Annotated in this window: 50 protein-coding genes (1 of these 50 running past the window's edge); 30 read left to right on the top strand and 20 right to left on the bottom strand. The window is 41.4% G+C overall.

Annotated features, from left to right (window positions below):
- From FLL46_RS12565 to FLL46_RS12555, 3 genes are all read right to left on the bottom strand, one after another.
- A protein-coding gene (locus FLL46_RS12565) for a DEAD/DEAH box helicase (protein WP_142893870.1) crosses the window boundary here: on the bottom strand, positions 1-358 show its beginning. Its footprint begins 1,046 nt before the window's first position; only the first 358 of its 1,404 coding nucleotides appear in the window; its start codon is at positions 356-358; its stop codon lies beyond the left edge, outside the window.
- A 151-nt stretch (positions 359-509) separates the two neighbouring features.
- Positions 510-1,025 carry a hypothetical protein gene (locus tag FLL46_RS12560; protein WP_142893869.1) on the bottom strand — a complete coding sequence of 172 codons (516 nt, stop codon included), beginning with the start codon at positions 1,023-1,025 and terminating at the stop codon, positions 510-512.
- A gap of 9 nt (positions 1,026-1,034) precedes the next feature.
- Positions 1,035-1,835 carry a hypothetical protein gene (locus FLL46_RS12555; RefSeq protein ID WP_142893868.1) on the bottom strand — a complete coding sequence of 267 codons (801 nt, stop codon included), beginning with the start codon at positions 1,833-1,835 and terminating at the stop codon, positions 1,035-1,037.
- 485 nt (positions 1,836-2,320) lie between these two features.
- Here FLL46_RS12555 and FLL46_RS12550 point away from each other — a divergent pair, with 485 nt between their 5' ends.
- A complete protein-coding gene (locus FLL46_RS12550) occupies positions 2,321-5,254 on the top strand; it encodes a M16 family metallopeptidase (RefSeq protein ID WP_210418689.1) in 2,934 nt (977 codons plus the stop codon).
- Between the two features lie 71 nt (positions 5,255-5,325).
- Here FLL46_RS12550 and FLL46_RS12545 read toward each other — a convergent pair whose 3' ends face one another.
- The 4 genes from FLL46_RS12545 to FLL46_RS12530 form a co-directional block, all read right to left on the bottom strand.
- A complete protein-coding gene (locus FLL46_RS12545; protein ID WP_142893867.1) occupies positions 5,326-5,649 on the bottom strand; it encodes a hypothetical protein in 324 nt (107 codons plus the stop codon).
- 71 nt (positions 5,650-5,720) lie between these two features.
- Positions 5,721-6,371 carry a DUF4760 domain-containing protein gene (locus FLL46_RS12540; RefSeq protein WP_142893866.1) on the bottom strand — a complete coding sequence of 217 codons (651 nt, stop codon included), beginning with the start codon at positions 6,369-6,371 and terminating at the stop codon, positions 5,721-5,723.
- A gap of 269 nt (positions 6,372-6,640) precedes the next feature.
- Positions 6,641-7,042, bottom strand: a complete 402-nt coding sequence (locus FLL46_RS12535) for a hypothetical protein (protein ID WP_142893865.1) — start codon at positions 7,040-7,042, stop codon at positions 6,641-6,643.
- 107 nt (positions 7,043-7,149) lie between these two features.
- Positions 7,150-9,780, bottom strand: a complete 2,631-nt coding sequence (locus FLL46_RS12530) for a reprolysin-like metallopeptidase (protein WP_142893864.1) — start codon at positions 9,778-9,780, stop codon at positions 7,150-7,152.
- Positions 9,781-10,401: 621 nt separating this feature from the next.
- Between FLL46_RS12530 and FLL46_RS12525 the strand changes: the two genes are divergently transcribed.
- The 21 genes from FLL46_RS12525 (at position 10,402) to FLL46_RS12425 (ending at position 38,513) form a co-directional block, all read left to right on the top strand.
- The gene (locus FLL46_RS12525) at positions 10,402-11,805 is read left to right on the top strand and encodes a sigma-54 interaction domain-containing protein (protein WP_142893863.1); all 1,404 of its coding nucleotides are present in this window, start codon (positions 10,402-10,404) and stop codon (positions 11,803-11,805) included.
- A gap of 519 nt (positions 11,806-12,324) precedes the next feature.
- Positions 12,325-12,612 carry a hypothetical protein gene (locus FLL46_RS12520; protein WP_142893862.1) on the top strand — a complete coding sequence of 96 codons (288 nt, stop codon included), beginning with the start codon at positions 12,325-12,327 and terminating at the stop codon, positions 12,610-12,612.
- A gap of 30 nt (positions 12,613-12,642) precedes the next feature.
- A complete protein-coding gene (tssC, locus tag FLL46_RS12515) occupies positions 12,643-14,694 on the top strand; it encodes a type VI secretion system contractile sheath large subunit (RefSeq protein ID WP_142893861.1) in 2,052 nt (683 codons plus the stop codon).
- A 38-nt stretch (positions 14,695-14,732) separates the two neighbouring features.
- Positions 14,733-15,302 (top strand): Hcp family type VI secretion system effector, encoded by a 570-nt coding sequence (locus FLL46_RS12510; RefSeq protein WP_142893860.1) that lies wholly within the window; start codon positions 14,733-14,735, stop codon positions 15,300-15,302.
- A 119-nt stretch (positions 15,303-15,421) separates the two neighbouring features.
- Positions 15,422-15,832, top strand: coding sequence for a type VI secretion system baseplate subunit TssE (tssE, locus tag FLL46_RS12505; protein WP_142893859.1), 411 nt, complete (start codon positions 15,422-15,424; stop codon positions 15,830-15,832).
- On the top strand, positions 15,829-17,670 hold the full coding sequence (gene tssF, locus FLL46_RS12500; RefSeq protein ID WP_142893858.1) for a type VI secretion system baseplate subunit TssF: 1,842 nt from the start codon (positions 15,829-15,831) through the stop codon (positions 17,668-17,670). The genes tssE and tssF overlap by 4 nt, the downstream gene beginning before the upstream one ends.
- Positions 17,634-18,890, top strand: a complete 1,257-nt coding sequence (gene tssG / locus FLL46_RS12495) for a type VI secretion system baseplate subunit TssG (protein ID WP_142893857.1) — start codon at positions 17,634-17,636, stop codon at positions 18,888-18,890. The genes tssF and tssG overlap by 37 nt, the downstream gene beginning before the upstream one ends.
- 2 nt (positions 18,891-18,892) lie before the next feature.
- Positions 18,893-21,532 (top strand): contractile injection system protein, VgrG/Pvc8 family, encoded by a 2,640-nt coding sequence (locus tag FLL46_RS12490; RefSeq protein WP_142893856.1) that lies wholly within the window; start codon positions 18,893-18,895, stop codon positions 21,530-21,532.
- Between the two features lie 50 nt (positions 21,533-21,582).
- Positions 21,583-24,210, top strand: coding sequence for a DUF2169 family type VI secretion system accessory protein (locus tag FLL46_RS12485; protein WP_142893855.1), 2,628 nt, complete (start codon positions 21,583-21,585; stop codon positions 24,208-24,210).
- Complete coding sequence (locus FLL46_RS12480) at positions 24,191-25,252, top strand: pentapeptide repeat-containing protein (RefSeq protein ID WP_142893854.1); 1,062 nt, start codon at positions 24,191-24,193, stop codon at positions 25,250-25,252. The genes FLL46_RS12485 and FLL46_RS12480 overlap by 20 nt, the downstream gene beginning before the upstream one ends.
- On the top strand, positions 25,249-25,803 hold the full coding sequence (locus tag FLL46_RS12475) for a DUF3540 domain-containing protein (protein ID WP_142894199.1): 555 nt from the start codon (positions 25,249-25,251) through the stop codon (positions 25,801-25,803). The genes FLL46_RS12480 and FLL46_RS12475 overlap by 4 nt, the downstream gene beginning before the upstream one ends.
- A 22-nt stretch (positions 25,804-25,825) precedes the next feature.
- Positions 25,826-26,227, top strand: coding sequence for a DUF4150 domain-containing protein (locus tag FLL46_RS12470; protein ID WP_210418688.1), 402 nt, complete (start codon positions 25,826-25,828; stop codon positions 26,225-26,227).
- A 97-nt stretch (positions 26,228-26,324) separates the two neighbouring features.
- On the top strand, positions 26,325-26,879 hold the full coding sequence (locus FLL46_RS12465; RefSeq protein ID WP_142893853.1) for a hypothetical protein: 555 nt from the start codon (positions 26,325-26,327) through the stop codon (positions 26,877-26,879).
- Positions 26,879-28,297 carry a type VI secretion system baseplate subunit TssK gene (gene tssK, locus FLL46_RS12460; RefSeq protein WP_142893852.1) on the top strand — a complete coding sequence of 473 codons (1,419 nt, stop codon included), beginning with the start codon at positions 26,879-26,881 and terminating at the stop codon, positions 28,295-28,297. Before FLL46_RS12465 ends, tssK begins: the two co-directional genes overlap by 1 nt.
- 43 nt (positions 28,298-28,340) lie before the next feature.
- Entirely contained in the window at positions 28,341-29,132 is a 792-nt protein-coding gene (locus FLL46_RS12455) for a DotU family type IV/VI secretion system protein (protein ID WP_142893851.1), read from the top strand.
- A gap of 1 nt (position 29,133) precedes the next feature.
- Positions 29,134-33,096 (top strand): type VI secretion system protein, encoded by a 3,963-nt coding sequence (locus tag FLL46_RS12450; protein WP_142893850.1) that lies wholly within the window; start codon positions 29,134-29,136, stop codon positions 33,094-33,096.
- A 70-nt stretch (positions 33,097-33,166) separates the two neighbouring features.
- Positions 33,167-34,330, top strand: coding sequence for a type VI secretion system protein TssA (tssA, locus tag FLL46_RS12445; protein ID WP_142893849.1), 1,164 nt, complete (start codon positions 33,167-33,169; stop codon positions 34,328-34,330).
- Between the two features lie 81 nt (positions 34,331-34,411).
- A complete protein-coding gene (locus FLL46_RS12440; protein ID WP_142893848.1) occupies positions 34,412-35,605 on the top strand; it encodes a GNAT family N-acetyltransferase in 1,194 nt (397 codons plus the stop codon).
- A gap of 36 nt (positions 35,606-35,641) precedes the next feature.
- Positions 35,642-36,790, top strand: coding sequence for a hypothetical protein (locus tag FLL46_RS12435; protein WP_142893847.1), 1,149 nt, complete (start codon positions 35,642-35,644; stop codon positions 36,788-36,790).
- A 326-nt stretch (positions 36,791-37,116) separates the two neighbouring features.
- Complete coding sequence (locus FLL46_RS12430; RefSeq protein WP_142893846.1) at positions 37,117-38,229, top strand: hypothetical protein; 1,113 nt, start codon at positions 37,117-37,119, stop codon at positions 38,227-38,229.
- A 59-nt stretch (positions 38,230-38,288) separates the two neighbouring features.
- Positions 38,289-38,513: a hypothetical protein gene (locus tag FLL46_RS12425; protein WP_142893845.1), complete on the top strand. Its 225-nt coding sequence runs from the start codon at positions 38,289-38,291 to the stop codon at positions 38,511-38,513.
- Positions 38,514-38,540: 27 nt separating this feature from the next.
- On the opposite strand, the gene FLL46_RS12420 is transcribed toward FLL46_RS12425, so the two are convergent.
- The gene (locus tag FLL46_RS12420) at positions 38,541-39,020 is read right to left on the bottom strand and encodes a hypothetical protein (protein WP_142893844.1); all 480 of its coding nucleotides are present in this window, start codon (positions 39,018-39,020) and stop codon (positions 38,541-38,543) included.
- 192 nt (positions 39,021-39,212) lie between these two features.
- Here FLL46_RS12420 and FLL46_RS12415 point away from each other — a divergent pair, with 192 nt between their 5' ends.
- Both FLL46_RS12415 and FLL46_RS12410 read left to right on the top strand, forming a co-directional pair.
- Positions 39,213-39,488 carry a 7(1) septoil knot domain-containing protein gene (locus FLL46_RS12415; RefSeq protein ID WP_142893843.1) on the top strand — a complete coding sequence of 92 codons (276 nt, stop codon included), beginning with the start codon at positions 39,213-39,215 and terminating at the stop codon, positions 39,486-39,488.
- Between the two features lie 211 nt (positions 39,489-39,699).
- On the top strand, positions 39,700-40,884 hold the full coding sequence (locus tag FLL46_RS12410) for an FAD-dependent monooxygenase (protein ID WP_142893842.1): 1,185 nt from the start codon (positions 39,700-39,702) through the stop codon (positions 40,882-40,884).
- 154 nt (positions 40,885-41,038) lie between these two features.
- On the opposite strand, the gene FLL46_RS12405 is transcribed toward FLL46_RS12410, so the two are convergent.
- Positions 41,039-41,605: a hypothetical protein gene (locus tag FLL46_RS12405; protein WP_142893841.1), complete on the bottom strand. Its 567-nt coding sequence runs from the start codon at positions 41,603-41,605 to the stop codon at positions 41,039-41,041.
- A gap of 713 nt (positions 41,606-42,318) precedes the next feature.
- On the opposite strand from FLL46_RS12405, the gene FLL46_RS12400 reads away from it, so the two are divergent.
- On the top strand, positions 42,319-43,218 hold the full coding sequence (locus tag FLL46_RS12400) for an aspartyl/asparaginyl beta-hydroxylase domain-containing protein (RefSeq protein ID WP_142893840.1): 900 nt from the start codon (positions 42,319-42,321) through the stop codon (positions 43,216-43,218).
- A 16-nt stretch (positions 43,219-43,234) separates the two neighbouring features.
- Here the strand turns inward: FLL46_RS12400 and FLL46_RS12395 are convergent, their stop codons facing one another.
- Entirely contained in the window at positions 43,235-43,786 is a 552-nt protein-coding gene (locus tag FLL46_RS12395; RefSeq protein ID WP_142893839.1) for a hypothetical protein, read from the bottom strand.
- 208 nt (positions 43,787-43,994) lie between these two features.
- Between FLL46_RS12395 and FLL46_RS12390 the strand changes: the two genes are divergently transcribed.
- Positions 43,995-45,800 carry a hypothetical protein gene (locus FLL46_RS12390; RefSeq protein WP_168204144.1) on the top strand — a complete coding sequence of 602 codons (1,806 nt, stop codon included), beginning with the start codon at positions 43,995-43,997 and terminating at the stop codon, positions 45,798-45,800.
- A gap of 132 nt (positions 45,801-45,932) precedes the next feature.
- Here FLL46_RS12390 and FLL46_RS12385 read toward each other — a convergent pair whose 3' ends face one another.
- From FLL46_RS12385 to FLL46_RS12375, 3 genes are all read right to left on the bottom strand, one after another.
- Complete coding sequence (locus tag FLL46_RS12385) at positions 45,933-47,177, bottom strand: sensor histidine kinase (protein WP_142893838.1); 1,245 nt, start codon at positions 47,175-47,177, stop codon at positions 45,933-45,935.
- Entirely contained in the window at positions 47,167-47,844 is a 678-nt protein-coding gene (locus FLL46_RS12380; RefSeq protein ID WP_142893837.1) for a response regulator transcription factor, read from the bottom strand. Before FLL46_RS12380 ends, FLL46_RS12385 begins: the two co-directional genes overlap by 11 nt.
- A gap of 194 nt (positions 47,845-48,038) precedes the next feature.
- Positions 48,039-48,959: a TolB-like translocation protein gene (locus FLL46_RS12375; protein WP_142893836.1), complete on the bottom strand. Its 921-nt coding sequence runs from the start codon at positions 48,957-48,959 to the stop codon at positions 48,039-48,041.
- A 458-nt stretch (positions 48,960-49,417) separates the two neighbouring features.
- Between FLL46_RS12375 and FLL46_RS12370 the strand changes: the two genes are divergently transcribed.
- The gene (locus FLL46_RS12370; protein ID WP_142893835.1) at positions 49,418-49,936 is read left to right on the top strand and encodes a VOC family protein; all 519 of its coding nucleotides are present in this window, start codon (positions 49,418-49,420) and stop codon (positions 49,934-49,936) included.
- A 106-nt stretch (positions 49,937-50,042) separates the two neighbouring features.
- On the opposite strand, the gene FLL46_RS12365 is transcribed toward FLL46_RS12370, so the two are convergent.
- The gene (locus tag FLL46_RS12365; protein ID WP_142893834.1) at positions 50,043-50,663 is read right to left on the bottom strand and encodes a hypothetical protein; all 621 of its coding nucleotides are present in this window, start codon (positions 50,661-50,663) and stop codon (positions 50,043-50,045) included.
- 223 nt (positions 50,664-50,886) lie between these two features.
- Here FLL46_RS12365 and FLL46_RS12360 point away from each other — a divergent pair, with 223 nt between their 5' ends.
- Entirely contained in the window at positions 50,887-51,363 is a 477-nt protein-coding gene (locus tag FLL46_RS12360; protein WP_142893833.1) for an Lrp/AsnC family transcriptional regulator, read from the top strand.
- Between the two features lie 177 nt (positions 51,364-51,540).
- Positions 51,541-52,743, top strand: a complete 1,203-nt coding sequence (locus FLL46_RS12355; protein WP_142893832.1) for a GGDEF domain-containing protein — start codon at positions 51,541-51,543, stop codon at positions 52,741-52,743.
- Between the two features lie 163 nt (positions 52,744-52,906).
- Here the strand turns inward: FLL46_RS12355 and FLL46_RS12350 are convergent, their stop codons facing one another.
- The 4 genes from FLL46_RS12350 to FLL46_RS12335 form a co-directional block, all read right to left on the bottom strand.
- Positions 52,907-53,308 carry a hypothetical protein gene (locus tag FLL46_RS12350; protein WP_142893831.1) on the bottom strand — a complete coding sequence of 134 codons (402 nt, stop codon included), beginning with the start codon at positions 53,306-53,308 and terminating at the stop codon, positions 52,907-52,909.
- A gap of 112 nt (positions 53,309-53,420) precedes the next feature.
- Positions 53,421-53,861 carry a hypothetical protein gene (locus FLL46_RS12345; RefSeq protein WP_142893830.1) on the bottom strand — a complete coding sequence of 147 codons (441 nt, stop codon included), beginning with the start codon at positions 53,859-53,861 and terminating at the stop codon, positions 53,421-53,423.
- Between the two features lie 129 nt (positions 53,862-53,990).
- Positions 53,991-54,275, bottom strand: coding sequence for a transcriptional regulator (locus tag FLL46_RS12340; protein ID WP_142893829.1), 285 nt, complete (start codon positions 54,273-54,275; stop codon positions 53,991-53,993).
- A complete protein-coding gene (locus FLL46_RS12335) occupies positions 54,272-54,751 on the bottom strand; it encodes a hypothetical protein (protein WP_142893828.1) in 480 nt (159 codons plus the stop codon). The genes FLL46_RS12340 and FLL46_RS12335 overlap by 4 nt, the downstream gene beginning before the upstream one ends.
- Before the next feature lie 351 nt (positions 54,752-55,102).
- On the opposite strand from FLL46_RS12335, the gene FLL46_RS12330 reads away from it, so the two are divergent.
- Positions 55,103-55,621, top strand: coding sequence for a hypothetical protein (locus FLL46_RS12330; RefSeq protein WP_142893827.1), 519 nt, complete (start codon positions 55,103-55,105; stop codon positions 55,619-55,621).
- An 81-nt stretch (positions 55,622-55,702) separates the two neighbouring features.
- Here the strand turns inward: FLL46_RS12330 and FLL46_RS12325 are convergent, their stop codons facing one another.
- Positions 55,703-57,328, bottom strand: a complete 1,626-nt coding sequence (locus tag FLL46_RS12325; protein WP_142893826.1) for an alpha/beta fold hydrolase — start codon at positions 57,326-57,328, stop codon at positions 55,703-55,705.
- An 81-nt stretch (positions 57,329-57,409) separates the two neighbouring features.
- A partial coding sequence (locus FLL46_RS27405; protein WP_210418687.1) for a hypothetical protein occupies positions 57,410-57,671 on the bottom strand: 262 nt, incomplete at its 5' end.

Genomic DNA, 57,671 nt, shown 5'->3' with positions numbered 1-57,671 from the left:
GCTGCATCATCTGAGGATTAATTTTAACGCCACCGAATACCACAGCGCTTCGCATGGGCAGATGCTTACCGTAGTTTTTGACGCTTTCTCCAACTTGAGCAGCCAGCTCTCGTGTGGGCGTTAATACTAACGCTCTAACCGAATTTGCCGTTGGCTTTTTACCCTTAGTTAATCTCTGCAACATCGGCAAAGTAAAACCGGCCGTTTTTCCAGTGCCGGTTTGCGCGGCGGCCATGACATCCCGGCCATTAAGAATATGGGGTATCACCTTTTCCTGAATGGGCGAAGGTGTTTTATAGCCTTGTTCAGCAAGTGCTTTAAGCAATGGCTCGATTAGTTTTAACGAAGTAAAGGACATGAATTAACTGCAATGAAAAGAATCAGGCGCCATTCTACCTTGATAGCACTTAAAGTTCGAGCCTGGCTTTGTTCGATAACTTCATGGTTCCCTTTTCGGGGTTTAAAAACCGAACTGTCGGATAATCGGTATGGCGTTTTTTTGCGAGGCCTTATTGACCAGCTTCATTCGCTAAGCAATCTAGTCTCTTTGACTCTAACGCCCCACCAAATAAACTCCAATCTTTGACCACTTTTATGTCCACTTGATAATCGTCAGATTGCGCGATAAAAACTGGTTTTATTCGCGCCCATTCATCAACAATCGGCTTACAGCTAATACTAAATTGAATCGGGCCGGATGAGTAACTATCGAGTTTTTGTAAATTTTTCACCTCGCCGCAATAATACGCGGTTGGATCAGCAACTTCTGAACCTTCAAATTCATCTTTGGGTAATCTTAAAAATATGCCCTGTTCATTTTCTTCAAAAGTTTTTGGCGCGTCGCAAGTGATATCCAATACCAGCGGACCGGCACTTGAACCGAATAAAAACTTATCGGTTTTCGTCCAATAAAGTCGATACTGCCGCTCTTTTCCAAAAGCATCATTGGCGGAAAAATCTCCCTGATAAAGATAGTGGGTGCATCCGCTCAATAGCAAAACTAACAACGTCAAAATAATTCGCATATTTCCTCCCTACCGTGAAATCAGGTCAACTAATCCATCGCCGACTTTCGCATCGCTCCAGTAAGCTGTGTGAGACAAAAGCCAATGGAATCCCGTATCAACGGCCACATCCCTGATAAACCAGCCCTGATTAGGGTTATTCGCCTGGTATTTTTTTGCAATGTCGAAACCGGTTAGATTTTTACCGAAAATATCGCCGGAAACGACGGGATCCGAGCGGTCCCAATAGTTAAACCAACGGAACAGCCGGTTGCCCTCTCCCAGGTTATTGATTTTTGTTCGTCCTTTTCTAAACATCGCCAAACCAATCGGTGAACCAATCGTTAAAAAGCCTTGTACCGGCCAACTGCCGCGATTGTTTCGATCAAAGTAAGCTTCTTCAGCAATTAATTCATTAAGCACGTCGAAAGCATAGATGGAACCTAAACTGTGCGCCATCAGGTAACAAGGATTACCAGCGTTATAGTACTTAAGAATACGTTGTCGTAGCCCATCCCGAATTAACTGGGCGGTTGAACCATTTTGCAAATTAAGCACCACATCACCGACTAAGTCGACAGTCGTTGACAGCAAAATCTTCCCCACCGCGGTTTTCCCTATCAACTTCATTAGCTGTTTCGCGGGAGCTATTGCTTTATCGTTAATATCTTCGTAGCGATAGAGATCGGTAGAAAATGTTAAAGGTAAACCGCCTAAACGATTATTAATGAGTTGCTTTACTTGCCTATCCTGATTTTGATCCTTATCGGTACCGGTTTGCACACCGTGAACGATGAGAACCACAGGTTTTTTATTTGGATTAACAGGCATCGGTGCTCCTTGAAGTGTTTTTATTATTCAGGACATGTTTGTTATCAACAACATAGCCGCACAGTTTCTATTATTTATATCGTCTATTAATCGCTAAATGTAAAGCTGGCTTAGTTATTCAAACCTGTTTTTTTGCAAAATATCTCAATAAGGAATTTTGAGTGACGGGTTGTCACGCCCCTTTCCAAAAGTAGAATTTAAGATGGCTATTGATTAAAAACCGTACAACTCAACCAATTGAGAACTCATCAACTGTAATGTTCATTAACAATTATTGTTATTTTTCCCCCTTCAAAAACCGATATCTTGTCGCTAGTTCGTATAAAATAGCTTGGCAAAGTGAACAGCCACAGGGACCGGCACTTAGAGAGACTGACATTAGGAAAAAATGGCCCAGAGCATTTTCCAACCTCTAATTTCACGCTATCGATTTTACAAACGCACTATCTAACAAAAAAATTCTTGCTAAAAGAAGGTCTTATATCATGAAATTTACGCAGAATATGAAAAACGCCATAGGCATTGGTGGTGAAAAAGCCAGCCTATTCAGAAAAGGGCTTTCCCTTTGTCTGCTGGCCGGAATGATCTCGAGTTGTACAACAGTCAACAATACTACCGCATCAGCTAATGTATCTAGCAAACAATCAAACAACGCGGCAGCAGAGAAAATATTTAACCTGCCCTATCACATGGAAACGCTGGAAAATGGTTTAAAAGTCATTGTTGTGAAAACCGACTATCCAGATCTGGTATCTCTACAAATTCCGATGCAAACCGGCTCACGCAATGAAGTAGAACCTGGTAAATCTGGATTTGCCCATTTTTTTGAACATATGATGTTCAAAGGAACTAAAAATTTCCCGCAAGCTGAATATAGTAAAATTCTTAAAAATGCCGGTGTTGATGGCAATGCTTACACAAGCGATGACTTAACTAACTATCATATTTCTTTTCCAAAAGAACACTTGGAAAAAATGTTAATGTTAGAAGCTGATCGCTTTCAAAACCTGTTTTATACGGAAGCTGAATTTCGCACTGAAGCGCTGGCGGTTAAAGGTGAGTATCTGAAAAACTCTTCTAGCCCATTCCGTAAAATGTTTGAAGGGATCCGCGACCTCGCTTTTAAGCAACATACTTATAAGCATACAACCATGGGTTTCCTTCGAGATATCGAAGACATGCCTAACCAGTTCGATTATTCGAAAACTTTTTTTAAGCGTTGGTACACGCCACAATTTGCCAGCGTAATCGTTGTTGGTGATGTTGATGTTAACAAAACCGTTGACTGGGTGAAAAAATACTGGGGCGTCTGGAAAACTCAGAAAACTGAAGTTTCTATTCCAAAAGAGCCACCACAGGAAAAGCAAATCTACCAACACTTACAGTTCGAAAAAACGCCAAATACTTATATCACTATGGCGTTTCGCGGTCCGGCGCTTGATGAAAATAAAAAGGATAAACCTTCCCTTGATTTGCTAAGCGAAGCCTATTTTTCTGAGTCTTCAGACTTGTATCGAGATCTGGTCATTGATCGACAAATGGTCCAATTTGTCGGCGCTTATTTCCCTGACAGAAAAGATCCGCAATTACTCTACATTTACACTCAGTTAAAAGATGAAAAGTATGCAGAAGAAGTTAAACAAGCTATCACTAAAACGCTCATTCGAGCTCGTACTGAATTGCTAGATGAAAAACGTCTTAATGATATTAAGAATAACTTAAAGTATTCATTTGCCCGTACTTTAGATTCAACCGATAGCATTGCAAGCACTTTGGCAAGTTACGTACATTTCGAAAGAGATCCAGAATTCCTTAACCGTTTGTATCGGACATTTGCAAAAATTACACCGCAAGACATCAAGCGATACGCAACCACTTATTTTACAGATGACAACCTGACCATGGTGACCATGTCACCAAAAGCAGCATTGGCCAAATTTGACGGTCGCGTTGATTTAGATCGTGCCAGTAAAAATACTCATCAACCAAATGTGCAGATAAAAACTCTGCTGCAACCAACCAGCTCAGACTTAATTGATATTAGTTGGTGGTTTAACACAGGTACTGCGCAAGATCCGCAAGGTAAAAAAGGCTTGGCTGCATTAACTGCAATGATGATCGCCGATGGCGGAACGGTTTCTCGAACCTATAACGATATTCAGCAAGCCATGTACCCATTAGCCGGCCGATTTGGTTTTAGAGTTGATAAAGAAATTTTCATTTTTAATGGCAGTGTACACCGTGACAACCTGGCCCAATGGTACGGTTTAGTGAGTGAGCAAATGCTACAGCCAGGCTGGCGAGAAGAAGATTTTAAACGCCTGAAAGATCAACTTATTAACAACATCGAAAATAGCCTCAAGTCAAGCAACGATGAAGAACTGGGTAAGGAAGTATTGTATGAAGCACTCTATGCAGGTCACTCATATGGCGCATTAAACTCAGGTCACGTCGACGACATCAAAAAGCTCACGCTGAATGACGTCAAGGATTTTTATCAAACTCAGCTCACCCAAAATAATCTGACTTTAGCGATTGCAGGTAACTATCCAAAAACCTTCAAAAATAAGATCGTCAGTGATATGGCAAAATTACCTCAGTGGAAAAAAATGCCATCTACCATCGCTGCAGCACCAAAACTTAAAGGACGTCATGCAACAATTGTCGAAAAGAATACGCTGTCTACAGCGGTTTCTTTTGGCTTCCCAATTGACGTTAAACGTGGCGACGAGGACTGGGTTGCTCTTTGGTTAGTTCGCTCCTGGTTGGGCGAGCATCGTAATAGTAACTCTTACCTCTACCAACGCATTCGTGCCTTGAGAGGTATGAACTATGGTGACTATGCATATATTGAATATTTCCCTAGCGGCATGTTCACCACTAAACCCGTTGTCAATGTTCCTCGTTCACAACAAATTTTCCAAGTTTGGATCCGACCGTTGCGCTCAGCTAACGATGCGCATTTTGCAACTCGTACAGCCATGTGGGAAATGGAAAAGCTGATTAAAAATGGATTAACACAAGAACAGTTTGAATCGACTAAAAACTTCTTACGTAATTACGTTCCTCAACTTGTCGATAGCCAAAGCCGAATTTTGGGTTACGCAGTTGACTCTAAGTTTTACGACACGGAAGGTTTTGTTGACTACGTTCGAAAAGGGCTCGACCAATTGACATTGGATAAAGTGAACCAGGTGATTAAAAAGCATCTACAGCTCGAAAACATGCACTTTGTATTCATTACCAAGGATGCAAAAGATATGAAAAAGCGTTTAGCTGAAGAGCAAAATTCACCGATGAAATATAACAGTGAAAAACCTGCAGAAATTGTTAGTGAAGATAAAATTATTGCAAAGTATCCACTGAAAATTGACAGCAAAAATATTGAAATTAAATCGATAGAGTCTGTTTTTAAATAATAAAACTTAATGACTAATTTATATTGAAAAATAGCCATCCTTCTATTTTATTAGAAGGATGGCTATCAATATTAATAGATCCCTACAGCATATAATGTTTGAACGTTATTGGCGCTGCCGACCTGCGGAAAACCAAGGTTAAGTGGAGCTCTGGCTGCCATTTTCGCTAATATTGTACTCCACATTGCTTTTCCAGCCGGCGTGGTCGTATCTAGCTTGTAACTATAACAACAGCCTCCCTGGGCGCTATTAAACTCATTCAAGTTTCGAAAATAAACTTCCCCACTCGATACCAACTGCCATTTTAATTTGCTCATATCAGAGACATAAACCCACTCAATAGCCTGAACTTTAAACGATAAGATCATTAATATGGCTAAAACTAACTTTTTCATGTACTTCCTCTTTATTGTCGATTAAATTCCTGCAAATCAGGAAAAATAAATAAATAAAATCATAATTAAAGTTAACGCTTGTCATACATAGAATCCATAACCTCCTTTAACTTATCGTATCCTTTTCGCAACTCAATCAAACTCCCCTTAGCATTTTTATGGTCACAATAATAATGAATATGCTGCTGAGCTTCTTTCAATTGTTTTGGATAGTTATATCCTTCATCTCTTTTACGTTTAATAATCCAGTCGACAGCCAGCAACTGAAAATTAATATAAAGGCGGGAATTTTTGTTTTGTCTGGCGGTGATAAATGGATGCAAAACATCAAATAAATTTAACACGGTCGTTCCATAAATTTGATACAAATACTGATTGTCGTAAACCTGATGACTGATTGCAGTAGCGGCTCGCTCCCACTCATTTAAAACCCGTCGAATTGCGATAACCGACTTATCATTATCATCAACCGAACCGTCATCTTTTATCAGTGCTCGAACCTTTGATTCATTCAGAGAATATATCTCTAGCATCGCGTTTTTAATGTTGGTGTTTTTCTTATAAGATTCTTCAAAATCAATAGAATTCTTCTCACGTGCCGTTTTTCGCTGAAATGCAATACCAAAAACAGCAACGATAGCGGCAGCCAGCGCAACAAAAACAACAGGGTGGGTGATTGAAATACAATAGAAAAGGCCATTATCGGCAAGGCAAGCGTCCATGTCAGGTTTCCTAATAACAAAAAAGACCAATTAAGGTCTTTATTATCAATGAGTTACAGTTGACTCTTATTATTCTTTGGTGCCTGGAGGGATTTCATCACTCAATGGGCCCCAATCTTCTTCTAAATAAATTAAGCCATTCATCTTCGTTTCCTCTTTCAACTTAGCCATCGGCTATGGAATCGAGTATAGAATAAAACCAGCGTTAACATCAAGTGATATATGTAACACTCTGTTTTTATTTGCTTTTATTCTAATTTGCCTCTTCACTATGACTTATTATTGAGGCAATAACGCAACATTTCAAGATTAAATTTGGTAGCAAATTCGCGCACTTTCCTGACATATTGGGTATGTATCTTCCCATAACGTACATCAGTGAGGCCAGGTGTCTTTTTCTTCCCACATTTCTGTAACGCAAGCTGTTGCTGCTCACTGGAAATACCAATCAAACCACCACCTCTGGTACCTTTAGAGTAAAGGCGGTAGTCTTTTATTTGAAGCGATTTGCTCAATTCTTTTTCAGCATCGGTGGTATCAATCCAATTAAGCTTTTCAACCGCTTGTTGCTCACGCTTAGTTAGTTGTGGTTGCGTCGAGTGACACGCGGTTAACACCATTACGACAATACTACCAATCACCATGTGTCGTTTATTTAAAGCGAATTTCATTTATATTTTCCTGCGAGTTATCGAAAAGCTCTGATTACTCAGAGCTTTTCCAGGTAACTATTTTATTTTGCAATCAAGTTACTTTAGAGCCTATTGCTATCTTTACCCTAAAATTTTCTGCGTGCACAAACTAACAGACCTAGCATGAGTAACCATCCCAGGCTACCGCCACCAGAACTACCGCCGCCAGTGTTACCTCCACCATTACCACCACCGCTTTTTTGTGTCACTGTAACGGTTAATGTCGCTGTCGTAGTTGCACCAGCTTTATCACTGATGGTGTATTGAATCGTTTCGGTTCCATGAAAATTCGCCGCAGGCTGGTAATTAATTCGCTGGTTATCATGGCTTACTGTTGAACTACCAGAATAACTTATCGCGCTAATAGTCAGGGTATCACCACTATCGACATCTGAATCATTCGCTAACACATCGATTGCCGTGCTTGCTGAATCTTGCTCAACCTGGAATTGATCATCCTGAGCGCTAGGCGCATCATTCACCGCATTCACAGTCACTTTAAGAGCGAAACTATTACTATCGGCTTTGCCATCATTTACTGTTACCGGGATTGAAAGTTCACCGTTAAAGTTCGCTGTCGGCGTAACGCGATTTCCATCTAAACTATAGTTACTCCCTGCTACTAACTTCAGCGTAAAATCTGCAGGAAAATTATTATCGCCGTCAACAACGGTCAAATCCGTCAGTTTAATCGTGATATTAGCGTCTTCATCAAGCGATAGCGATTGTTGCCCGGTTATCCGTGGTGCTTGATTACCACCGCCACCTCCTCCGCCACCGCCGCCATTGCCAACGGTTATATTTTTGCCATTAATAGCGAAAAATACGTTGTCAGAACATTTTACTTTTACACGTCCTGAAGAGCTGTCAGCACTGGGAACTGTGATAATTTCAGTGCCATCATTTGCTGTGTTTGTGGCTAAAGTGTGAGTGAAATTTTGCCCTCCATCTGTCGATAAACTGATATCAACCACTGTGCAGTTAATTGGCGCAACGTTAGTATTAGCGACATCCCAACTCACAGTTTGCTGACTACCGCCAGACCACTGGCCGCCGTCAGGTGCGGTTATCTTAAATGGCCCAGCTTCCTTTTTCACCGTGATTTTGGTTGCATCAGTACCTACGCCACCTTTGGTGTCCCTGACCGTCAGGGTGAAATTCAAATCTCGGCTAGTTGTAGGATAAGTTTCTCCTTTAGTAGTTGTGCCGGCTAACACATCGCTCAAACGGGGAAAAGTTCTGCTCGCACTACTGCTCGGTTCAAACGAGCGAAACAGAGGTCTGCGGCCGTCATCTACCATATCGCTCGCAGTTTTTTCCTCTGGACCTAAGTCAGTCTGCTCCCAGGTGTAACTCAATTTTGTTTGATCGCCAGTGTCGTTATCTGTCGCAGATCCCGTTAGCTCGAAAGGCGTTTGCGCCGGAATAGTAAAGTCATTCCCCGCATTAACCGTGGGAGATTGATTGCTTAAATCCTTCTTAACTGCACAACTTGCACCGCCTCCCTGACTGATAAATTGAAACATCTGCGAAACAGATTTCGTGTGAAAATAAGGGTCAGAGTTATTCTGCACATTTCGGTCATCACAAAGGCCGGCGTAGCCCATAATTGTTGTTCCACTACCTGGTTCAAATGCCCACTGCTCTGCACGATTATCGTCACAACCATTAAAAGTATGTTCGGCACCAAACTGATGGCCGATTTCATGGGCAACATAATCGATATGAAATGCATCGCCATTTGGTGATTCAGAACCAGTTAATCCGTCACCTTTCGAACTACTACAAACCACTTCAAATCCAGCGACACCACCGCCGGTTGTGACAAAAATATGGCCGATATCATAGTTATCAGCGCCGATTTCTTTATCGATGTTTGCGGTATTCGTATCCAAGTCGCTATCGGTATTTGTGTAGGGATCAGAGGCCGCATCGGTATAAATTAACTTGTCATTGGCACCAACTAAAACAAACTTCACTGCCAGGTCATTTTGATAAACCTGGTTAACTCTATTGATTGCCGTGGCGACCGCAGCTAGTCCTTTTTCTTTGGTACCGCCATGAAACTGGGTATATTCTCCAGTGACCGCAACCGCTATCCGGTATTGCCTTTCAACCGCATCAGTTTGTATGGCTTTATTCGATGATTTATTGAACCGCGATTGGTTGTTTCCACGCCTGATTACGCGGTCATGAAAAGAACGTTTTTGATCGCGAATACCGGATGCTGATTTTAAATAAGTCACATAACCACTGGTATCTTCGCGTGTTTCAGGGTCGATAAAAACTTGTTCGCCCGCGTATTGAAACATGCCGTGAAACCCATGAGGGGTCAGATCGAATCGACCAGTGTTTTCAGGGTTACCGACCTGGCGCCCCCAGTAAGTCTTTATTTGAGGATATTTTTTGGTAAGACTTTCTTCCATGATTGACGACTCAAACAATTCGAAACGAACAAATTTTCCATTCGGTAACGGCAAGTCAACTTCTACACCATGACTAGATAATTTTTGTGCCGGCGCTAAATGAAGCTTACTGGCAAAGACATCAAATGCCAGTTTCAAATGACGTTGGTCTTCGCTTCCCTCCTGTGCACCAGGTTTTTGTTTCGCGCTTACCGCGTTGTTCGTTTCCCACAAACCATCAATTTGTTCACTGGCATTGCTCGACAGGGAGCATAATAACGCACCGGATAAAATGAATGATTTTAGCTGCATAATGTCACCTCTTTAATGCTTTAACTGGAGTCCATTTCACATTAAAGAGGATTCATATCTCAAACAAGGAATTATTACCGCAGATAACAAAACTACAACAGTGTGTTACATAAGGCTACAAACGAGCTTTGTGAAAGATGCAAAACCGAGTGTCGGCTTCAAATCTGCACTCCAAGATTTGAAGAAAAAAAGTAGTGGCAATCTAGTTTAAGACAGCGGCAGTCCAAATTTCGATTTGTAATAAATTACGTTAGTGATAAAAACCACTTAAATTTTTAGAAATGCCTTATTGGAGTATGCAGTTTGCATTAATGGTAAAGTGCCGATCAATTCGATTATTTTATTAGTGTTATCAATATTATTGAAGTAAATATCACTCAATCCAATAATGCGATTTTCCAACCAATTTGCTAAATACGAACTACAATTTGATTGTATTTTTATGGAATTCGACTTTTAAATCTCGAATTGAAATAATAATTCCTTTAAAAATTAAGAAGTTAGCTTGAAAAGTTAAAGTTGGTTCTCTACTATTATATAGATTAAATGGAAAATTTTTCTTTCGTTCGCAAATTTGGTTAGCCAAATAACAACCATAAACTTCAACACTAACTTAAAACCATGTTTGTAAATTTGCCAAAAGATGGACTTATCAATTGCTTTTACAAAAAGCAATTGCTCTGCTATTCCGGTTCCAAAAAGAACAAACAGCTCGAAGATTTTTTAACAAAAAATAAGATCAAATTTGAGATAATAGAGTTAGAATCAATCACTCCCCGATTTGAGGAATGCGGGATCTTATTTATTGATAATCAAGAAACGCTGACTCACATTCATCAAGTTGATGACCCTCATTTTACCAATATCTGGCTAATCGTTTACGATGATTGTTTAGCAGATGCAGAAAAATCTCTGAAAGATTTTGCTGCACTTCCCCTGTCAAAATTTTTACACAATGATATTGGGTTAGAACAACTCCAGTTTAATGGACAAAAGGTCTATCAGAAAAAATTACTAAGCCACACTTTTTCAGTTGACGAGTATATGCAACGCCTGAAGCTAGGCACTTACTCAAGCGTGTTTAATCAGATGGAAGATTTGATTGGTCGAATTGCATCAACCAATGCCCCAACACTCATTTACGGTGAAACAGGCACAGGTAAAGAGCTTGTTGCCCGCGCATTGCACCAGATGAGCCCGAGGTCAAGCGGGCCTTTTATTCCAATCAACTGTGGCGCACTGACCGATGACATAGCGCTCAGTGAGCTATTTGGACACGAAAAAGGTTCATTTACCGGCGCAGCGAGTAAGCATACAGGATTAATAGAATTAGCTGATGGCGGCACATTATTTCTAGATGAGATCAATAGTTTGTCGCCGAAAGTTCAAGTGTCTCTTTTGCGGTATATGCAAGATGGCGAGCTTCGCCGCGTTGGCGGAAAAAATCTGATCAAAACAGATGTCAGGATCATTTCCGCCACAAACGCAGACTTAAATAAGGATCTGAAATCAGGTAGTTTTCGCGAAGACTTACTATTCAGAATCGACATGATGCATATTGACTTGCCTCCCTTAAACCAACGAGGCTACGATGTCATTTACCTTGCTCAATATTTCCTTTCCAAACTCTCTCTCGAATTTAACCAGGCGACCAAAGTTTTGGCTCAAAAAGTTAACCAGTGGTTGTTAAGTTATGATTTCCCCGGAAATGTCAGAGAGCTGGAAAATATTATTAGCCGCGCCTTTTTCTTGAGTAGCTCTAGTGTTATCGAATTTGAAGACTTACATTTATCCGACTCTTTAAAAAATATTAATATTTTAGATTCGGTTAATTTACGCCTCGGCTATAAAGAAGCCAAAACCAAAGTCCTGAATGACTTTGAAAAAACCTATCTTCATCAAATCATGAAAACGACCAATGGTAATATCTCTAAAGCGGCAAGTTTAGCGAATAAAGAAAGGCGCACTTTTACCCGACTGTTAGAAAAACACCACATCAAAAAGTCGCAGTATAACCAGAGATAACTTTTCCTGACTTTCCAGTTAGCAATTATGTTTTGTAGGTTGGGTAGAGCCTGCGAAACCCAACAGCGATGTTTACAATTTAAGGTTTGTCTAAATTATTTTCAAATTACAGCAGCCCGTGAGAATTGTCGGGTTTCCTACGTCTACCCAACCTACGAACGGTGTCTATTCCTCACAGTCATCTCAACCAATATCGTTTACCTCTGCACTCATTAGGAACGCTTATTTTAGAAAATGAAATTTCACAAGTGAGGCATTTCGATCCAAACAGGGCATTTTTGATCAATGCCCGCAGGCCTTACAATCACGGCAAAAATCTCAATTAAAAATAAATAAGCGAGGCAAATTTGCCTCACTAGCCTTTCCAGTCGAAAAATATTTATTGCTTAAAAATCAATAAGATAGGATTTAGATAAATATTGGCACACTACTTGTAATATTTATAGTCGCCAGAAATAAAACGCCACGCATACATCAATTAGCGAAAACTTAAATTAGTGACAATCAGTGAGACTGCGGATGAATCAAGAACAACGAAAAGAGTATGTTCACATAGTAGCAACGGAGCTGGAAGATTATTTTCATAACAACGCGCGTGCAACCGACCTGGAAAGTTTGACGAACTGGTGGTTAGCGAAAAATCGCGTTCGAGAAGCCCCTAAATTAATTCGAGAGGCTTTAGATGAATTAATTTTAGCGAGAAAAATCGGCAAACGAATTTACCAGGGAAGAGAAATATTTGAGCGTTTGTCATCCAGAAAAAACAAGCTATTAGACGCGGAATTACAGCTTGGTTTACAGAAATAACGGTTTTACAGAAATAAAGGATAACAAGTGATGAGTGAAAGTAACCAGAAGTGGATTGGCCGAAATCGAAAGCCGAGAGTTCAGATCACCTATGACGTAGAAATTGGCGATGCAATCGAAACCAAAGAGCTACCGTTTATCGTAGGTGTGTTGGCCGATCTTTCGGGCAACCCCAAAACTGACCTGCCTCCCATAGCTCAGCGCAAATTTGTCGAAATTGATCGTGATAACTTTAACAAAGTGCTCGCGTCAATTGAGCCAAGAATCGTCGCGAATGTCGATAATGTTTTACCTGGCGCAGAAAGTGACAAAGCCAGTGTCGAGCTGCTATTTAATAAAATCGACGATTTTTATCCGACCGATATCGTTAAACGCACACCACTGCTGCAAGGGCTCTATCAGGGCCGTTGTCACTTGCGCGATATGCTGGCAAAAATGGACGGTAACGATGCGCTTATCGCACTAACCGAATCCATTATCACCGACGCTGATAAGAAAACGGCAATAGCCGGTTTATTTGAAGGTGATGCAGAAGCATGGGGCCAAGTCGTCAAAACCGATATAGAAGGTAAAGATGGCGAGCCACCGACTCTTGAAGATATTCTGGAAACCGTCGAAAACGAAACGCTCAAGGATATGCTGAATCCTGAAGTTGGCCAGATGGTACTGGATATCAACCAGATCGAATACGCACTCCAGCTGATTGGTCAATTCTTAAAAGATATTGCCGCTGATGCCGAAAGTGATGGCGAAGGATTAGATGTCGCAGCGCTGATTAATAAATCAATCAGCGAGATTGACGGCAATGTGACCGCCCAGCTCAATCTCATCATGCATGATCCGGCATTTCAAAAGCTTGAAGCTTCCTGGCGCGGATTACATTACCTGGTAATGAATACCGAAACTGGTGAAAAGCTCAAAATCAGATTGCTCAATATCAGCAAAAAAGATTTATACAAAGATCTTTTAAAAGCTGTGGAATTTGATCAAAGTGCCCTGTTTAAATTGGTTTACGAGGAAGAATACGGCACCTATGGTGGTGACCCCTTCAGCGCACTTGTGGGTGATTTTGAATTTGGCCGACATCCAGATGATATCAAGTTACTCGAACTGATTTCAGGTGTCGCAGCCGCAGCCCATGCGCCTTTTGTCACCGCTGCCTACGCAAAACTTTTCGATTTGGATAGCTTCGGAAAACTTTATAACCCACGAGACCTTTCAAAAATATTTGAAAGCGCAGAGCTAATTAAGTGGCGAAGTTTTAGAGAAACAGAAGACAGTCGTTACGTCACTCTGACTTTGCCCAGAGTCATGTTACGACTTCCTTATGGTGAAAAATATTCGCCGGTTGAAGACATGAGTTTTGAAGAAAATGTCATGGTACTCAACGAAGAAGGTGTCTCAACCAAACGCACAGATGCTAAGTTGTTTTTATGGGGAAATCCCGCTTATGTACTAGCACAAAGAATCACCAACGCATTTGCGCATTTCGGTTGGACCGCAGCCATTCGTGGTGTTGAAGGTGGTGGACTTGTCGAAGGACTTCCCTCCTTCGTATTCGAAACCGATGACGGCGAATTATCTTTGACCTGCCCGACAGAAGTCGCATTAACCGATCGACGTGAAAAAGAACTTAACGACCTCGGCTTCATGCCAATCTGTCACTGTAAAGGCACAGACAAAGCAGCCTTTTTCGGCGGTCAAACGACTAACCGTCCTAAGACCTACAACACCGACTCAGCCAATTCAAATTCACGAATATCAGCGATGCTGCCTTACGTTCTTTCAGCATCACGATTTGCTCATTACATCAAAGTTTTAATGAGAGAAAAAATTGGCAAGTTTATGACGCGCTCCAATGTTGAGGATTACCTTAACACCTGGATAGCTCAGTATATTTTACTCGATGATACGCCACCACAAGACGTGAAAGCCAGGTATCCGCTTCGCGAAGCACGTGTTGAAGTATCAGATGTTCCAGGTAAACCTGGTAGCTATCGTGCCACGGTGTTCCTGAAGCCCCACTTCCAGCTTGAAGAGTTAACCACTTCAATTCGTCTGGTTGCTGAGCTTCCATCTTGAACCCATTAACTCATTTAAACTAAATATAAGGAAAAATTATGGATCTCGTATTATTAAAGCCTGGTTACGACGACATTATTACCGGAGAGATCAATGATGGCGGCAGTTTAATCGTTGGTGATCTGGATGGAATAACTGATGCGACTTTGGACCAGAGCATGGAACTTGTTTCAATGCACTTTGGCATGAAGCAACAAATCACTACCGATGTCAGTAACAGTGCGCGAACATCAGGTCGACCAATGTTAAATGATATTACCTGCGTAAAGTATTTCGATAAAACATCGCCAAAACTTTACAAGCATTGTTTATCCGCTCGCCCACTAGACGATGGAAGTGGTGAACCGACACGCATCTTTTTATGCCGTAACTCGAACATTGAAGGTGATGAAAATATTATCGCCAACATTATGACGCTCGAACTGCGTAATGCCATTCTCAGTTCGATCGAAAGCCAGTCTCACCCGAATGATATGGCCACTGAACAATTTACACTTAACTTCACTGCAATTAAGTGGACTTATACCGTTCAAACCAATCAGGTGACCAATGGTGGAAATGTCGAGTTTGCCTGGAACGTTGCGCAAAACAGAAGCAACTGGCCTTAAGATTTAATTGGCAATTGTTAGTTTGGAATCTGGTCGTTTCTACTGGTAATAATCAGTCAAAACCGATTGACCAAGCTCGACTAATGAAGTCATTAAGCAGACGAATGAACTAAGTAAATATGAGACTACTATTTGAAAGACTCGTTAATCCACAACTACCTATAGAGGACATTCCACAACAGCAGATAACATTAGTTAAAGAATCAATACGCGCCGAGTTACGTCGTATTGCGTCCGGTCGAAGTTACTTTGCCGGTGGGGACGAAAATGAAGAGAGATACCTTCTCAATTATGGTTTGATGGATCTCGTTAGCCGCGCTGCAACTCAAAGCGAATACATTCAAGTTGCTAAAGAACTGGAACAAAATATCAGCCAGTTTGAACCACGGCTAATGGACGTCGCAGTCACTGTTGTGCCTGGCGATAAAGATTCCAGATACCGTTTGAAGCTTACTGGTAAATATAAGAATTTCGAACAGACAAAGATATTAACTTTTTTCCTGGGTTCAGACACAGCGGACATTGAATGAGCATTTACAGCAATCACCTTGTAGACTACTTTAAAACTGAACTGCACGAATTTCGTGACCAGGCAACTTTGTTCGGCCTGGAATATCCACAAATTGCCGCCGAACTAAGAATGAGTCAGGGAAAATCCAGCGATCCTCACGTTGAACATCTCGTCCAATCATTTACCTGGCTTGCTTCAAGATTGCACTTTCGAATTGATCGAAACCAGGAATTAATACCACAAATATTGCTGCAACAACTCTGCCCTAACCTGGTAAGTCCGATCCCTTCAATTACCATCGCGCAAATGAAAGTTAAAGCTGATGGCGCGGACTTTTCTCAAGGGCAAATTATTGGTCGGCACAGACAATGCTACAGTCATGTCAAAGATGCCCAAAGACGTGATAATAGTCAGATTAAACGTCGCAACAATAGTGCCCCCGAAGTAAGATTTCGCACCGGATATCAGACCCAATTATGGCCAGCCGAAATTACTCACGCCAGTAAAGTTCCACTAAACGAAGTTTCAACTGACCTACTAGCCGGGATCAAGTGTGCAACAGTAATCGATGTGGAAATTCAATCACAGGGTAGCGAACCGCTGAATAAACTCAATATCGAAACCCTGATGTTTTACATCGATGCAGACGATAACTTCCGCTGGCAACTTCTTGATATGTTCCAGAACAACTTACAGCGAATCGCCATCGTTGATGAAAACGAAAAAAAAGTAAAGTTCCTTCCGCCCTCAGCATTAAAAATGGAAGGGTTTGAACCAGAACAAATGTTATTTAAACAAAGTAATCATACGCTTCCCGCTTATGATTTACTTTTAGACTATTTCTTTTTTCCAGAGAAATTCTGCTTTTTTTCAATCGATGGTTTAGAAACTGGTCATTGCAGAGAGCACCTGAAGTTATTCTTTATGTTTGATAACGCAACACCGAAACGATTTAATCTGATAGCAGAGAACTTTCGTTTGAATTGCGTTCCGCTCACCAATTTATTCACCACCAGTTGTGAACCGGTCAATCTTGATCTGCACCACTACGAATATAAATTAATTCCAGATTATCGAAGTGATCGAGTTAGCGAAATACATTCAATAGATCGCGTCGTCGCAGTTGATGAAATGGGGGTCAACAAAGACCTCACACCGTTTTTGGGCGCGAAGAAACTGATCCCTGGCGACGACCCAAAATACTACTGGTTGGCAAGAACTCAACCCAGCCAGCGAAAAAATCAACAAGGCACCGAAACCTACATGTCATTTTTTAATTCAGAAATGACACCAGAACATACAGTCAAAGACATTATTCATGTTGAAGCAACCTGCACTAATCGCGACTTGCCTGAACATATGCGCGAAGGTGACAGGCTCAAACTTATCGGCGAAGGGCCAGTAGAATATTTTACCCTGCTCAACCGACCTACAGCTCACAGAAGTCCAAGTTTTGGCGGCTGGCAATTATGGCAACTGGTTGCCCAATCTTCTTTGTATCGAGCATCGTTACTCGATCCAGACTCAGGGCTCGAAAGTCTGAAAACAATTTTGACGCTCTACAGCGATGCTTTAAACCCAGGCCAACAACGACAAATTCAGAGCATTAACAGACTAGTCAGTGAAAATACCGTCATGCCTCACAAAGAAGATGCGTGGCGAGGTTTTTTACCTGGTCTGAAGTTAAATCTTGAAATTGACGAAAAAGAATTCGAAGGCGGCAGTCTCTATTTATTCGCCAAAGTCCTGCATCACTTTTTCGCCCTATACAGCCACGTAAACTGTTTTACGCAACTCGAAATTAATGGAGAACCTAATCAATGGCCACCGCTAGCCGGCTTACAGACTCTCCTTTAGGAAAATCCTTACAACAGGAGGCTCCGGAGTTTCATTTTTTGCAAGCGATTCGCTTACTGCAAAATGCGATGGCTATTCCGCAAGATCAATTACCGGTCGATCAGGTTAAGTTTATCGCAACCAATCGACAGGATTTTCATCCATCGATGCTTGAAAGTATTGAAGAAAACCAGGGTGATAAAATTCCACAAACTAAAGGTCGCACCGATGTGACCATCAATGGGTTTAGCATCACCGGTCAACAGGGTCCGTTACCCAGCGCACATAGTATCTGGTTAATGAGCGAGGCATCAAAGGGTAATACCGGACCAATGGCCTTCATTAATTTATTTAATCACCGGCTTATCGCGCTGCGATATTTGCAGGAAGCACAACTAAATCCAATGTTGTTTAATCAAAAACCGGAAGAGCACTATCTCTATCAGTGCCTGAGTGGCATTAACAGTCTTGAGCTCAGTCATATGTTGCCGAAACTGCCGGCAAAAAAATCAGATTTAGCGGCATTCTCAGGCCTGCTCAACGGTTCGCGAATTAACCAGTCGACAATGGCGCAGTTGCTATCGGCCTGGCTGCCCTATCCGGTTGAGATAAAGCAGTTTCAAGGAGGCTGGCAAAAACTTCCCGCTGACAGGCAAACCGGCCTCTCCACTAATGTTAAACAAAAGGTCAATAACCGACTCAATGGAATGAGTGCGCTGGGTCGAAAAGTCTGGGATAACGCCCAGGGAATATTTTTTGATATTGGTCCCGTTTCTTATAAAAACATTAATGACTTTCTGCCTAACAGTGAACACTTTAATAAACTGATCAATATTCTTAGCTTGCTCACTTCCGGGCGTTACATGCTGCATATCGCGGTGCGTTTAAACTGGAAAGATATTCCCCCCTCTCGATTTAGTCGCCGTAAAGATGAACCAGACGCAAACACTCCGGAAACGGAAGCTGAGAAATTGAAAAAAGAAAAGCTTAAGGAAGAACAATTAACTGACTATCAAATTCAATACGGACTTTTACCTGGAGACAAACCTACACAAACAGAGGGCATTGATAAATCACAAAGTGAAACTCGATTGCTACTAGGTTCAACATCATGGTTGAAAAGCCGTTTTAGCATTAACGGAAAATACAAACCGACACTCAAGTACGTGTTGAAACCAAAGTTGAATTCGCTCACTCAACCAAACCTTGATCTTAATAACGAACAGGGAGTGAGAATTTAATCATGGGTGTTTACGATCCTATCCGTCCTAACCCTTCGGTCACTGAAACCAGTATCGCCGCCCCATGGCCGCCAAGGGCCAGCGTTGACTTTGGGATGACCTTATTTGACGGCGAAGTACTTAATGACGAAGTTATTAAGCTGATCAAATTTGAAGGCCAGGAAAGTATTTCACAGCCTTACCAGGTGAAATTGGAACTGCGCAGCAATGACGCGCCAACCGATGGAACACGCAATCTTAATTTCGAAAAAATAATCGGCGCTAATGCAACTGTGCGTATTGGCTTGGCAGAAACTGACGAGTCAGTGCAACAACCGTATCCTGAAAAACGAGCAATTACTTACGTTAACGGCATTATCACCAGTTTTTTAATGGCAGAGCCCGGCGTATACCACGCCACACTAAAACCAGAACTGTTTAAACTAACGCTTTGCAATGACTACCAGATTTACCACGGCACAATTAAACAGGTAGTCGAAGAAGTGGTCACACAAAAACACGGGCTTAACGCCGACTTTAGTCGAGTGCAAGGCCTGGCGAATGATCGCGAACAAGATTGGATGCAGGCAGGCGAAGATGATCTGAGTTTTATCACCCGGCTGATGCAAAAAGTTTTTATTTACTATTATTTTGAACACAGCGAAGGCTCACATAAAATTATTTTCTCTGATCAGTTTCGTTACCAGGAGTTAAAACAACGGCGCTTCAAAGACAACGGTAGTTTTTATTACACCAATGATATCCGTGAAATTCGATATACCTTTAATAAACAAGCCAGCATGGACGAACAAGATTGGATCCTGGCTTATCAATATGAACAACAACTCACCAGTCAGGGATTTAGAAATGTTATCGCTCAAACTCAGGCAGCCTGGGAAGAAGATGCGACATCTAAATTATCGGTCTTTGAAAACGATGACAATCGCTCGGAAAAACTCAACAACGTACTTTATCAGTCAGTGCAGTATGGTTCCAGCAAACAGGAAGTCGACGAAATTAATGACTTCCTGGCCAACCAGTTAGCGACCGCACCATTTAAATTGAGCGGCTCGACCAACTGCTCGGAATTACGTCCTTGTACTCAATTTAAATTGGTGGAAAGTATTCCAGCCAACGGCGACGAACTTGTTTACGATAGCTACCAGGTCTCAGTTAGACCAGAACTAGACGGTCACGAAATGGTGATCACTTCATTTCAATTTAGCGGCGATATTGCGGGCAGTTACCAAGCGAGTTTTGAAGCCATTTCGGCTAACGGTAGCGTCATTCCATACAATGCTCAAAATACGCAACAGGGCTCAGTCTACGCGACGGTTATGGCTTACAGTAAAAGCACGCCTAACCAGCTAGGTCCGACTATCGACTATCTTTACCGAGATAGCTTCGACTGGGGAACCCAACGCTTTGAAAGTAAGCTCAGCAACGAAAGCGAATTTTCCTGTAAAGGTGTTTATGTGAAGTTTGCGACAGATCCAAGCGACGCCCCACTACGCTGGGTAAAACTGGCTGAACATATGCAAACCATTCCTGAACTCGGGGTGACGGTAACAATCTCTCGTTCAAATGACGGTTCAGAAATTCCAGAAGTCGGCGGCATTATTCAAAGTAAGGGCAATAAAGTCATTTTGCCCGATGGTGCGACCGATAACACCAATGTCGGCGACAGTCATAGCACAAGTTATGGTGATAACTGGAGCATTCATTTTGGCAAATATTCTCCCACTGACCTGAACGCTGCAGTGGAAATGGTCGAAGAGAAAAAAGCCACCAACAAATATAGTAGCGTCAGCTACAGCATCGGCGGCAGCTTTGGCTATAGCTCAAGTGACGATGGTAAAAATGGCATTCTAAGCGATAGTGTTTCTTACGGCAGTTCTCATTCTGAATCTTATGCTGCTGAGCAAACCAGTCACAGTGAAGTCGATCGCCAGGTGGGTTACAGTAAAACCGGCTATAGCGAAAACACCAGTGAAACCGGCACTCAAAAAAGCACAAGCACGACTGGTACAAGCGAAAATACCAGTACGGTAGGCACTTCAACTAGCACATCAACAGTCGGCACGACTAACGACACATCAACTGTTGGTAGCTCAACCTCCTCCAGAGTGGAAGGCAGTTCTAACTCTACCAGCGCAACGGGACAGCAAAATTCTGCTAGCGCAGTCGGCATGCAAAACTCCGCCAATGTGCTTGGTATGGGAAATTCGGTTAGCGCAACCGGAATGAATAATTCGGTTTCGGTTACCGGCATGCAATCGTCAGCAAATGCAACCGGAATGAACAATTCGGCCAATGCAGTCGGCATGGATAATTCTGCCAGCCTGGTGGGCATGAGTAACAGTGCATCACTAACGGGCATGCAAAACAGTGCAAGTATTTTAGGCATGAGCAACTCTTCCAACATTGTTGGCATGTCCAGTTCCCTCAATGTCACAGGTACCAGCACTAACATTAGTGTTAGCGGACCAAGCACGAATGTGGATGTTTCAGGCCCCGGTGTTGACGTTAAAATTGGCTCGGCGCGTGTCAGTATTCATAACGACCCAGCGATGACCGATATCACAATTGGTTCTGACAGCATGGTCATCAAAGCCCCAGGGATTGAATTACAAATCCTGTACGGCATTGACCTGACGATGTAGGGGGTTGGAAATGAATATCGAATTAGCAATGAAACGGGATCGGAGCTGACATGCAGATAATCAAACCACAGAACCTTGGACTTCTGCATAAAACCTACCGCTTTAAGCAGCAGGATTATTTTGCTGCAACAGTGTTAATTCACTTCAATTTAATCACCGGTAGTATCATCAAAGACACCGAGCAATGGACCAATATCAGTAAGACTCTCGATCAGGGAGATATCTTTGATCAGGCAATGCCAAAACCTAACGGTGAATTTTTGTTAGCCGGCAACGTATCAACACCCGGTAAAGAACCGATGCAAAGTTGTGCGACCAAAATTCAATTTGGCCCATTAACCAAAGAAATCAATGTTTTGGGCGACCGTGTTCGAACGCGAAATCCAGTCGGCATCTGGCGAACCAGTCAACCTGAAGCATTTACCGAACTCCCTATTAGCTGGAATAGAACCTACGGCGGGAAAAGTGAACAACGCAACCCCGATGGCATTGGGCGAATGTCTGGCGCTCAATGGATTTTTGGATCTAAAGAGAATCAATTAGCCAACTTTTACGACAAGCAATTTAGCGACTCGCCAGTTTGTACATTGCCTGAAAAACCAGACTGGAAAAAACGTCAAAAAATGAGTGGCACTTACGACAAAAAGTGGCAAAAAGAAGAATACCCCGGTTTAGCGCGTGATATTGACTGGCGTTATTTCAATGTCGCTCCAGCCGACCAACAAATAAAAAGTTACTGGAAAGGTAATGAAAGTTTCACCCTGACTAACCTACATTCAGAACATCCAATTATTTGTGGGAAATTGCCAGAACTAAACGGACGTTGTTTTATCGAATCGACAACAGGTCGCCAGTCGCACGATACCGAATTTAAAGAAATTCCACTGAATCTCGATACCGTCTGGTTGTTTCCAAATAGTTTATCAGGCAGCCTTTTGTTTCGCGGGTATTGTCAGGTTCAGGATAGCGACGCTTTAGACGTCAATAAAATTCTTATTGCTTACGAGAATAACGTCGATGCGCGCCGAACTTTGCAAGATTATCAAACAGCCATGGCGTTAAAAACAAATCGGGAGACTTCCGCCGAAAATGCTTTTAACGATGCGCTGCTATCACCTAAAAAACCTGAATCGACATTGATCCAGGAAAAACAAGAAGATCAACAAGCTGAACAAGCCTTTCAGGACAAACAACAAAAAGCGGCCCAGGCGATCAATGACAAATATGCAAAAGGCGCAACAGCAGCTGTCGCCTCTCACTTTACGCTGAAAAAACTCCGCAAACCAACTATTCCATTGCCTTCTCCTCAATCTCTAGAGCGTGGCGATTTTAGTTTGCTGAAGACCCTGCAGAAAACCGATCGATTAGTGAAAAAACTCACCAGTCTCGCTACCAGAAAGCAGAAGCAAGCTGAAAAAGAATTGGAAAAACTAAAAAGCATTAATCTGAAAAACTTAAAAGCAGATCCTGCAAACGAGCAAAAATCTGCGCTATCTACTGATAAGATGGTTTCAACTGCACTCGCCGCAGCGGTATCCAGTGGACAAATGTCACCACAGCAAAAAACTGCGCTTAAACTTGCCGTGAGTCAGGCTAAAAAAACGGCGGCACAGTCCCGCGCGTTCGCGCCGCTAGCAGAGGCGCCCAAAAATGTTAACCCGGAAGCCTTGAGTAAACAATTGAAGTCATCGAGCAACGCGTCAGATTCCATTGAAGGTCTGGACATGTCTGGAATAAAATTGTCCGGGCAGTTTTTCAAAGATAAAACATTTACCAATACACAGTTTGAATTCGCAGAGTTAACCGATTGTCATTTTCAGAATTGCCAATTTGATGCAGCTGTGTTCAGCAATGCAACCCTTGTTCAAACAACATTTGAAGACTGTCAATTGGTCAACTGTAACTTAGAGTCGATGAAAAGCTTACAGCTTTTGTTGAAAAACTGTCAGCTGACCGATTGTCGGATGGGTGAAGCTCAGTTTAAAGAAAGCAGAATCCAGCAGAGCATTTTCGATAAATGCATCGCGCTGAAAGCTGATTTCCAGCACTCTCAGCTAACCGATTGCCGCTTTGATATGTCGGTACTAATGCAGGCCAATATTAACGATTGCGACTGGATTAACTGTCAAATTGCTAAAAGTGTTTTCCTCGATGCCTACTTACAATTCAACCGTTGGCAAAAATGTACTGTCGATCGTTGCGCCTGGACCGGAGCAAAACAGGAACTTTCCACTTACAACGATTGCCAGTTAACAGAAGTACAAACGGGCGGCGAAGCATTCTGGACTCGCAGTATAGTCGAAAACTGCACTCTGACGACTTGCGGATTTCGCGAAATAGCCATGAATAAACTGACTTTGCTTAACAGTGCCTTGAGCGGCTGCGATTTTGCGCAAAGTAATTTATTCCAAAGCGTAGTAAAAGATAGCCATTTTCTCAATTGCGTCTTTAGCAGTGCCGACCTATCTGAGATAAAAATGACCGACTGCAACCTGTATCAAGGTTTATGTCGAAAGACACTCATCAATAATGCCGCTTTACAAACGGTTAAAATCGTTAACAGTGATTGCTTTGAAGCACAATTTATCGACACTAACTTGAAATACGTCGATGGTCTGGAAAAACAATACATTATTACAACAGAGGAGCAGCTGACCAATGCAAAAAATGCTGCTTGATTCAATCGCACTAGGAGAGCCTATTCAAGATCAGGACCTTTCTCTTGAGAAATGGTCCGGGCAAAAAATAAAGGGTGCAGTTTTCATTAACTGTACTATCGAAGGCGCTGAAATAGACGGCATCGCTCTCGATAGTTGTAGCTTTATAAAATGCAAATTGATAGCTAATCAGTGGACTAACGCTGAGTTGAAAGCCTGTTGCTTTAGCGAATCTTCTATTGAGGCTAACTTGTGGACAAACTGCCAACTACAACAAGCTAGTCTGGTTAAATGTCAACTACCCAAAAACCAGTTTTCTAACAGTAAATTGTTTCAGTCAACACTCACCGATTGCAATATGGACCTGGTTATTTTTGAACAAATGCAAGTTAACGATAGCGCCATGATTTCAACTTCTGTTGCAGGTGGCCTCTTGAAAAGTACAAGCCTTGACAATGTCGCTATTAACGAGACCGATTTTAGTCAAGTTCAATTTCAGGCTTTAAAGGTTAGTAGAGGTATGTTTACCAAGTGTAATTTTAGTGATAAAGATCTGACAAGCTGTGAGCTGACCGCTTGTAACTTCACTGGGAGTATCTTTAATAATGCTCAGCTTTCCAAAATGCCACTGCAACAGTGTAACTTTAGTCAGTGCCAAATAGAAAATGCCGACTTTAGTCAGGCGAAGCTAACGCAGAGTTTATTTATATCAGCCCAAATTACTCAATCGAATTTCGCTAATGCGGACTTATCCCTGTGTAACTTTAGTAAAACTGAAGTTAAGCAGGCAAATTTCACTGAATGCCAAATGGAAAAAACTCAATGGCAACAATGCTCACTCTTTGAAGTTAATTTTAGTGATAGCAATTTAACTTATGCAGATTTAAGTAACAGTCAAAGCGAGTCCTGCATTTTTAGTCGTAGTAAAATGACACTTGCCAACTTGCATAATATCAAGCAACAAAAAAATAGAGCCCTCAACTCGGCCAAACGAATCGTTAGAATGACTAATAAAATACGCAAGCTGATCGAGAGTCCATTTCTTAAGCGAGGATTACTATGAAAATGTCTAACCAGCCGATAAGTCTGGAGAAGGCGCCAACACAGGCAAAGATGTTTATTGGCGAAATAACAGAGATGTTGGAACAAGGCCGGTATCGAATTAATGCTTGTTATCTCGCTCAAAAATCCTTTGGATGTTTGATCGAGCCACAAGTAAGCGATCAAGTATTAATCATTCAGCAAGCTGATAAAATGTATATTTCACAGATCATTAGTAGAGAAGGAGGTAACCAGGCAACACTGTCACTACCACAAGCAGAAAAAGTGACCTTGCATGCGCAACAGTTGAATTTAAGTTCAATCGAAAAAACACAGATTCAAACCCAGGGAGATCTTGAGCTTCTTTCTTGCGGCGGAAAGATATTAACGAACGCGACACAAATCGTTTTTAACGCCATCGAAACACTGGTACAACTTGCACGAAATTCCATTCACCGTGCAACTAACATCGACCAACAAGCAGAAGTGCTGATTAGAAACCATTCGCAATATCAACTAGTGACCGCATCGAAAGATATTAAAATCGATGCTGAACGAATTAACATGGGATAGACCAGGAGTATTGGAGAACGATATGTTTGCTAAAACACAAATGTTTTCAATTAGCTTCGCATTTCCAGATGTTTGCTACGTGCAGACACCGGTCGGCCCTGTGCCAGTTCCGTTGGTTAACTTTGCTTTTTCAACGCTAGCAATTCCCAACGTGATCAATATTTTTATTACTGCAATGCCAGTACACAATCTATTAACAACGACTCCAATCAGTAGTGGTGATGAACTTGGCGCACCACAAGGCGGCGTGGTATCAGCAATGTTTATTAGTGAAAAAAGAAACTTACTATCCAGCTTTAAAACTTTTTTTAGCTGTATTCCCAGTACCAGAATGCTCGACTTAAGTGGGCAAAATGGCCTGGCATCAAATATACCTGGCATGAATTTATCACCAAGCCAGGTTAAGGTAATCATTCTGTCGTGAATGACAGAAATTGCAAATAAGGTTAGCGATGAGTAACAATGAAATATCAGCAAGTAATGAACTCAATCAATAGCTCGTAAAAGATATTAACTTAATTATGAAAAGACAGTTTTTAAAAATGAGTTTACTAGAAAAGCATGTGGGCCTATGTCGCTACTTGATAAGGGTTATGGCCGTCATTAGCAGCTTAGTGCTGTCTGCTTGCACAACGATTAATTCTTACATGCCCTGGCATTCAGATATCAACCTGGAATCTGTTCAGTTAATCAGTGAGCCTGGTGTTAACTCCAATCATGCGGTTACCATGGATATCGTTTTTATTAATGATTCAGCATTGGCTAAACAATTCGAAAACTTGCCTGCGGCAGATTGGTTCAGTCAGAAAAAAGCTTATAAGGCCGGATACCCGACGAAAATGCAGCTAGTTTCCTGGGCCTTAGTACCGGATTTTCCTAAATCGATTAATGAATTTCCGGACGACTACGATGATGCATTAATCGTAGTTTTGTTTGCTAACTTTCCTGAGCCAGATTATTCAAAAATCAATATCAGTCAAATTACCAATGCACGTGTATTTCTAGGTTCGGATGGGCTGACCGTGGAGGAAATAGGCGGTGAGTTTTCGATCAGCAATATAGAGGAGAATAAATAATGCAAACTTTTATTGATATTCCTCATCCGGTTCAATGGTCGGAGGGAATGCTGCTTTCGCCACAACACTTTCAGCAACAGCAAATTTATCTGGAATTGCGAATGTGTCAACAGTTGCAACTCGGTAGTTCAAATTACTGGGGTGTCACAGATCTCAAAGTAAACGCCATCGACTTTAGTGCAGAAGTGCTTACGATTGAGCGCATACGTGGTGTAATGCCGGACGGTCTGGTCATTAATTACACCCGCTCCGAAGAAGGTCAAACCAGCGAATATAAGCCATTAAATTTAAGTCTCAATCTGGCGGAAGTCATCGACAAAACGCCAGATAACACCTTAACCGTTTATATCGCAGTTCCAATTCGTCATGCAGCAGCAGCGAGCTCAAATGCGGATCGAAAACGCTTCGACTCAATCCCCGACTTGGACGTGCTCGATGAAAACACCGGGGACAATGCCATTTCAATCGAACGCTTAAGGCCCAAGTTAGAATTGCTAACAAAAGCGGAAGCCGGCTATGTGACCATGCCAGTATTTAAGTTTGTCAGAAGTCAGTCGGGCAAGCTAATTCACGACAAGTACCTCCCTCCTCTGTTGAGATTGGAAGGTGGGCAGTGGCCAGAAGAAAAGTCGCTACATTCGCGCATTAACGACGTCGTTAAGACAATCAGAGATAAAGCCGAAGAATTAGCAGCTAAATCCGGTTCTGATAGCCCTAAAGAAAAAGATCGAGAAAAAATTCAAACACTGGTGAGTGGGCTTCTGCCACTGGAAGTGCAGACTCAAAACAGAAATAATCACCCGTGGGATACCTATTTAAGTTTGACACAATTACTCGCGAACATTAGCGGTCTGGGCCAACAAGCTGTCCCTGCCGCGGTACCGAAATACAATCATAATGATCTCAATAAAGCATTCACGAATGTTTTAGATCGCATCACCGCAATTTTAGACGAAATACAATGGCGCTTTAAATCTGTTGTACTTGATATTAATGACGACGGTCACTTTGGCACCTTATTAAGAGAAAAGTGGGATTATCAAAATTCACTTTATATCGAGTTGAGAGCTATTCCAGGTCGCACCACCGCACAATTAATTGAGTGGATAAAGAACTGTCGCATTACTTGTGGTGATGAGAGTTCGAACTCTGCAAAAATACATCGTGGGCGTGGAGCCTCCAGAAAACTCGTGAATAGTTTTAAAGATATTAATATACGCCGTCATAGTGATGCTGTGTTCATTCAAATACCGATTAGCGGGCAAGAAAAATATATTCAGTTTGGCAAAATGCTGTGGTTAAAAAGCGCTGATGCCAAAACGCACGATTATGCACCAGCCAAAATCGTACTACATATACCCGATGAGCAAGTCGAGCAAAATGAAGATTCTAACTCAACAAAATCTACAGCAGACTAAATATAAATTTACGCAGAGGATAAGGCATAGAGAATAGCAGACAATGAATACCCCAATGCGATTAACAGAGCAAAATGATCTTTCTCTGGTTGAACTGTTTATTGAGTTTTACCAACTTTTGGTTGAATTCAAGTCGTCAATCTCGGAGGGCTACCGTGATGGCAAGCTCGCAGATTTGAACGAAAACATTCATCCGGCAGAATATATGCTCTACCAACTGAAACAGTGTTTACAATTACAGGAGACCCGGGTCCGCAAAAACGGAACCGCTGCAGTTGTTAGTGCTTACGAAAAAGCACAGTACGCGATGGTCGCGCTGGCTGACGAAATATTTTTACTCAATTTACGAGATAACAGTAACGGTTGGTGGAAAGAAAATGACGAACAATGGTGGTCTAATCATTTATTGGAAGACACCATGTATGGTTCGACCTTGGCGGGAGATAATCTTTATGAATTGATTGAAGAACTATTGAAGCAACCATCATTTGGTCCACTCGAAAAAGATTTAGCGTCAGTTTACCTGATGACATTGAAGTTAGGCTTTAAAGGAAAGTATTTTGACCTGAACGAAAATGCGGACTCTTTTAAAGAATGGGAAGGCTATCGTGACAGCTTGCTCGCACAGTGCGGCTCAGCTGGTGCTGCGCCAAGAATTCCAAAATTATTTCCAGGTGCGTACAAATACAACCTTAACCCCCTGATGCGAGAACGATTGGCACCAATCTCTCGCTGGCGCAATTTGATTCTGGTTGGGTTAACGGCTTATGCTTTCATCAGCACGATTGCCTGGCATCTGATTACAACTCGACTTTCGAATATGTTGGGGTTGTAACATGAATCGATACCTACGTTTCATTGAACACCAACTAGAGGGTACGCCTTACCTGAAGTATGTCGTGTGGTTTTTAATCACCGTCATCGTTGTGTGGTTACTGATCCGTATTTATCGTTGGTTAACCCAATTAAAACTACGCTGGTTATGGCCTAGAAAAACGGCGACATCAATTTGGCAACGGCTGAAACAGATGGCGCTAGATTTCAAAAATGCCTGGGGACCAAGAGATTGGTATTATGATACCCCCTGGTATTTTCTTCTCAATAGTGAAGCGCCAGACAAAAGTGCTTTTGCTGAACTGAAAGCTTGTAATCGCATGCTCTCATTTCTTGGGAAAACAACTAAAGATCCTCTCCTGAAAAGTTGGTTATTTTTCGATGGTGGCGTGCTCATTCCCAGTAATAATGAAAAGCTCTCCAGAACACTCGATAAAGTCAATCAACTCAGAAGTGAGCGCCCTGTCGACGGTATTATTGTCGACTTTTCCGCTAAGCAACTATTAGCCCATAGTACATCCTGGGAGTCGGCGGCGGAAAACACCTACGATCAGCTTTGGAAAATTCAGAAAACCCTTGGGTTTATGTTACCTGTTTACGTCGTTATCAGTGACTGTGAGGAACTAAACGGATTTACCGAGTTTTCAAGCGCCTTTAGCAAACAACATGACCAGATCTGGGGTTGGTCTAGCGACGCAAACCTTGATGCGATTTTCCAGAAAGAGATCGTAGTAAATAACATTGCATTAATGGAAAACAGGATCAGAAAAATTCAACTTTCTGCAATGTCAGATGATGACACTAGTAATGATGAGTTCTTTTTATTTCCAGCGGAATTTAAAAAGCTATCGGGAATAACACAAAAAGTTATCACGAAACTATTTTATAAAAATTCGCTTTCTTCCCTTCTCCATTTGCGAGGATGTTATTTCACCGGCAAGGATACGGTGCCTGTACTAGGAAAAAGCGAACCACCAGAACCGCTATTTTTAAACGATCTTCTTACAGATAAAGTGTTCCCAGAACTCAATATCGCCAGCCCGGTACGCCAAAGATGGCTGGCCAGTAAAACGGTTCTTCGTCGACTTCAATACTTGAGTATTGTGCTAATTGCCGCGCTCGTGATTCGCATGGGAGTAGAGAGTCAAATGCTAAATGAGCAAGTCTCTAATATTTCCAACGCACTAACCGCAGTGAATGTAATCAAAAAGTCATCCCAGGCAAATAATGGCACAGGCGTTCACGAACTGACAGAAATTGAATTTAATAGCCTGATTGATCAGATCTCCAGCATGAATGCCCACAAGCTAGATAAGGCAACTATCCCTTCATCTTGGTACAACTCGTATAATCTGGAATTAAGAAACTATTTTAAAAAGGATATATTTGGTAATTTACTCATTCCAACCCTAGACCACCGCCTTTCCGCGATAAGGCATTCCCTCGCTCAGGATCTTGAAAACATCGGATTTATTAGCGATGGCTATTCTTCAAGCCTCAGTGACTGGTTGCAGCGATATGTTGATTTTGGAAAACACCGACAAATTTTTACCGCCTTAGTCACAACCGAGGCAACTACCATTGAACAAAAAGAAAAACAATTACAAGATTTTGTCCTGTTAAGTGAATATTTGATGGGTATATCTCCTCCGCCCTCATTTACCCGAAATAGCGAACTTTATCGTGATGCGCTGGCGAAATATGTTGGAGAAACACAGCTGGCAAACGTGCAGCAAGATAATTTTATTTCTCAACCACTGCCCAAAATTTTACAGAAGGTTACCCAACACCTGGTACGCCAACAACGCTCTGTTAATGAATTTTTTGACCAACTGAGAAAAATTCAAAACTTACCAGTAGCCACCCGCTGGTATGACCGTAAAAAAGACCTGGTCTCACCCTATTCGGATTTTTCTGACTGGTTTAGTAATCTTAAACAGGATTGGCTAAGTAACCTTCCACCTTGCAAGAAACTTCAGAAGCAATTAAAAGAAACATTTAGCGAATCAAAACTTGGCAGGCAACTCCGTTTTGAAGTTAACAATTTTGCCTCGGATTGCCAGGAAAAAATTGAGCAAGCTTTACTGTCTCACAATGATGCGCTCGGGTTTACTGCATTCACACTCCGAACTGAACAACAGTTGACTGAAGCTAATGCAATTGCCGAGGCAGTAGAAGAAGGTTCGATGGAAGGAGCCGCTAAAGGTTTGGTCCACAAGATCGAAAAGCCATTTTTCAACGTCACTTCGCAAGGTAAAAAGCTCTTTAACAGTTTGGAAAACTTGTCACAACTTTCATTTATTAACGTTATTGCCGCCGGTGATGTCGGTAAGGATAAATTGGACTATTTCTGGTCTGTTTCTGAGTTACAACAAGCGATTAAAGCTTTTAAAGAATACGAAAATTTTGCAGTCAACAATTTTACAAGTTTACCGCTCCCGGCAAAAGAATATAGTGACCCAGCCCTTTATTTAAGTCAGGCTGTCGCATTAAAACAACTACAGCAAACAATTTTTAATTTTATCTCCGGTGCGCGCCAAACCAGACCCAAAGCATGGGTCAGTCAATATATTCGTCCATTAGAGGAAAAAGAAGCAAAGCTTGCTGCGCAAGTAGAATATTTCCGACAATCTATTGATACCTTGCTAGAACTCAACGGAATTCTTGAACAGCTAGGCTTCGCTCAAACCAACCAGTGGCTACAACAGGAGTCCCGCGCTTACGCCGTTGAAATGCTTGAAAAAGTTAACCGTTTATCCACTAGTAGTAGAGTGTATATGCCCTATGCTAAACCTACCTGGGGCCGCCACAATTTCACTCAGGCATTATTTGGCATTCAGACCGACTCTGAAATTCCTGATTATCTGGAATCTCAATATGCTCGCGTTCACCATTTAGCGAGTAACTATGCAGAGCCCCTGGTGCTTTATTTATTAAACACTGATCAAGGTAGCGGCAATTTGAAAATATCCTCACTCAACCGCTGGCGCATGACTCTGGAACAAATTAATCGAAAACAAAATAAAGATCCAACCAACAATGCTTCTCGACTGGAAGACTACTTTAACGGTCAGCTAACCGGACTTAATCAAAGTAATTGTTTTGAGAAAATGAAATCTGCAGAATTTATTACTGCATCGGATGTCTTTGCTAGCGCGCTGAACGAAATTTCACAACGAGTGTTTAAACATTGCCAGGGCTTTAGAAAAGATATTATTAAAAAGCAATATCGAAACCTGGCTAACCAGTTTAACAAACTTTTAGCTAACCAATACCCATTCACACAGCTAGACAACGCAACCCCGGCGACACCTGCGCGTCTGAAAAAGTTCTTTGATCTTTACAACGAGGTTGGAGACGGACTAACAAGCCGATTGAAGTTAGTCGCAGTGAAAGAAGCCAGGTATGAACGTGCACTTGCTTTCGCCAGGGAGCTTGAAAAAGCAGCCGGGTTCTTCAATCCGTTGATGGCCTCACTGGAAACCGGGCAAGAGCCACAAATTAAAATAGCGACCAAGTTTAATCCGATGTCACGGCAAAATCAGTTCGCGAAACATATCAAAGGTTGGACATTACGCTCGGGCACTCAGAGTGTTATTTTCCCAGGCGCAGAAGAAACTGTTGACTGGTCACCTGGAGAGCAATTTAGCGTGGAGATAAATTGGGCCAATGGTTCACCTTATGCACCACCGGGCAAAAAATCACAACTTAAGTTTAAAAGTAAAGAATATTGGTCCTTAATCCATATGATAGAAAAAAATCGTTCCGCCAACGGTGATCATTCTGGTTTAACCGCGAGCGATTTACTCGAGTTTGATATTTCATTGGAGGGTCGCAAAGCGCCTGCAAAAGAAACTGCTTCTGCCTTTGTGAGATTTAACCTTTCGGTATTTGATGCAGAGACTAAAACACTGGTTCCATTAGTTCTACCGTCAGAATTTCCGACGGTGGCACCGGTATTATGATTGGGTTAATGAAATAAATGAGTATTGAAAGTATGCGTTAAAGCAAACGACTTTTTAAGAGAGCCATTTTATGAATGAGCAATTTAGAAATCAGATAAATAACCAGTTTGAACAACTGGTCGGTATTCCAATACAGGATTTGGTATCACCCATTTCTGAGTCGAGTCCCTGCGGTCAAGATTTGAGAAGCAATGGCGTATATCAAAAAATTAATGACGCGCGCAAAGCAGATGATCCCTCACTGCCACGAGGCGTATGGACACACGATCTGAAAAAATCCGAATGGGATATCGTTAAAGAGACCGCCATTGATGCCTTGAGCAATAAGACCAAAGACCTGCAAATTGGTTTCTGGCTACTTGAATCTCAAATTCATCAAAACGGTCTGCACGGCGTAGCCCCCTGCCTCGCCTTACTTATTGAGCTCTGTGATAATCATTGGAAAGAGCTCCATCCACAAATTATCGATGATGACCTGGAGTACCGTACCAACTCGATCAGTTGGGCCAACCGTAAACTACTACCAGCGCTGAGACTCGCACCAATAACTGACAATCCTAAATTAGACGAACAATATTCCTGGGCAGATTGGGAGTTAGCGGCGCAACGGGAACAGATACAAGACCCAAACAATAATGGCAATCGCCGCAAAAAAACAGAGGAAGAAACGACGACAGATTTAGTCTTACAATCGATTTCTTTAACTTCCACCAACTTTTATGAGCAGCTTTATCAATCTCTTGAAAATGCCATCATCATCTGCGAAGAATTCGAAGTTTTATTGGAAAAACTCTGTGATGGAGAGTCTCCAGGATTTCATGATTTTTGCAATTTGATGAAAGAAATTTATGGCATTATCGCCAGTATTCTGGAACAGCGCGGAGCCAACCTGCAACAGCTGAGCGACCAGTATTTAGCGCCTGTGGGAGATTCAAATGGTGATTCCTTCAATGCAGAAAGTGATGAAGACGGCGCTAACAATAATGGTGGCAACGGCCACAACGGAGGTGGTAGCGGCGGCCCAATACAAAGTCGCAGCCAAGCTTATCAGCAACTAGCAGAGGCAGCTGAGTTTCTGGTTCATATCGAACCACATAGCCCGGTTCCTTATCTTGTCAGGCGGGCGATTCAGTGGGGCAATTTAAGTACCGCAGAACTCTATCAAGAGCTGTTTGTTGATTTTCAGGGACAGCTTAATATTTTCGAAATTCTTGGACTCGAAATACAGAAGTAAAAAGCATGAATTAATACGCTACTAGTGAGATTAAAAAATCTTAGAAAATTCAGCGAAAAATTGATTAAAAAGGATTAATTAATGAGAAACCCTGGCCACAGCGAAAGTAATAGCCTGGAATCCAGTGAGCTAATTGATATCCGCTTACTCGATAAGAGTATAATTACTCCCAGCCAATCAGGTAGTTGGTTACTTGATCGAAATTGTATAAAGAGCGGGCGCGTTAAACATTTTAAACCGGAAATAGATTCAATCACAAAACTTCTCGCCAAGTCTCCACGTTCTCCCACACCCGATCTTGAATCAATCAGGCTCGAAGCCGTTATCGGTAACTACCTTCCCACATCAATCATTCGAAATATTGATGAGTTGTTAGATGGTTCAGACTCATTAGGCTCGATTCAAAAAATTCAATGGCAAGATACGCTACAACAAGTGTGGTTAAACTGTGATGTCTCACAACTCGATTTAGAAGTTATTTTTAAAATAGCCGGCGTTGCTATTAATCTCGGTCATTGGGGATTGGCAAAAGACGCACTCTATTCAGTGCTTGAAATAAACAGTCATAAACTTTCTGTGTACCACAATCTGGCAATTTGCGAAATCGCCACCGGTGACTTTGACTCGGCGTTAAAGGCAGTCGACATCGCGCTTTTGCTCGATAAAAATCACCATCCGAGTCAAGAGTTGAAAACTGAGCTTGCTTCAATCATCCAGCTACAAAATCAAGTTCCGTGGTATCACGAACCAATCGCTCAAAATCAATTACTAACCATTACCCCCATTATTTCTTTTTATGCTTCTGCATTTTTTGAGCAATATCGAGACCCGGAAATAGCCAAGTTAACCCAACTCCCGATTTATAAAGACGTTAAACAAGTTGCAGACTGGATTACTCAACAAGTTAAAGAAGTTGGTAAAGCAACTTACGCGGTTGTTCACCAAGTTTGGGGATTTGTGGGCGTGGTAAGCATGCGAATAAAGCAAAGTCTGGCTTATTTTTATTTCTGGATTGGCACTGATTTTCAAGGTTTAGGGTTTGGTCAACAAGCTACCGAATTGTTATTTAAACAAGCAAAAAAACTCGGCATTAAGCGAATTTATACTTCTACCTTTTGTGATAATTTTCGCTCGCAAAGAGCGCTCGGTAAATGTCGTTTTGAAAACGTAAAACATCCCAATGATCTCGGGTTAAATTATTACTGTCGATATATTGAAAGACTTCCGGCTTCAGTAGGTCTTGTCAACGAACTGGAAAGTCTTCTGGACAATTAATAGCCGGGTAAACAACTAAAATAACGGAGAACGAAAATGGGTGACATTTTTGGCATAGACCATGATGAACCAGAGCAAAAAAGAGTCAAGACACATTATATGGTGTCTCCGCATCCGCATACCCAAAACTTTTTTAACAACACCATTGGTAGTAATCTTGAAGCAAGAGTACAGAAAACAGGTTCAATCGTTCCGGTATTTAAAGATGAACAACAACGAGCAGCTTTTCACCAACGAGCTACAGATGAATTAGCAACTAATCAAAAATATGTTAAAGCCCTCCAACACTCAAAATATAGTGGTCCTGAATGGGATTCAACCAAAGCATTTTATACGCCAGAGAGAGGAACTGTAATTAGTCAGATGATTGCGTCTTCACATTCGGGTTCTGCAAAATTTAATCTACAGGGAATCGATGAAGAGTCAGACGTTATTGTTCAAGGTCATGGTTCACCTGGCAAAAAAAGAATAACTTCCGATAACCCGGACGAAAAAGCTGTCACAAGAAAGCAAACTCACAAGCAGGTTGCCGCTTTGCTGCATTCGATGAAGTTGCCAGATGCTAATCAGGTTAGAACTAATTCTTGTCATAGTGCGGCAGCACATTATGTTCAAACAGACGAACCAGACATTGTTAAACACTTTCAGCAAAACGTGGCCGACGAGCACCATGGCGGTGACTGGCATAAGACTTTCGCAGGAGGGCTGGAGGAAGAGTTGGTTAAGTTAAATCATCACAATAGCGTAAGAGGTTATTTGGGTGCTACAAGTCAAGCTCCCGGTTTAGCAACAGATCAATCCGGAAAACAGGTCAAGCGCTTGAATGTTGGTATCATCAAAGCCGGTACTGGTTTTGACACCGGCGTCGATAAAGTCAAAGTGAGATTCGAGAAAAGCGGCATGAGTAAAATAAATCCAGCTACTAAAGCGACGGTATCCACTGTTGCTAATATTCAATCTCAAGGTCTGGCGAACGCGGACCGATTCAGGGCAAAATTATTAGCCGCCCATGGGCGGCACGCCAAAGGAACACATGCAGTCCAAACAATGTCTAAGCCAGCCCCGCTCCCTGCCAATGACAACTCAAAACAAAGAGCGATCGGTAAACAGGTATTTAAACAAGCAGCGGCGAAAGGCAAACTAACGACCCAGTTGGCTAATCATCCAATGCTAAAAGGAAAATAGTATAAGGAACCACAAATTTCCAACGGCTAATTTGAAAAACATCTGAACTCAACCCTCTAATAGAATCAGGAGAGATACAGTGGGTGATGTTATTAAACGAATGGTTGCAAATGTGGAATAATTGTAACGGAGGTTCATAGTACGAATTAATGCCTATTAACGAAACTTGACAACGCCCTTGTCGCAGTCCGGGTTGAGTGTCCATGTTTCGACAAATCAAAATTCGTCGAGGCCAATTCCTTTCGATAGCGAGATCGAAATCTTCTGGCAAACTGACGAAAACGTACCAGATCATATACTTCAGAGTTAAACATAGGAGAAATATTATGGGCGATGTTTTCAATAAAAGTGATCAAGAGAATAAAAGAAAAGCAACCAACTATATGGTTTCCCCGCATGCACATGCGAACAATTTTTTAAGGAATGTTGTTGGTAGTAATATCGAAGCACACTATCAAAAAACTGGTAGTATAGTACCGGTATTTAAAGATCAACAACAAAGAGAGGCATTTTACAAAGAGACCACAACCTTTCTTCAAGACAACCAGAAAAATCTGGATAAGTATAAGTCAGGTGGCACTCACAACTATTATAAATTACAAAGACAACACATTCTTAATGCTCGACAAATGGCTGCACCTAGCGCTTCGCCGAAATTCGACCTGCAAGGAATTGATGAATATTCCGACGTCATTGTACAGGGCCACGGAGCGCCAGGCAGGATGACGATTACTTCCGATAATCCCGACAAAAAAGCGGTGACTCGAAGTCAAACGGTTCAGCAGGTTGCTTCATTACTTGACAAAATGAAACTTCCAGATGCCAATCAAGTAAGAGCCAATTCATGTCACAGCGCCGCAGCCCATTACGTTAAAACAGATGAGAAAGATATTATTGACCACTTTCAAAAAGGAACAGCAGCCCAACATCACGGAGGGGACTGGGGAAAGACCTTCGCCGGTGGACTGGAAAAAGAATTAAAGAGACTCAACCATCACAACCGGGTTGAAGGCTATCTTGGTGCAACCAGCCAATCTCCAGGTTATGCAAAAGATCAGACCGACAAAAGTGTATTTCGTTTAAATGTTGCGCTAGTAAAAGGGGGAACCGGTCCAGGAACCAAAGTCGATAAAGTAAAGGTTAGATACGAAAAAGGCGGGTTGAGTAAAGTTAATTTGGCAAGTCAGGCAGAAGTGAACAAAGTAGCAGCGGTCCAAAAGCTCGGCACACATACGGCTGACCATTTCCGGGCAAAACTCGCTGCTGCACAAAGTCGCCACTCGAAAGGTACTCACCCCGTACAAAGAATGATTAAGGAAGAAAACCAACGTAAGGCCAAGAGTATGATTGCCGCACCGCCTAAGCCGAATATACCAGCATCAAATAGGAAGTCCGGGGGGCTTTTGTCAGCACTTTTAAATAGTGCCAAAGCGAAATAATTTCAACTTTAGATTAACCTAATTGAGAAACTAACTCGCTTATAAGAAGGAGAAACCAAATGGGAGATGTCATTAATCGAATGTATGAAACTGTCGCAGACAGGCAGGCGAACAGAGGATTACCATCAGGTGACGCGCGCCGCACTCGTTCTGGCTCTCTACATAGAACTCGACGCTCCGGCTCGGTTGACCGGATACATTTCCACGAAAATAAACACAGTACCGGTTACACAGAAAGATCTATCGGTCACTGGGACAGGCATGGCAATTATTCAGGTCGCTAAATTGCGAACCTTAAACCGAACAAGGAACTATCGACCGGCGACCATCATCCTGCGATTCACCGGATCGCCGGGTGAGCCAAACGACGTCACGATAGATTCTCGTTGTTGTTCACGAATATTGGGTTGCAAGCGGGGCATGTGTGCAGCCTTATGATTATAAGCAGAATGAGTTGTGCGATGGGTACTAATGGTAATTCGATGACTGGTACTCCCCTGTTGCCTGCCGGTGTTACCCTGCAGGCGAAAGCCGCGCAATTGTTCAGCCAATTCAGGGCTTACCTGATAACTAAGAAAAGTTTGAGTACGCTTGGCCAATGGAACATTAACCTGTTCTTCCTGTTGGCGAGGCGACTGAGAATTGCGTCCCCAGCTAGTAACAATATCCGCATACGGATTATTTCGATCTGGATAGCTCAAACCGAATTGCAAAGGAGGTTCATAGCGCGAATTAATACCAATTAACGAAACTTGATAACGGCCTTGTCGTAGTTCAGGTTGAGTATCCATGAGTTTATTCTCGATTTAAGATTTTCGGAATTAAAAATAACTGCAAATTTCGAATGCTTATCTCGGTTAAAGAACAAGGTGCAGAGCGTCTATCTCATTTAAAGATTTTCGTTCACGCTTTTGCGTACTTGCACCTGCGTTTTATTCGATCTCGTATTAAAAATAACTGCAAAATACCATTTAGGCAAGTTTATGGCTTTAATCTACCAAACTTTTTCAATCGGCGAAGCCGATGTAAAAGCTTATGTTACTCACAATCAAGCAATCGCCGACCTTTGGGTCTACATCACAAAAAACCGTGGGATCGCTTATAAAACGGGCGTATGGTATCTCTGTCGTTCAAAAGTTGAAGCCCAAAAAAAAGTGTGTTTTTGTGATCGTGGAATGAGTAACCTGATCGTTTATTTTGTTAACGATCAGGGATTGGCGAGCTGGAGAACCCAGCATCGGTTTGCTTCATTTTTATGATGGCTGAGATTCAGCTGTAACTTAAAGTTCATCTCCCGAATTAAATTTATCGGAATCAGCAACATTACCGAAACTTCTACCAGCTATCTGGTGACAAACAATAAAGTCAAAAAACAGTTATCTATAAACGATAAATTCAAGAAATCAATTATCTTTTTTTTGCAATAATGAATTGGCAATCATTCGTTATCTCAATAATAGGAACTCACCCTTGAAAATCGGAATATTAGGCGGCGGTGTCGCAGGCCTGAGCACAGCCATCGCGCTAAAACAGCAAGGTTTTGAAGTCGAAGTTTTTGAAAGAAGAAAGTCCACGACGCAAATTGGCGCAGGTATTGTTTGTTGGCCGAATGCTTCGTTTGTGCTGGAACAACTGGGCTTACTTGATGAAATTGAATCGGTTGCTGGTATCCCCACTCAAATGATTCGTTACTCCTCAGAAGGTGATCAATTAGGCTCTCTCGATATTAACGAATTGAATCAACTGATGGCATATAAAAGCTATTCAATTCTTCGTAAAGATCTCATGGAGGTTCTAACTTCGTCTGCGCTGAAGTCAGGCGTTACCATTCGTTATAACCACAAAGTTCGTTCAATTAAAACCGGCGCAAACCAAAAAGCGAATGTTATCTTTGATAATGGTCAGCAAATACGACCTGATCTTATTATTGGAGCCGACGGCCGAATGCAATCAATCGCGCGCCAGTACGTTAACCAGGATAACAAACCAGTTTTCCAGAATTTTGTTAATTGGATTGGTGTGTTTGAAAGCCAGGAAGCGTTATTTCCCTCTCTATCAATTAAAGACTACTGGGGAGTCGGTTCACGTTTTGGAGTTGTTCCAGTTTCCGCTACCAAGGCTTATTGGGCAGGTGGCCTCGCTTGTGATTCTATTGGTGAAAAAAATCCAGAAACCTATAGCGATGAACTCTTATCGTTATTTCACCAATGGCCTGAACCAATTACAAAGATAATCAATGGAACGCCACAACATCAAATCAACAAAATTTATGTTCACGACCATCACCCAATAAAAGCCTGGCATAAAAATAACGTGATAGTTATTGGCGACGCTGCCCATTCTCCTTTGCCCACTTCAGGACAGGGAGCATGTCAGGCACTGGAAGACTCCTATCAACTCGCAAAAATTTTCAGAGAATACAAACTTCTACAAAATACCGATAAAGTCCCTCAGTTTTTTGAGCATTTCACCGAGCTCAGAATGTCAAAAACCACCGGTATCACTCTTGCTGGTCGACAACTTGCCAATTCAATTTTTAATACCGATCCCGAGTTTTGTATTCAGAGAAACCTGGCAAGTAAGAAAGTAGACTATCGAGCAACAATTCTCGGGATGGCTAAAGGCTGGAGTGATGCACTACCGTTGAATGTTTAAAACATGATAGTTCGACCTGGCTATTCTGATTGAAGTATCAGATTGAAGTATCAGATTGAACTATCGGGCTGAATTGTCAGTTTGCAAAACCAGACTCACATAGCATTGGCAATTTAGCAGAATAGTCATTGACAATAGTGACTGATTAAGCGACTTATTCCCTGAAATAAAATCCTGCTGTTATTTCCGTGATAATACCATCTAGTCCAGATTCCACCCTGACTCGAACATCACCACCATTATCTAACCAGTGGACGGAGCCATCATCGGTGGTAAAGCCAGGATACAGTCGATAAAGATCGAACACATCATCTCCGATTGAAATACCTCTTTCAGTTTGTCCGCGCCATCCTTCACTCACTCTGAATGCTCTAAAACTATTAAATGCCCAGACCAGAATAATCTCTTCACCAGGAGAAGCAATTTGCAAGGTGTTCCCTACTCCGCCGTTGTGATTGTTGTGTACATGCCAGCCACAGTTGGACAAAATATTGCGTGCCGTTGAATCTCTACCAGAGTTTTTAAAAACGTAATCACCGAATGATAACCAACTAACATCATCGTTTAATAAAGGGCAATCAAAACTATCGCTATCACTCCCCGAATTACAACCAGCAAAAAATATCAACATAAAGAGTGCAAGATAAGGAAGATACTTGTTTTTCTTTCGAATACTCCTGTTTGCTTCTTTTGGCATAAACTGTAAGGTGGCTTTATCCATTTTCAATTCTCCTATCGTTTCTGTTGCAATCAAGCGAACATCTGAATATCCCTGAACTCATCACTTCTGAAGTTTTTTGCTTGTCATTTTTATTTTCTAATCTTTTGTCTTCAATTGTTTTTCCTTCAAGACTATGGCTATTAACTTATCTCTGTAGCCGCGCCAATTCAAGCGCACTGGAAAATTCAGCTTACCAAAACTAAGAAAAACGCAATTTCCGGTTAACAAAACATTGACAATAGAAATCTTCCCTTCACTGAGCCTGTCAATAATTTGTTAACACAACCTCTCATAAATCGGCCTTTTCTAATGAAAGTGTCAACATCTGTTCGATAATACGGAACTGCTCTTGGGATAAAATCAATGACATTGAGAAAATATGAAAAATTCACCTAATATCACTCTGGTTATCCATATTTTTCTTTCTCCATATCCATAATGTCCCTGTCTGACAGACTGAATTAACTCTTATCCACTGGAAACCATATCCAGTTTATAGCCTGACTTTTGATTTGTTAAAAAATGTATAAATCATTATCCAAATGTATAACGATGTCCCTCCTTTGTAGTAAGTTATTAAAAACGGTTTCAATTCACAAAAAGTCACTTAGGTGATATTTACAATACCCGCCGATGACAACATAGTCGCACCCGATTACTTGGCATGCCGACTAAAAATACTTTAAACAAGATAACCGAATGGAGCTTCACAAATGGGGTTTTCAATTTTATTTATTTTTATTCTTTGTGGTATTTATGTACAAAATCGCGGTTTGGTTCAACATGGAAAACTGGTTCGAAAAATAACCGATCATTCGAATATCATGGCGCCGATAAATTGCTTGTTTTATGCATTTTCATCAATAAAAAACACAGCCTACATCAACGCAGAGAAATTCCCGGAGCTTAAAGTATTTCAGGAAAACTGGGAGGTTATTCGTGACGAAGCAATCGCACTTAATAACGCCTCTCAAGTGAAGTCTTCGGAAAAATACGACGACCTCGGATTTAACTCTTTTTTTCGTACTGGCTGGAAACGGTTTTATTTAAAATGGTATGGCGCATCACTAAACTCCGCCAATCAGCTTTGTCCCAAAACAACCGAATTATTAAACTCTGTGCCTAACGTTAAAGGAGCAATGTTTACCATGTTGCCGCCTGGCGCAACCCTGGTAAAACACCGTGATCCTTATGCGGGCTCCCTTCGATACCACCTGGGTTTGGTAACCCCAAATTCCGAAGATTGCTATATTGACGTCGATGGAAAAAAATACTGGTGGAAAGATGGCGAAGCCGTGATGTTCGACGAAACCTTTATTCATTATGCGAACAACCAGTCAGACTCCAATAGAATAGTACTCTTTATCGATGTAAAAAGACCAGTCAATTTCTTTTTGGTCGACTGGGTCAACACCTTATTCTCCAAAATCATTTTGTCAGCAACTGCGACGAAGAACATGGAAGGCGACAAAGTTGGCTTGTTAAATAGAGTGTTCCCTTACATTTATAATGTAAGAAAACTGGGAAAAAAAATAAAATTATTTAATAGGAAGCTTTACTACATCTTACAGTACTCAATCTACGCCGCGATTATTTATGCTATTGTCAGTTAATCTGCGTTCATAATAGCTACTTGCTCTCGGGAGATTTTACTAGCTTAGAACGGACACCAGTCTCTGTGCGTAAACTTACTTTTGCCGCTTCGGCGGCTAGTCGTGTTTTATATTTACCTGTTAGCAGAACAAAGACCGTTTCATCCTGTTCATTGCGCATCTTTATTTTTTCCGCTTTCCACTGCTTAGCCGTGACTTTGTTTAATGCCTGATCTGCAGCTTTTTCCTGATAGTAAACACCAAACATTAACGCGCTTTCCGGAAAGCCTGCGCTGTAATCAAACCACAACGTAGACAGTAGCGGTAACTTTTTCTTTTTGTCATCTTTACTCTTCTTATCATCCGCTTTGGGAGACTTTTCATCATCTGACTTTTCAGTGCTAGTTTTTTCACTGTCTGTTTTTTCATTGCTAGCTTCTGCGGAGCTTTCTTTCGTCGAGCTTGCTTTAGTCGAGCTTTCGTTGGTTGAGCTTTTATCACTAATCTCTGCAGCTTGTATAGCTGGCATGGGTATTAGCAATCCGAGTAAAAGCACCCCGTGTAAAAACAGTATTCTTGTTGTTTTCATGCTCAATATCCCTGGCTTTTTGAAGACCTGTTGTTCACCAAAATTTTATCATTGGAATAGCTGACGTTTCCATCAGCAGCATAGCAATGGTTAATCAATCTTTCCAGTTAAACGCCGAAAATATCAACTAAACCAGAACTTTCTTAATGACGTTTTTTCCACACTTGGTGAGACATCATCATCAGGCTTTTAACAAACAAAGGAATTTATGATGCAAAGAACTTCTCACCATTTGAGCTTATTGGCCTCTTTTGCCGCAGCAACCGTTAGTATCAATCTGTCGGCATTTGAATCATCTCCTACTTATCTTAACAGTAGCTATTTTAATAAGGCTCAGCTTAGCAAAAACACTCGCATAAATAGTTATGCCGGTAGCGCGTATCTCAACAAAGATAACAACGGTATACTGGAAGAAAGTTTCCCTATCTCAGAATATGTGCTTTACCCTGATGGAGAAGCTGAAATCGAGGATCCCATCAGTATTTACCTGGATTTTCCCTTACTCAATGTTATCGAACAATCTGGTCGACATGGCACCATCAATGCTGCGACTGAATTAAGTTATCAAAGTCAAACGCCTATTGCCGTAGACAGTATCGACATAAGCCCAGGCGTTATGGGAGTTTGGTATGTCAAAGGCGATGATCAAATATATTTTAAAGCAGATTCTGGATGTAGTGAGCAATCCTTTAATTTTCCCAATAGAAATTTAACTGAAATTCATTGGGATAGCGAAAACCTGGCATTATGGGCTTTCGATCAAATTGCCGGTGATTTGCTTCGTCTCAATTGGTCTGGCGAACTCGAACAGATTCACAATCTCACCCAGAATAACCAACAAATACAGATCAATGGCTTATCTTCATACGATGGAAATCTATGGTTACTAACCGATGAAGCGCCGGGGCAATTTGTGTATGAACTTTCAACATCAGATGATCTGGCGACTCAACGCTCCTGGAAAATAGAGTTGGCAGGTGAAACTGATTACACTGATATTCAGGTTTTTGACAAGTATTCCGCTTTTATTAGCAGAAGCTCTGACAGCGACGCAACCATCATTCAGGTTAAAGATAAAAGTGCTTATACCGGCGATGGCCCGCTAAGTAATACAGGCCAATTGTCAATGCTCAATACCCACGATTTACCTGACGAAATAAGACAGCCGTCAGGTATTTACCCACGTTTAGATGGTGGCTGGTGGGTGGCAACGGATCAGGCAGAAGTTTTTGAACTGACCGCCGATTTCAGTGAAATCCGAGCCAGAGTAAAACTTGAATTTGAGGACATTGTCTGTAACCAGGGTTGTATAGAAATGGTCGTTTCCACCGATGGAAGTAGCTTTTACGCCATATCCGATTCAAAACAAGTTGTCCATTACCAACAATACGGCAGTGACTATCAAAAAGCGGCGGAGTTTAGTTTGGAAATTAGCCCAGATCAGGACTTCGCCGGTATTGCCTATAATCCCGACAGTGAAAATTTTTACATGGTGAACAACAGCGTTGATGAATTTGAACAAGATACCTTGTACGTTCTTGATAAAAATTGGCAGGTTCAACAACAATTTCCATTGAGCTTTAACGGTAACATCATTGAAGAAGCCAACGAGTATAACGCAGAGGGAATTGCATATAGCAATAACAAGTTATATCTCTTATCAGCGGCCTTTACTGAAATTTTAGTGTTATCAACAGAAGGCGCAATAGAGCAAGTCATCGACTTTTCGCAAGATCCCATCAGTGAGCCTAGCGACCTGTCTGTGATCGACAATCAGCTCTGGATGATTGGCGATAATGAACGAAATGAGCCTACTGCACCGGTCGCCGTATTTAGTTTACCCGACCAGTACTGTGGTTTTAAACCATGGCTGGCAGATAAAATTTATACCAGAGGTGATAAAGTAGTGAAAGACGGCTTTATTTATCGAGCAAAGTGGTGGACTATTGGAGATGATCCCAGTAAACAATATCCCTGGTCTGTATGGAAAAAAATACGCCGCTGTGGAAATTGAGTTTGAGGGTTAACGAAAGTAAAATTCGTATGAAGATTTTATAATCTAAACCAAGAATCAAATTCTACTCGTTGATGTTGAGGTTATCGTTTTTAAATGATGCCTCAACGTCCCTTCAATCGCAGCAAGAATTCAAATCAATTTTACGTGACCAAAGTTAATTCGCAGAATAAAATATTTATTTGTTGATGACAATTTTAACTCCCACCCTAACGCATCACATATTCGTTGAATGATTTTTAAGCCTACACCAGCCCCAATCTCAGTCTCAGTCGAACCGCTGATTGGGTTATAAACGATGAGATGATTCGGCCGAAAGATAACACTTACTTTCAACTTCGCATATTTAAAAGCATTATCAACAATATTTCTGGTGATTATTTCAAATAAACTTTCGTTACTGTTTAAAGTCATTGCATTTTCATCTGAAAATCGCCAATCAAGTTGTAATTTTCGACGAGCCCCCTGATGACAACCATCCGCTTCTTCCTCGTGCAGAGTTTCAGCTCGCCGCTCATTTTCAGCGCGTATAACCTGCTTGAATACTCCTGATGGTTTAAACGATGTTGATGTCTGCGAAAAATTTTCTTCTCTTGCTAACAATAAAAAGGTTTCAGTGAGGCTTTCCATATTGCGAGTTGCTCGCGTCATTCGAAGTATCATCCGTTGATACAATTCTGCGTCAGAAAGGTGTTGTTGCATAAGTGCCAGGTTGACCTTGATAACGGTTAATGGGCTGCGAAGCTCATGACTCACAGATTGAGTAAAATCACTTTCCCTTCTGATAAACTTTTGCACACGTAGCATAGTGCTGTTAAACGCGTTCGCCAGGGCTCGAACATCATCATTTTTATGGGAAGTTATTTTTTGATATTTTGAAGGATCGGACTGTTTTACCTGTCGAACGAGGTCTTCAAGGGGTTCAGAAAGTTGCCTGGCAACAACAGTCCCAACGCCAATACCACAGAAAATAACAAAGCTACCAATCAGTAAAATTAGTCCTATCAAATACGGCTCTGCATAATCGACAGGTCCGTCCGACTCTTCCATACTAAAAACTAGCCACCGCTTTTCATCTAGAACAATTTGTAAATGATGTTTATCATCAAGTTCCACAACCTGATTTAAAATAACTTTTGAATTGATGGTTAGTGGAATTGAGAGAATTTTGCCGGTAACAATTCCAAACTGAGGCGGTTGAAACATTTTATCTTGATTGTAGCGTTCCATGAACTTATCTTTTTGTTTAACCAAAATGTGTTCATAAAGGCTATCTTCAGTCATGTAAGCCGCGCCCCAAACCAGCAGTCCATAGAGGCACGACAAAAGTATCGAGAAACTGATAAACGCCGATGTAATATTTTTTCTAAAGGTCATTTTCACACTCTATTTTAAAACCAATTCGGTGAACGGTTTTAATCAGTGATCTGGAGAAAGGCTTGTCCAGCTTGCTTCTCAGTTGATAAATCTGACTGCGTAATACATCACTATCAGGGATCTCTTCGCCCCAGACTTCATACTCCAGCGTATTTTTTGTTACAACGTCAGGATAGTTCTTTACCAGTAACTCAAGCAGTTTGAACTGAATTGGATTGAGGCCTATTGGAACACCTGCACGAGTGACTTTGTGCTGCTGCAGATCAATATGAACATCGGCGCAGGACAACTTACCGGTATCACGTCTTTCACCCCGCGCACCCAGTGCATTAACTCGCGCCAATAGCTCTTTCATATCGAATGGTTTCACCAGGTAATCGTCGGCGCCTGCGTCAAACCCCTTAAGCTTATCATCCAATGTGTCTCGCGCCGTCAAAAATATAACCGGTATACCTGAACAGTTCTCACGGAGGCGCTGACAGGCTTCAAAACCAGAAATACCAGGCATCATCACATCCAGAATAATTAGGTCGTAAGTATTATTTTTCACCAACTGCAGCATGGCCGAACCATTGGCAATAAAGTCCGCTGAATGGCCGTTAAATTCGAGATAATCGATAATTGAAGCACCAATATCCCTGTTATCGTCTACCACTAATATACGCATTTTTAACTACTACTCCTTCTGTTGTCATTCGCAAAATCAGGCTAAATAAACTAGCCCTATTCGCTATAAAAAATGCTAAATAATTTAATCCGGTTAATGTGAAATTTCTGTGATAGTGTTTGCCAAGTCTTCGAGCATAGCTGCGCCAACTTGTAGAAGCTCTTAAAACATCTTTAGTTCCCTGTGCCTGGTTGCTACTTCGGAATTTTCGCTACCACGGCAATATATTTAAAGTCACTGCTAACCGCCAACCGAGAAACATCCGCAATATTGCTATCACTCAAATCAGCCCAAAGATGCCAGCTTTGTTCAGCTTGGCTCCAGATAAACAGTTGACTGCCTTTACCTGAGATAATTCGATTATCGGGTGTCCAGGCATAATCTATATTGTTATCAAGTACCGGCGCTATTGGCGTAACAGCACGGCTGACAGGGTCGAGTGATTTGATCCATAGCTCGTCATTTGCCTGGCGATGAACGAAGCTAAATTGTTTGGAGTTTGGAATTAACAGCGGCTTAGACGGTAGTGCATGACCAATTGCAAATATTGCCTGGGCTGAATTTGGTGTAAAAATGTAAATGGAATTTGCCCAGCGCGCCCAACCAGCGGCAATACCATCTTGATTGAATGCGTAATAGCCAATTGGCGTATGTGATTTGACCGCCCATTTCGACTGAGTATTTTTCTTACCTTTTGCAGGATAAGAGTAACGATGAACCGATTGGTATGGCTCGCCCCCTTCCCTGACCGCTGTAAACTGTTTGTTGCCCTTCTCCATCATTGGCGAATATTCAGATTCAGGCGTATGGGTTAACTGTTTGGTATTTTTGGACTGAATTTGGAACTCGTATATGTCGGTCTGATTGTCCTTTCGTGCCGAAACGTATAACACGCTTTTATTATCTGGTGTAAAACTCGGCTGATTGTCATAGCCATCGACATTACTGATGTTATCAACTAACTTGAGCTTATTTTGATTTTCGCTGCTAATTTCATAAAGCAGTACGTCCATTCCCGGCGTATATTCTACTGGTGCCTGGCTTTTAGCGGTATAGCCTTTAGCAAATATGGACAGTCCGGCTAATGCCAGTCCACATAACAATTTAATAGTCATTTTGATTCTTCTATTTGTTATTTAAGATTGAGGGTCTAGCCTACTTATAACAAAAATTACCCCGTTGAAAAAGTACCATTGTGAGTCCTTGATGAAATTAATATTGAATTAACGGATCCCTATGTAACATTAACGGAACATTTTCGTCTAAGCGGCTTAGGGCGTGTTTATCTTTCATTCTTTGAGATTGTTGCGGCTAAAATTTTGCCAATCAAGAAGTGCGAAGCGTGGTTTAGTTATTCTAAATGAGCGACAAACGACGCAGAGTGGCGAAATTTTAGTCACAACCCGAAGGGCCGGGCCATTTTTTCGCCCAGCCGCGTTAAAAGCTGAACCTGTAGGATGACTACATGGTTCATCTTTCGCCTCGCTGAACAAAAAAATGACCTCGGCAATCTCAAAGAATGAAAGATAAACACGCCCTATCCATCCAATCTTATAAGCCAAAGAGAAAACGAATGAATAAACCAATCAGTTCAATATTTAGCCTGCTAATTCTCAGCTTTTTATACTTCCCCAATCTACATGCAGATCCAAAGAAGCTAGAAAAACCACTGACATCAGGTTTTAATCATGTTGGCTTATCGGTGACTCACCTGGATAAATCTACCTCATTTTTTGTTGATACGCTGGGTTGGCGACTAACCGGTGGAGATAAGGACTATCCTGCTAATTTTGTGACTGACGGGAAAATATTCCTGACGCTTTGGCAAATAAAGTCGCCAGCTACTGCGATAAAGTTCAACCGTAAAAATAACGTTGGTTTACACCATCTGGCAATCAGTGTGCCTGACTTTAAAACACTAGATCGGATTTATGAGCGAGTAAAAAAAGTGGACGGAGTAGTTATCGAGTTTGCGCCTGAGTTAGCCTATGGTGGACCAACCAAACATATGATGCTTAGAGAGCCGAGCGGTAACCGATTAGAGTTTGCGCACAATCCTCCACGTAAGAAAAATAAAGTGAAAAACAACTAAGTTGAGTTCGGAATAATTTCGACTGATAACGCATCAATTTTTATCATTATCAAATGATAAAAATTGATGTTTGAAGTTAAGTTAACTATATCGTACCTTTCTTACTTTAGTGTCTTTTTTTGGTCCCTTTAATTTTATAAACTACTTTCCAGTTCTTAGTCTTGTTATCTGCAGTATTTTCTTGTTCCATTTTCCATAAAAACGTTTTCTCAGAAATATCATAGAAAGTGATCTTGGTATTTTTGCCGCCAAAGATTCCTTGCATAATAATTTTTCCGTCCTTCTCCTTAGCAATAAAGGTATCGACCTTTTTACCATTATTTGACATCCATGCCATTTCCCACTGCTTTTTAGCCGGATTATAAATTCGGATATTGGTACCAAACTGTCTCCCTTGTTTCGGTGCAGCTTTACTTAAAGACGGCGCTATCCAGTCATCTTGAATTGCAGCTCCATTTAAAATTGAGTAAAAATTCCAGTCAGCGCCACCGGCCGGTTGCCACTGACCTTTCGCATCGAGTTGAAAATCCTCAATTCGCCAATTTCCGAGTAATGGTTCAAATAAGCCTAGTTGTGATTGTGGTTTCGCCTTGGCTAAATGCGTGGCCTCGACAGAATGTACTGGCTTATCAGCATTGCTAAAAGCATGAGCTTGGCCAGCAAAACCCGACAAACAGACAGGCAAAACCAAACATTTGATGGCAAATATTAATTTAACAACTTTCATTTTTAGCTCCTTTTTGATCATTAATATAAAAATAAGACATCAACCAGCAATAATCCACAGACTAAATAAAGTTGAGGGCGATGTTGAATCTGGTGCGAATTCATTGAATATAAATAGACATTCATAATATGATGCCAATAACGCTCTCTACCAGATTAACTTGAGCCATTATTTCACTATTTACATACAGATTGCTTATTAAAATCAATGTATTGGAAACAAAATGCCACAACCACCTCTTACTGGCCTAGATTGGAAAATTTTAGAACTCCTTCAACATGATGGACGAATCACAATATCAGAGCTGGCAAAACAACTGGAGCGCTCTCGCAGCAACATAACAGAAAGAGTTGAACGACTTTACGACTGCGGTGTTATTAATGAAATCAGCGCGGATATCAACACCGAAAAACTAGGATTTGGAATCAAAGCTTTCGTCAGATTAAACGCATCCTCATCACATCATCGAGAAATTGTTAGTGCTATTGTCGAAAAACCTGAAGTCTGCGAGTGCCATGTATTAACAGGGGCAGAATTGGTGTTAATTCAGGTTGTCGCCAAAGATATGCCCCACTTGCGCCAATTCGTCGATGGCTTGACCCAATATGGCTCTACTCAAACAGATGTGGTATTTGCAACAGTTAAAAATCAGATTCAGGTCAACACATCGTTGAGAAAACTAGTTGAAAGTAACCAATAAATAAAGAAACTCCTATTCATTGAAATAGCTTAACGCTTGTAACTTTAAGCATTCTCATTCATCTATTTTGTGCTATATTTTAATTAGGCTGCTGAACTAAAAATCAAAAACGGTTTACGAGGAAATGGCAGTCAACGGAAATAAAAATGCTCGACCAGGAACAGGCAAAATAAAGCAGTGGAAAAAATTGATGTAACAAAGTATGGGGTTGATATCAATGATGAGTTAATGCAGTCCGCCATATTTTCAGATCGTCTGGAGATCTATATGGTACGGGGGCGAAACGCTATTATGGCTTCTCCCGTTGCATCAACTTATATGGTGTTTTTGCAGTATGGGGATATCGATAATACGATCTTATTTGGCTGGTGGATTGTAAGTCTGATGGTCGACACTGCTGTATTCTTGTCAACACATCGATTCATTAAAAAACGCCCAAAAAATCTCTCACGTTATTTACAAAACGTCGTATTCTTGCAGTGTATGTCCGGTTTTGTTTGGAGCACTACTGTCTATTGGTTTAGAATTCCCGACGAACTTATTCACGAGTTATATACCTACGTCATATTGATTGCCATAGTATGCATTACCACAGTAATTTTTATGCCATTTCGTTTTGCTTACGTTAGTTACATCATTTGTATCAGTTCTTTTCCCCTCGCCTACTTTCTGTATCTAGGGGGAGCAATGTATCTGAAGTTATCACTAGGAATCGTGATAATGGATGCAGTCTTGATTTTTTTTCAAACTACCGCGACTCATCAATTTGTTGATGGCTTAACGCAACGACTCAAGGTGCAGTTTTTAGCGGAAGCATTAGACGAAAATTTAAAAAAAATTGAAAAGTACGCCAATTATGATGAACTCACTAATTTGTTTAATCGGCGATTTGGACTGGAGTGCTTGCGTAAGGAAAAACAAATACAACTGAGGTACAAAAGCACACTGACTATCACGATGATCGATATCGACCACTTTAAAAGCATCAACGATACTTATGGCCATCCGGTAGGTGACTTGGTCCTGACAGAATTTTCAAAACTAATGCAAAAACAATTTAGAACAGAAGCGATAGTGATGCGTTATGGAGGCGAAGAGTTTTTGGCAGTAACGCCACGAACAAATCTGCTGGAGGCAGAAAAAATGGCAGAACGTCTGCGTTCGGAACTATCGACCTCCAGTTTGCTGGGAGAACATTTCGATATCAAAATCACAGCATCGATTGGAGTGGCTGAAATTGCCCCGGATGAATTAATCGAACACGCGATTATGCGAGCTGATCAAGCTTTGTATCGCGCAAAGCGAAATGGTCGAAATCGTGTTGAGCTTTCTCAGATCGATAAGCTCGACCGACAGGATAAGAAAAAAAAATCAAATTAACTCTGGGGGGGTGGCATATGCTAGTCAGTAAATGTTGCGGAAAAAACAACTCATCGCTCGATTAATTTATCGAAGAAGTTCATTGAAATGAACGTCACCTCCTCCTCGCGGTGAACATTTCTAAAATAACCTTACCAATGAAAACATTCATATTAACGCACAATTAAGACGCGCGCTTTTTGCGTTGTGTATTCAACTTCTCTTTAAGCGAACTTCGCTGAAACGTCAAATATCCTAGCCAAATAATAATCAATCCAACCGAAATTCTTGCTGGTATAGATTCGAATTCAACGCTGTCAACCGTTCCATAGCCGTTTACGACTACCAACAGTCCTGTAAATACTATAACAACAACGATAACCAAAACATAAACTCCAAGGATCAATTTTTTAAACTCTTTAGTAGGTAACTCTACATTTTCACCCGATATTTCTAGCTTTCCTCGGTTATTCGGCTCATTTAATAAGGTCTCAACCTTAGTGATTCCATCAAGCCAAACATCTCGGCCAATATTTTCTAGTAGTTCTCTTAACTCTTTCTGTGAGTAGCTATTAATGAGTGACAATTAATCTGGCACTTCCATTTATTATCGCTTAACGCAACTGAATCAAGCGCATCTTTACGTAATTCGACTTCCTGTGTTTTGTTAACTCTTAATTGACTATTTTATCGAGTCACTACTTAACGAGCTCTAGCCCATTAGCTAACAAAGGGGTCCAAATTTTATTAAATCTTTCCAATTTATTTTCACGCATTTCAAAAAATTTCGCCATGGTATCTTCTACTGAGTCAATAAATGGCCGTCCCGATTTTTCAGGAAGAAGCTTCCCTTCAAAAAAATAATCCCACTTTTCCTCTTTAGTTCTTTCCCAACATGATACGGTAACCCATCGATCTTGCCATATTCTCAAGCAGAGCATTGCATTACGGTTTGATGGCTTAATTTCAATCTCAATTTTTTCTACCTTATCATCTTCATACTCTTCAAATATGCGTTCGATAGAGATACTCCACGAATTATGTTTAAGCGATTTACTTCGCTTCCTAAAACTAGATAAAATTTCAGTAAGAAACTCGTTCTTAGACTCAGGGATTGTCAACTTCGGTGATTTTGCCATGATTAGTAGTGCATGTTTATTGAGTTAACGCTTCATTGAGAAGCGCTTTAGTTATCGGCACATTTTTTTAGCGCCTGTTATGAAATTCATCGTCCAAGTTACCGGTAAAACTTGCGCTTCAAAACAAATTTATCCAACAATTTGTTTAAGCGCAGCGACATGTTCGGTAAACGCAGCCCGCCCTGTGGATGATAAAGAAAGCCATGTTCGTTGACGTCCAAAATCGGCGCGTTTGTTTAGCAAAACATAACCAGCTTCTTCCAGTAATTTAATATGTTTTGACAATACCGAGTCACTAACATCCAACTCGTTGCGTAGCACCTTAAATTCTATTTCGGCGCTGGCGGCCAATATTGCACAAATTTGTAATCGATTTGGTGCGTGTATAAGATTATCAAAACCTACTCCCTTCATTTGACACCTTCCTTCGAAACTAACTCGCCCGTTGGATAATGATGTATTAAGTAACCAAAAGTGCCTGCGTTAAGCACTGCTGCCACATAAGGTGTCCAAGCCATCCCATCAAGATAGAGCTCTCTCGCTCCAAATATTATCGCGCTGTAAATAACAGCTTGCACCGCCTGAAAAATCTTTCCCGACAAACTTGCCGGAACAATTTTCATTTTAATTCCCAATAAACGATACGAATAAAACATAAATGCAACACTAAGAAGAAAACCAGCCAATGAAAGATCCAATCCCAGTACCCAATTGTTATCGTGACTCATCAATGCGTAAGACATAGTTAGCATCCCAAACATCGATGCAGCTAATAAATTTAGCCAAAGCGGCGGCCTGAAAAATAATATCGCTTTTCTGTGTGTATCCTCTAACGACTCCAGTGCGGCCCTGGCTTCATCAACAGAAATAAGTGTATCAGTCGTTTTCATTACATTCTCCTCTCATTGACTCTCTAACTTTCCAATATGGAAAGTATCATAACAAACACTTTCCAATATGGAAAGCTTTAATTTTCCAACATGGAAAGTTAGCAAATAAAAATCTTTCAGAACTTCCAAAAAAACCTTTTATTTCAAACGGATAAAATTACTTTTTACCCATTTTTTCCCAGCAATTCCCTGCCTTGCCCTATTAATCAATCGATCTGATGGACTCACAGGTTCAAACTAAATGCACTTGTGAACAGCCACTTTGGTGGCATTGGTTTGCACTGAAAATGTTCTCAATCAACTTGTTTACTGGGAACAATCAATTTCGACATTTAGATTATTGGAGTATGTATGAAAAACAAGATCGGCAATCTGCTAATCACATCATCGCTGTTAGCAGCTTCTTTTTCCGTCATGTCAGCGGATGAACCCGATTGGGGTAATCCGTTTGATCTCTACATTGGTTCAGTCACTTATAGCGGCTCAGGTATCACGGGTCATTCCGGCACTCACGGCTCTGTCGTCACCGGCGCAACAATGAGCATTTGCAATAGTCGACTTAGCACTAAAAAAAGTATGCACACTTCCGCGGGCGACTCACAAATTGCCGAAGTGCCCTGCTACTTAAAAACCACTGTATTGCACGAGCCACAAATTGCGACCCCAAACACTAACTGGGGAAATACTGGAACGACTCCCATTTATACAGAGCTAGAAGCGCTCAAGGAAAAATATAATATTGCGACTTACGAACAACGCATTGAAGCGCTAAAAAGGGAATTTAATATCGATGGTTTCCGTCAAGAATTTGAGCGACTCCACGTCAAATCACTCATGCCGGAAAAAACAGAGAAAAATGCGAAGCGGTAATACGCAATTTTAGAAAAAAGGAGCGCTTAAGCTCCTTTTTATTGCGAACTATCATCGCATTAATGATTCATGATTTCTCGATTAATCCACCAGTGGTAAAACTAATTTGGAACTTAGATCACTGTTAAACTTAAACGCCACTGAGTAAGGTAATATCGTTGGAACGCCATATAATAAATCAAAAGTATCCAAAGCGATTCCAATCTTATGTCCCGCCGGAACATCGTAAGCCGTTGCCACGAATTCCCAATCTAACTGAACCACTTTACCAGCCTGAGCGCTATGCAAAGTAACCGGGCCATGAGTTATTAGCGTGCCGACGCCGCTGGGCGGAACATCGTAAAGATAAGCATTTAGTTGTAATTTCGAAGATGAGGGTTTGACATGAAGTTTGATTTTAGGAATACCTCTGATTTTCATTTTTTTGGTTAAAGATTGTGATTTAAAAACAATTCCGTTAACACGACTGACCAGAGACAAGGGAGTTTTTACCGGTATTTTTAAATGACCATCAAGTATTGCCGACAATGCTGGAATGCCAGTTGTCGCGACAGTATCCAACCCGCTGATAATGGTGTTAGTTCGAGTCCACCATGGATGATAAGGTGACTGTAGTAATTCGCCATTTGAAAATAATCCACGAGGTTTTAGATAAAGAGTTTTATTGACGCTTTCATCGATGGGCCAATTACTAAACTCATCTCTCTGATCAGATAAGTCAACAGCCATAGTGACGGGTTTATCTTGCATGATTTGGGTGTCTATTCCCTTAAGCCAATAATCAAACCATCGATGGGTATTATTCCATGTGTAATTATCTAATCCCACAAGTCCAAAGCCTTCACCACTGGCGTGGGTTCCCTGATTGAGATCGAGCCGTTTGGGTACATTCAACCGTTCGTAAAAATTTAATAAATTATTCGGCTGAAATAAGTTATCACCAAAATTGTTCGCCAGGTAGACTGGCGCATTTCTTTCATTAATCAAATGGACAAAGTTACTTACTGAACGTGCTTCGGCCCATTCAATAGTTTCCGGGATATTTTGATTGAGGATCAGGTTAAAGTAATTTTGCGCGATAACCGGGTCTAAAGTGCCAGTTATGAAACCGCTGGATACCAGTAAAAACCCCCAAAACAAACGGGGCGTTTCGTGTTGATAAAGCGACTTTGTTAACGACCCCCAAGTGCTCATGGCCACTGCAGTTTTAAGCCTTGGTTCTTTGGCAAGTCCCATTAAACTGATACCTGAGCCATACGAAATGCCGCTAATACCGATATTGCCTGAATCTGCCTGAGTGTTGGCTAACAACCAGTCAATTATGGCAGAAATATCCAGCATGTCCTTATCGCCAACAACATTGACTTCACCACCCGAACATCCCCAACCGCGGGCACTATAACTAAAAACCAGGTACCCCTTTTTAGCAAACTGCGCCGCTTGAATGAGATATTCATGTTCATCTAGAACCCAGCTATTAACGAAAATAATTACCGGGAAACCAGCCGCAGGAGCCTCTCTTTTGGGCGTGAATAGATTAGCAGCGATTTGAATACCATCGTAAGAATCAACCAAAATATTATCTTCATAATCATATTCACTGGAACGCGGTAGCGGAACTTCCAGGCAAATGTTAGCCGAAGCAGTTGGCAGTAAGGAGAGAGAAAGTACTAGAAATACAGCTATCTGGAAAAATTGCTTAGTCATTATCAGGTCCTCTATTTTTGTTTTGTATTCTTATTACTGGTACGACCTTCAACCAGTTAAATCGATACTAGTACATATTGATTAATAAGTAATCAAAATATCTCTAAATAATTGAAATAGAGAAAATTTTCCGGTGTTATGTTTATTGTCCGTGGAAATGTAACTGTCCGTGGAAATGTAACTGTCTGCGGAAATGTAACTGTCTGCGGAAATGTGACTGTCTGCGGAAATGTGACTGTCTGCGGAAATGTGACTGTCTGCGGAAATGTGACTGTCTGCGGAAATGTGACTGTCTGCGGAAATGTGACTGTCTGCGGAAATGTGACTGTCTGCGGAAATGTGA

Source organism: Aliikangiella coralliicola, from assembly GCF_007004725.1.
Classification (GTDB): Bacteria; Pseudomonadota; Gammaproteobacteria; order Enterobacterales; family Kangiellaceae; genus Aliikangiella; species Aliikangiella coralliicola.
Note: the sequence above shows the minus strand (reverse complement) of the source record. Positions and strands in the feature narration are given on the sequence as shown.

What these genes read in the sequence shown, in the direction of transcription:
- FLL46_RS12475 (WP_142894199.1), top strand. Translation starts at nt 25,249, where the DNA reads ATGAAAATGTCTAACCAGCCGATAAGTCTGGAGAAGGCGCCAACACAG.
- FLL46_RS12485 (WP_142893855.1), top strand. Translation starts at nt 21,583, where the DNA reads ATGCAGATAATCAAACCACAGAACCTTGGACTTCTGCATAAAACCTAC.
- FLL46_RS12345 (WP_142893830.1), bottom strand. Translation starts at nt 53,861, where the DNA reads ATGGCAAAATCACCGAAGTTGACAATCCCTGAGTCTAAGAACGAGTTT.
- FLL46_RS12415 (WP_142893843.1), top strand. Translation starts at nt 39,213, where the DNA reads ATGGCTTTAATCTACCAAACTTTTTCAATCGGCGAAGCCGATGTAAAA.
- FLL46_RS12340 (WP_142893829.1), bottom strand. Translation starts at nt 54,275, where the DNA reads ATGAAGGGAGTAGGTTTTGATAATCTTATACACGCACCAAATCGATTA.
- FLL46_RS12560 (WP_142893869.1), bottom strand. Translation starts at nt 1,025, where the DNA reads ATGCGAATTATTTTGACGTTGTTAGTTTTGCTATTGAGCGGATGCACC.
- tssE (WP_142893859.1), top strand. Translation starts at nt 15,422, where the DNA reads ATGAGACTACTATTTGAAAGACTCGTTAATCCACAACTACCTATAGAG.
- FLL46_RS12540 (WP_142893866.1), bottom strand. Translation starts at nt 6,371, where the DNA reads ATGGACGCTTGCCTTGCCGATAATGGCCTTTTCTATTGTATTTCAATC.
- FLL46_RS12555 (WP_142893868.1), bottom strand. Translation starts at nt 1,835, where the DNA reads ATGCCTGTTAATCCAAATAAAAAACCTGTGGTTCTCATCGTTCACGGT.
- FLL46_RS12480 (WP_142893854.1), top strand. Translation starts at nt 24,191, where the DNA reads ATGCAAAAAATGCTGCTTGATTCAATCGCACTAGGAGAGCCTATTCAA.
- tssG (WP_142893857.1), top strand. Translation starts at nt 17,634, where the DNA reads ATGGCCACCGCTAGCCGGCTTACAGACTCTCCTTTAGGAAAATCCTTA.
- FLL46_RS12440 (WP_142893848.1), top strand. Translation starts at nt 34,412, where the DNA reads ATGAGAAACCCTGGCCACAGCGAAAGTAATAGCCTGGAATCCAGTGAG.
- FLL46_RS12430 (WP_142893846.1), top strand. Translation starts at nt 37,117, where the DNA reads ATGGGCGATGTTTTCAATAAAAGTGATCAAGAGAATAAAAGAAAAGCA.
- tssC (WP_142893861.1), top strand. Translation starts at nt 12,643, where the DNA reads ATGAGTGAAAGTAACCAGAAGTGGATTGGCCGAAATCGAAAGCCGAGA.
- FLL46_RS12465 (WP_142893853.1), top strand. Translation starts at nt 26,325, where the DNA reads ATGAAAAGACAGTTTTTAAAAATGAGTTTACTAGAAAAGCATGTGGGC.
- FLL46_RS12545 (WP_142893867.1), bottom strand. Translation starts at nt 5,649, where the DNA reads ATGAAAAAGTTAGTTTTAGCCATATTAATGATCTTATCGTTTAAAGTT.
- FLL46_RS12550 (WP_210418689.1), top strand. Translation starts at nt 2,321, where the DNA reads ATGAAATTTACGCAGAATATGAAAAACGCCATAGGCATTGGTGGTGAA.
- FLL46_RS12455 (WP_142893851.1), top strand. Translation starts at nt 28,341, where the DNA reads ATGAATACCCCAATGCGATTAACAGAGCAAAATGATCTTTCTCTGGTT.
- FLL46_RS12530 (WP_142893864.1), bottom strand. Translation starts at nt 9,780, where the DNA reads ATGCAGCTAAAATCATTCATTTTATCCGGTGCGTTATTATGCTCCCTG.
- FLL46_RS12380 (WP_142893837.1), bottom strand. Translation starts at nt 47,844, where the DNA reads ATGCGTATATTAGTGGTAGACGATAACAGGGATATTGGTGCTTCAATT.
- FLL46_RS12390 (WP_168204144.1), top strand. Translation starts at nt 43,995, where the DNA reads ATGATGCAAAGAACTTCTCACCATTTGAGCTTATTGGCCTCTTTTGCC.
- FLL46_RS12370 (WP_142893835.1), top strand. Translation starts at nt 49,418, where the DNA reads ATGAATAAACCAATCAGTTCAATATTTAGCCTGCTAATTCTCAGCTTT.
- FLL46_RS12335 (WP_142893828.1), bottom strand. Translation starts at nt 54,751, where the DNA reads ATGAAAACGACTGATACACTTATTTCTGTTGATGAAGCCAGGGCCGCA.
- FLL46_RS12400 (WP_142893840.1), top strand. Translation starts at nt 42,319, where the DNA reads ATGGGGTTTTCAATTTTATTTATTTTTATTCTTTGTGGTATTTATGTA.
- FLL46_RS12365 (WP_142893834.1), bottom strand. Translation starts at nt 50,663, where the DNA reads ATGAAAGTTGTTAAATTAATATTTGCCATCAAATGTTTGGTTTTGCCT.
- FLL46_RS12535 (WP_142893865.1), bottom strand. Translation starts at nt 7,042, where the DNA reads ATGAAATTCGCTTTAAATAAACGACACATGGTGATTGGTAGTATTGTC.
- FLL46_RS12325 (WP_142893826.1), bottom strand. Translation starts at nt 57,328, where the DNA reads ATGACTAAGCAATTTTTCCAGATAGCTGTATTTCTAGTACTTTCTCTC.
- tssA (WP_142893849.1), top strand. Translation starts at nt 33,167, where the DNA reads ATGAATGAGCAATTTAGAAATCAGATAAATAACCAGTTTGAACAACTG.
- FLL46_RS12525 (WP_142893863.1), top strand. Translation starts at nt 10,402, where the DNA reads ATGTTTGTAAATTTGCCAAAAGATGGACTTATCAATTGCTTTTACAAA.
- FLL46_RS12420 (WP_142893844.1), bottom strand. Translation starts at nt 39,020, where the DNA reads ATGGATACTCAACCTGAACTACGACAAGGCCGTTATCAAGTTTCGTTA.
- FLL46_RS12385 (WP_142893838.1), bottom strand. Translation starts at nt 47,177, where the DNA reads ATGACCTTTAGAAAAAATATTACATCGGCGTTTATCAGTTTCTCGATA.
- FLL46_RS12375 (WP_142893836.1), bottom strand. Translation starts at nt 48,959, where the DNA reads ATGACTATTAAATTGTTATGTGGACTGGCATTAGCCGGACTGTCCATA.
- FLL46_RS12490 (WP_142893856.1), top strand. Translation starts at nt 18,893, where the DNA reads ATGGGTGTTTACGATCCTATCCGTCCTAACCCTTCGGTCACTGAAACC.
- FLL46_RS12395 (WP_142893839.1), bottom strand. Translation starts at nt 43,786, where the DNA reads ATGAAAACAACAAGAATACTGTTTTTACACGGGGTGCTTTTACTCGGA.
- FLL46_RS12510 (WP_142893860.1), top strand. Translation starts at nt 14,733, where the DNA reads ATGGATCTCGTATTATTAAAGCCTGGTTACGACGACATTATTACCGGA.
- FLL46_RS12520 (WP_142893862.1), top strand. Translation starts at nt 12,325, where the DNA reads ATGAATCAAGAACAACGAAAAGAGTATGTTCACATAGTAGCAACGGAG.
- FLL46_RS12330 (WP_142893827.1), top strand. Translation starts at nt 55,103, where the DNA reads ATGAAAAACAAGATCGGCAATCTGCTAATCACATCATCGCTGTTAGCA.
- tssF (WP_142893858.1), top strand. Translation starts at nt 15,829, where the DNA reads ATGAGCATTTACAGCAATCACCTTGTAGACTACTTTAAAACTGAACTG.
- FLL46_RS12405 (WP_142893841.1), bottom strand. Translation starts at nt 41,605, where the DNA reads ATGGATAAAGCCACCTTACAGTTTATGCCAAAAGAAGCAAACAGGAGT.
- FLL46_RS12425 (WP_142893845.1), top strand. Translation starts at nt 38,289, where the DNA reads ATGGGAGATGTCATTAATCGAATGTATGAAACTGTCGCAGACAGGCAG.
- FLL46_RS12450 (WP_142893850.1), top strand. Translation starts at nt 29,134, where the DNA reads ATGAATCGATACCTACGTTTCATTGAACACCAACTAGAGGGTACGCCT.
- FLL46_RS12435 (WP_142893847.1), top strand. Translation starts at nt 35,642, where the DNA reads ATGGGTGACATTTTTGGCATAGACCATGATGAACCAGAGCAAAAAAGA.
- FLL46_RS12470 (WP_210418688.1), top strand. Translation starts at nt 25,826, where the DNA reads ATGTTTGCTAAAACACAAATGTTTTCAATTAGCTTCGCATTTCCAGAT.
- tssK (WP_142893852.1), top strand. Translation starts at nt 26,879, where the DNA reads ATGCAAACTTTTATTGATATTCCTCATCCGGTTCAATGGTCGGAGGGA.
- FLL46_RS12360 (WP_142893833.1), top strand. Translation starts at nt 50,887, where the DNA reads ATGCCACAACCACCTCTTACTGGCCTAGATTGGAAAATTTTAGAACTC.